General features: G+C 62.1%; 51 protein-coding genes, 1 tRNA gene and 1 pseudogene (1 of these 53 cut by a window edge). 23 read left to right on the top strand and 30 right to left on the bottom strand.

Translation table 11 applies throughout. From position 1 onward, the window contains the following. The 3 genes from Q0L30_RS17705 to Q0L30_RS17715 form a co-directional block, all read right to left on the bottom strand. Positions 1-350 (bottom strand): amidohydrolase family protein (locus tag Q0L30_RS17705; protein WP_296659089.1); only part of this gene is annotated, 350 nt, incomplete at its 3' end. 28 nt (positions 351-378) lie between these two features. Next, complete coding sequence (locus Q0L30_RS17710; RefSeq protein ID WP_296659091.1) at positions 379-546, bottom strand: DUF1427 family protein; 168 nt, start codon at positions 544-546, stop codon at positions 379-381. Positions 547-921: 375 nt separating this feature from the next. Further along, complete coding sequence (locus Q0L30_RS17715; protein ID WP_296659093.1) at positions 922-1,608, bottom strand: hydrolase; 687 nt, start codon at positions 1,606-1,608, stop codon at positions 922-924. Positions 1,609-1,890: 282 nt separating this feature from the next. Here Q0L30_RS17715 and Q0L30_RS17720 point away from each other — a divergent pair, with 282 nt between their 5' ends. From Q0L30_RS17720 to Q0L30_RS17740, 5 genes are all read left to right on the top strand, one after another. Continuing rightward, positions 1,891-2,154 (top strand): XapX domain-containing protein, encoded by a 264-nt coding sequence (locus Q0L30_RS17720; RefSeq protein WP_296659096.1) that lies wholly within the window; start codon positions 1,891-1,893, stop codon positions 2,152-2,154. 457 nt (positions 2,155-2,611) lie between these two features. Beyond that, entirely contained in the window at positions 2,612-2,827 is a 216-nt protein-coding gene (locus Q0L30_RS17725) for a copper chaperone (protein WP_296659098.1), read from the top strand. Positions 2,828-2,889: 62 nt separating this feature from the next. Next, the gene (locus Q0L30_RS17730) at positions 2,890-3,615 is read left to right on the top strand and encodes a gluconate 2-dehydrogenase subunit 3 family protein (protein WP_296659101.1); all 726 of its coding nucleotides are present in this window, start codon (positions 2,890-2,892) and stop codon (positions 3,613-3,615) included. 5 nt (positions 3,616-3,620) lie between these two features. Then, complete coding sequence (locus Q0L30_RS17735; RefSeq protein ID WP_296659103.1) at positions 3,621-5,393, top strand: GMC family oxidoreductase; 1,773 nt, start codon at positions 3,621-3,623, stop codon at positions 5,391-5,393. Beyond that, the gene (locus tag Q0L30_RS17740) at positions 5,390-6,730 is read left to right on the top strand and encodes a cytochrome c (protein WP_296659107.1); all 1,341 of its coding nucleotides are present in this window, start codon (positions 5,390-5,392) and stop codon (positions 6,728-6,730) included. Before Q0L30_RS17735 ends, Q0L30_RS17740 begins: the two co-directional genes overlap by 4 nt. Positions 6,731-6,810: 80 nt before the next feature. Here Q0L30_RS17740 and Q0L30_RS17745 read toward each other — a convergent pair whose 3' ends face one another. The 7 genes from Q0L30_RS17745 to Q0L30_RS17775 form a co-directional block, all read right to left on the bottom strand. Continuing rightward, positions 6,811-7,794 carry a sugar kinase gene (locus tag Q0L30_RS17745; protein ID WP_296659109.1) on the bottom strand — a complete coding sequence of 328 codons (984 nt, stop codon included), beginning with the start codon at positions 7,792-7,794 and terminating at the stop codon, positions 6,811-6,813. A 146-nt stretch (positions 7,795-7,940) separates the two neighbouring features. Then, on the bottom strand, positions 7,941-8,738 hold the full coding sequence (locus Q0L30_RS17750) for a TIM barrel protein (RefSeq protein WP_296659113.1): 798 nt from the start codon (positions 8,736-8,738) through the stop codon (positions 7,941-7,943). A 120-nt stretch (positions 8,739-8,858) separates the two neighbouring features. Further along, a complete protein-coding gene (locus Q0L30_RS17755; RefSeq protein ID WP_296659115.1) occupies positions 8,859-10,034 on the bottom strand; it encodes a porin in 1,176 nt (391 codons plus the stop codon). A gap of 296 nt (positions 10,035-10,330) precedes the next feature. Beyond that, entirely contained in the window at positions 10,331-11,764 is a 1,434-nt protein-coding gene (locus Q0L30_RS17760) for an MFS transporter (protein ID WP_296659119.1), read from the bottom strand. A gap of 78 nt (positions 11,765-11,842) precedes the next feature. Then, a complete protein-coding gene (locus Q0L30_RS17765) occupies positions 11,843-12,727 on the bottom strand; it encodes a shikimate dehydrogenase (RefSeq protein ID WP_296659122.1) in 885 nt (294 codons plus the stop codon). Positions 12,728-12,740: 13 nt separating this feature from the next. Beyond that, positions 12,741-13,724, bottom strand: a complete 984-nt coding sequence (locus Q0L30_RS17770; protein WP_296659124.1) for a D-glycerate dehydrogenase — start codon at positions 13,722-13,724, stop codon at positions 12,741-12,743. Between the two features lie 227 nt (positions 13,725-13,951). Then, complete coding sequence (locus Q0L30_RS17775; protein ID WP_296659128.1) at positions 13,952-14,728, bottom strand: glucose 1-dehydrogenase; 777 nt, start codon at positions 14,726-14,728, stop codon at positions 13,952-13,954. 179 nt (positions 14,729-14,907) lie between these two features. Here Q0L30_RS17775 and Q0L30_RS17780 point away from each other — a divergent pair, with 179 nt between their 5' ends. Then, entirely contained in the window at positions 14,908-15,795 is an 888-nt protein-coding gene (locus Q0L30_RS17780) for a LysR family transcriptional regulator (protein ID WP_296659131.1), read from the top strand. Between the two features lie 71 nt (positions 15,796-15,866). Here Q0L30_RS17780 and Q0L30_RS17785 read toward each other — a convergent pair whose 3' ends face one another. Further along, positions 15,867-16,319, bottom strand: a complete 453-nt coding sequence (locus Q0L30_RS17785) for an Lrp/AsnC family transcriptional regulator (RefSeq protein WP_296659134.1) — start codon at positions 16,317-16,319, stop codon at positions 15,867-15,869. Positions 16,320-16,436: 117 nt separating this feature from the next. On the opposite strand from Q0L30_RS17785, the gene Q0L30_RS17790 reads away from it, so the two are divergent. Next, positions 16,437-17,063 (top strand): LysE family translocator, encoded by a 627-nt coding sequence (locus tag Q0L30_RS17790; RefSeq protein ID WP_296659137.1) that lies wholly within the window; start codon positions 16,437-16,439, stop codon positions 17,061-17,063. A gap of 148 nt (positions 17,064-17,211) precedes the next feature. On the opposite strand, the gene Q0L30_RS17795 is transcribed toward Q0L30_RS17790, so the two are convergent. After that, positions 17,212-18,372, bottom strand: coding sequence for a M20 aminoacylase family protein (locus tag Q0L30_RS17795; RefSeq protein WP_296659138.1), 1,161 nt, complete (start codon positions 18,370-18,372; stop codon positions 17,212-17,214). A 37-nt stretch (positions 18,373-18,409) separates the two neighbouring features. Then, positions 18,410-19,636 (bottom strand): diaminopropionate ammonia-lyase, encoded by a 1,227-nt coding sequence (locus Q0L30_RS17800; protein ID WP_296659141.1) that lies wholly within the window; start codon positions 19,634-19,636, stop codon positions 18,410-18,412. A 154-nt stretch (positions 19,637-19,790) separates the two neighbouring features. Here Q0L30_RS17800 and Q0L30_RS17805 point away from each other — a divergent pair, with 154 nt between their 5' ends. The 3 genes from Q0L30_RS17805 (at position 19,791) to Q0L30_RS17815 (ending at position 21,674) form a co-directional block, all read left to right on the top strand. Continuing rightward, positions 19,791-20,279 carry an Lrp/AsnC family transcriptional regulator gene (locus Q0L30_RS17805; protein ID WP_296659144.1) on the top strand — a complete coding sequence of 163 codons (489 nt, stop codon included), beginning with the start codon at positions 19,791-19,793 and terminating at the stop codon, positions 20,277-20,279. Between the two features lie 171 nt (positions 20,280-20,450). Next, the gene (locus tag Q0L30_RS17810; protein WP_296659145.1) at positions 20,451-21,110 is read left to right on the top strand and encodes a glutathione S-transferase family protein; all 660 of its coding nucleotides are present in this window, start codon (positions 20,451-20,453) and stop codon (positions 21,108-21,110) included. A 225-nt stretch (positions 21,111-21,335) separates the two neighbouring features. After that, positions 21,336-21,674 (top strand): cupin domain-containing protein, encoded by a 339-nt coding sequence (locus tag Q0L30_RS17815; protein ID WP_296659148.1) that lies wholly within the window; start codon positions 21,336-21,338, stop codon positions 21,672-21,674. Positions 21,675-21,698: 24 nt separating this feature from the next. Here the strand turns inward: Q0L30_RS17815 and Q0L30_RS17820 are convergent, their stop codons facing one another. Then, complete coding sequence (locus Q0L30_RS17820) at positions 21,699-22,361, bottom strand: winged helix-turn-helix domain-containing protein (protein WP_296659150.1); 663 nt, start codon at positions 22,359-22,361, stop codon at positions 21,699-21,701. Between the two features lie 981 nt (positions 22,362-23,342). Here Q0L30_RS17820 and Q0L30_RS17825 point away from each other — a divergent pair. The 4 genes from Q0L30_RS17825 (at position 23,343) to Q0L30_RS17840 (ending at position 27,602) form a co-directional block, all read left to right on the top strand. After that, positions 23,343-24,440, top strand: a complete 1,098-nt coding sequence (locus Q0L30_RS17825) for a porin (RefSeq protein ID WP_296659153.1) — start codon at positions 23,343-23,345, stop codon at positions 24,438-24,440. Positions 24,441-24,502: 62 nt separating this feature from the next. Next, positions 24,503-25,495 carry a hypothetical protein gene (locus Q0L30_RS17830; RefSeq protein WP_296659155.1) on the top strand — a complete coding sequence of 331 codons (993 nt, stop codon included), beginning with the start codon at positions 24,503-24,505 and terminating at the stop codon, positions 25,493-25,495. A gap of 146 nt (positions 25,496-25,641) precedes the next feature. Then, positions 25,642-26,934, top strand: coding sequence for an oxalate/formate MFS antiporter (oxlT, locus tag Q0L30_RS17835; RefSeq protein WP_296659158.1), 1,293 nt, complete (start codon positions 25,642-25,644; stop codon positions 26,932-26,934). A gap of 419 nt (positions 26,935-27,353) precedes the next feature. Then, a complete protein-coding gene (locus tag Q0L30_RS17840; protein ID WP_296659160.1) occupies positions 27,354-27,602 on the top strand; it encodes a DUF4148 domain-containing protein in 249 nt (82 codons plus the stop codon). Positions 27,603-27,870: 268 nt separating this feature from the next. Here Q0L30_RS17840 and Q0L30_RS17845 read toward each other — a convergent pair whose 3' ends face one another. Further along, entirely contained in the window at positions 27,871-28,293 is a 423-nt protein-coding gene (locus Q0L30_RS17845; protein ID WP_296659163.1) for an ACT domain-containing protein, read from the bottom strand. A gap of 244 nt (positions 28,294-28,537) precedes the next feature. Between Q0L30_RS17845 and acs the strand changes: the two genes are divergently transcribed. After that, positions 28,538-30,598, top strand: coding sequence for an acetate--CoA ligase (gene acs, locus Q0L30_RS17850; protein ID WP_296659165.1), 2,061 nt, complete (start codon positions 28,538-28,540; stop codon positions 30,596-30,598). Positions 30,599-30,702: 104 nt separating this feature from the next. On the opposite strand, the gene Q0L30_RS17855 is transcribed toward acs, so the two are convergent. From Q0L30_RS17855 to fdnG, 7 genes are all read right to left on the bottom strand, one after another. Beyond that, positions 30,703-30,798, bottom strand: a tRNA-Sec gene (locus Q0L30_RS17855). A gap of 38 nt (positions 30,799-30,836) precedes the next feature. Further along, on the bottom strand, positions 30,837-32,756 hold the full coding sequence (gene selB / locus Q0L30_RS17860) for a selenocysteine-specific translation elongation factor (RefSeq protein ID WP_296659168.1): 1,920 nt from the start codon (positions 32,754-32,756) through the stop codon (positions 30,837-30,839). Beyond that, on the bottom strand, positions 32,753-34,219 hold the full coding sequence (gene selA, locus Q0L30_RS17865) for an L-seryl-tRNA(Sec) selenium transferase (RefSeq protein ID WP_296659170.1): 1,467 nt from the start codon (positions 34,217-34,219) through the stop codon (positions 32,753-32,755). Before selA ends, selB begins: the two co-directional genes overlap by 4 nt. 15 nt (positions 34,220-34,234) lie before the next feature. Then, positions 34,235-35,167, bottom strand: a complete 933-nt coding sequence (fdhE, locus tag Q0L30_RS17870; protein ID WP_296659173.1) for a formate dehydrogenase accessory protein FdhE — start codon at positions 35,165-35,167, stop codon at positions 34,235-34,237. Positions 35,168-35,295: 128 nt separating this feature from the next. Further along, positions 35,296-35,922, bottom strand: coding sequence for a formate dehydrogenase subunit gamma (locus Q0L30_RS17875; RefSeq protein WP_296659174.1), 627 nt, complete (start codon positions 35,920-35,922; stop codon positions 35,296-35,298). Next, entirely contained in the window at positions 35,909-36,844 is a 936-nt protein-coding gene (fdxH, locus tag Q0L30_RS17880; RefSeq protein ID WP_296659177.1) for a formate dehydrogenase subunit beta, read from the bottom strand. The genes Q0L30_RS17875 and fdxH overlap by 14 nt, the downstream gene beginning before the upstream one ends. A gap of 10 nt (positions 36,845-36,854) precedes the next feature. Then, positions 36,855-39,926: a formate dehydrogenase-N subunit alpha gene (gene fdnG / locus Q0L30_RS17885; RefSeq protein ID WP_296659181.1), complete on the bottom strand. Its 3,072-nt coding sequence runs from the start codon at positions 39,924-39,926 to the stop codon at positions 36,855-36,857. A 213-nt stretch (positions 39,927-40,139) separates the two neighbouring features. Between fdnG and Q0L30_RS17890 the strand changes: the two genes are divergently transcribed. Together Q0L30_RS17890 and Q0L30_RS17895 are read left to right on the top strand one after the other, a co-directional pair. Beyond that, entirely contained in the window at positions 40,140-41,474 is a 1,335-nt protein-coding gene (locus Q0L30_RS17890) for a YihY/virulence factor BrkB family protein (RefSeq protein ID WP_296659183.1), read from the top strand. 284 nt (positions 41,475-41,758) lie between these two features. Continuing rightward, positions 41,759-42,940, top strand: a complete 1,182-nt coding sequence (locus tag Q0L30_RS17895) for a porin (protein WP_296659186.1) — start codon at positions 41,759-41,761, stop codon at positions 42,938-42,940. Positions 42,941-43,157: 217 nt separating this feature from the next. Here Q0L30_RS17895 and Q0L30_RS17900 read toward each other — a convergent pair whose 3' ends face one another. From Q0L30_RS17900 to Q0L30_RS17910, 3 genes are all read right to left on the bottom strand, one after another. After that, a complete protein-coding gene (locus tag Q0L30_RS17900; RefSeq protein ID WP_296659189.1) occupies positions 43,158-44,057 on the bottom strand; it encodes a LysR substrate-binding domain-containing protein in 900 nt (299 codons plus the stop codon). Between the two features lie 288 nt (positions 44,058-44,345). Then, positions 44,346-44,789 carry an HU family DNA-binding protein gene (locus Q0L30_RS17905; RefSeq protein ID WP_296659191.1) on the bottom strand — a complete coding sequence of 148 codons (444 nt, stop codon included), beginning with the start codon at positions 44,787-44,789 and terminating at the stop codon, positions 44,346-44,348. Between the two features lie 278 nt (positions 44,790-45,067). Next, positions 45,068-46,549, bottom strand: coding sequence for a PLP-dependent aminotransferase family protein (locus Q0L30_RS17910; RefSeq protein WP_296659193.1), 1,482 nt, complete (start codon positions 46,547-46,549; stop codon positions 45,068-45,070). A gap of 188 nt (positions 46,550-46,737) precedes the next feature. Here Q0L30_RS17910 and Q0L30_RS17915 point away from each other — a divergent pair, with 188 nt between their 5' ends. The 4 genes and pseudogenes from Q0L30_RS17915 (at position 46,738) to Q0L30_RS17930 (ending at position 50,117) form a co-directional block, all read left to right on the top strand. After that, positions 46,738-47,175 carry a carboxymuconolactone decarboxylase family protein gene (locus tag Q0L30_RS17915; RefSeq protein WP_296659195.1) on the top strand — a complete coding sequence of 146 codons (438 nt, stop codon included), beginning with the start codon at positions 46,738-46,740 and terminating at the stop codon, positions 47,173-47,175. A gap of 230 nt (positions 47,176-47,405) precedes the next feature. Beyond that, positions 47,406-48,095, top strand: a complete 690-nt coding sequence (locus tag Q0L30_RS17920; RefSeq protein ID WP_296659197.1) for a DJ-1/PfpI family protein — start codon at positions 47,406-47,408, stop codon at positions 48,093-48,095. Between the two features lie 271 nt (positions 48,096-48,366). Further along, a pseudogene (locus Q0L30_RS17925) lies at positions 48,367-48,576 on the top strand (anion permease); the annotation flags it as partial. 581 nt (positions 48,577-49,157) lie between these two features. Beyond that, entirely contained in the window at positions 49,158-50,117 is a 960-nt protein-coding gene (locus Q0L30_RS17930; protein WP_296659200.1) for a glycosyltransferase, read from the top strand. Between the two features lie 66 nt (positions 50,118-50,183). Here Q0L30_RS17930 and Q0L30_RS17935 read toward each other — a convergent pair whose 3' ends face one another. Both Q0L30_RS17935 and Q0L30_RS17940 read right to left on the bottom strand, forming a co-directional pair. After that, positions 50,184-51,020, bottom strand: coding sequence for a class II glutamine amidotransferase (locus Q0L30_RS17935; protein WP_296659202.1), 837 nt, complete (start codon positions 51,018-51,020; stop codon positions 50,184-50,186). Positions 51,021-51,047: 27 nt separating this feature from the next. Further along, positions 51,048-51,728, bottom strand: a complete 681-nt coding sequence (locus tag Q0L30_RS17940; RefSeq protein ID WP_296659365.1) for a MarC family protein — start codon at positions 51,726-51,728, stop codon at positions 51,048-51,050. A 324-nt stretch (positions 51,729-52,052) separates the two neighbouring features. On the opposite strand from Q0L30_RS17940, the gene Q0L30_RS17945 reads away from it, so the two are divergent. Together Q0L30_RS17945 and Q0L30_RS17950 are read left to right on the top strand one after the other, a co-directional pair. After that, complete coding sequence (locus tag Q0L30_RS17945) at positions 52,053-52,259, top strand: DUF3311 domain-containing protein (protein WP_296659204.1); 207 nt, start codon at positions 52,053-52,055, stop codon at positions 52,257-52,259. Next, positions 52,256-53,731: a sodium:solute symporter gene (locus tag Q0L30_RS17950; protein WP_296659207.1), complete on the top strand. Its 1,476-nt coding sequence runs from the start codon at positions 52,256-52,258 to the stop codon at positions 53,729-53,731. Before Q0L30_RS17945 ends, Q0L30_RS17950 begins: the two co-directional genes overlap by 4 nt. 73 nt (positions 53,732-53,804) lie before the next feature. Here the strand turns inward: Q0L30_RS17950 and Q0L30_RS17955 are convergent, their stop codons facing one another. The 3 genes from Q0L30_RS17955 to Q0L30_RS17965 form a co-directional block, all read right to left on the bottom strand. Then, positions 53,805-55,325 (bottom strand): ABC transporter ATP-binding protein, encoded by a 1,521-nt coding sequence (locus Q0L30_RS17955; RefSeq protein ID WP_296659208.1) that lies wholly within the window; start codon positions 55,323-55,325, stop codon positions 53,805-53,807. 44 nt (positions 55,326-55,369) lie between these two features. After that, positions 55,370-55,582, bottom strand: coding sequence for a hypothetical protein (locus Q0L30_RS17960; protein WP_296659210.1), 213 nt, complete (start codon positions 55,580-55,582; stop codon positions 55,370-55,372). A 284-nt stretch (positions 55,583-55,866) separates the two neighbouring features. Further along, positions 55,867-57,055: the 3' end of a CHASE2 and HATPase_c domain-containing protein gene (locus Q0L30_RS17965; protein WP_296659211.1), read on the bottom strand. The gene runs 1,241 nt beyond the window's last position; only the last 1,189 of its 2,430 coding nucleotides appear in the window; its start codon lies off the right edge, out of view — the gene reads right to left on this strand; it ends in the stop codon at positions 55,867-55,869.

Here is a 57,055-nt window from a genome sequence, read left to right on the forward strand (position 1 = left end):
ACCACGCGCACCCATTGCGGTGCGGGCGTGATCGCGACCTGCTGCTTGAGCATTTCCATGGCGACGGCGAGCGAGCGCACGCCATCCCACCGCAGTTCCATGTTGTAGTTCAGGCCGCCACGGATCAAATGCAGGTGATTGTCGATCAGGCCTGGTAAAACAGACCGGCCGCCGAGATCGATGCGCTTCGTCGCGCCGCCCGCAAGCGGCACGATATCGGCATCGCTGCCGACCGCGACGAAGCGGCCATCGGCAATCGCCACCGCAGTGGCACCCGGATTCGAGCGGTCCAGGGTGGTGAACCGTCCGTTATGCAGAATGAGATCGGGTTGGATGCCGGTTGTATTCATGGGAGTGTCCTCGCTTCGCTCATTTCGTTTAAAGACCGAACAACGGCTTGAGACTCGGAATAGCCTGCGCGCCGATCAACATGCCGAGCAGGCCGATGAGGGCAATCAGTGGCGGCGCGGGCGAGCGAACCTTCAAGGCGCTGTAGATCACGCCAATCAGCACGCCCGCACCGAGCGATACCAGATACGATTCCATACGATCATTCCCTCTGGGAAGCTGGAAAGCGGGTCTTTGCATCTCTGCTCGCGCAACCAGTATTTTGATTCAATCTGTATTTATTTAATTTCGCAATGCTACGTTATTGGCAAAATGACCAGCCATGCGCTGGTGATGTTGTCAACGTGCCAATCTTCTCAACCGGAAATCGCGACCTGGAGTAGCGTGCGCTGCCGGAATACGTGTGGCGGCATCACAAGCGAATGCCTTGCACTGCGTCTGGCCGGCGCTCCTCGCACAATTTCCAGGTGTCCGTCACGAAACGGCAGGCAGTTTCAGCCGACGCAACGCCTTCGCCAGGAAAACGCCGAATCGGCTTCGACAAATCCGCCTCGGAAATTGTCGTGAGCGCAATCAGATCGCCGGCACGGCGGGCAGCGCTTCGTGCGACGTGGCGGCGCGCTGCGGGGCTTTGTGGACCATCGTGTAGGCATAGTCGATTCCCATGCCATATGAGCCGGAGTGCTCCTTCGCGATTGCCATGACCGCATCGTAGGTCTCCCTGCGTGCCCAGTCGCGCTGCCATTCAAGCATGACCTGCTGCCAGGTGACGGGCACGACCCCCGCCTGGATCATGCGCTGCATCGCATAGTCGTGCGCTTCTTTCGATGTACCGCCAGACGCATCGGCCACCATGTAGATCTCGTAGCCGCCCTCCAGCATTGCGCACAGGGCAAACGTGTTATTGCAGACCTCCGTCCAGAGGCCCGACACGACCACCTTCTTGCGTCCGTTAGCAGCAAGCGCGTCGCGTACCTTCTGGTCGTCCCACGAGTTCATCGACGTACGCTCAAGCAGTTTCTGGCCCGGGAATACGTCAAGCACTTCGGGATAGGTGAACCCGGAGAAACTCTCCGTCTCGACGGTCGTGATCGTGGTGGGAATATCAAATGCCCTGGCTGCCTTGGCCAGCGCGACGACGTTGTTTTTCAGCGTTTGCCGGTCGATAGACTGCACGCCAAAGGCCATCTGCGGCTGCTGATCGATGATGATCAGCTGGCTGTTTTGCGGAGTGAGTACTTCAAGCTTCGGATTGCTCATGACGTATGTTTCCTTTGATCCGCAGATAAGGGTATATCGCCATTCCGGATTAACCGGAATGAGTCGAGTGAGTAATACGCCGGGAATTGCGTCCTCCAGCCGTAGCCATTTAACACGTAAATTCAAAAAAAGAACATCGAACAAATGGAATTCAAGCGATTCCTGAATTTGCACGTTTAAACGGTATTTTCACCCTTTTCTTGTTCCATCAAACCCGATACGCTTCCCAAACTTTCACAGTGTTCTGTCTGTCACCGGTCGCCCGTTAATGGAACCCGCATCATGAAACTTTATGTCTCTTCGCTGCTCGCCGGCATGCTGGCCGGTGTGGTCTACCATGTGATCGGCGTTAATTCCCCTGCTCCGCCCACCGTTGCGCTGGCCGGCCTGCTCGGCATGCTGGCCGGCGAGCAAATCCTTCCGGTTGCGCGCCGGATGATGTCCGGTATCAGGCTGAAGGCAGCGTGGCGCGAAGCGAAATGCAGTCAGCACATGTTCGGTTCTCTGCCGGGCGCCAAGCTGCCGGATGCATCCGCAAAAGACTAGCGACAATCCTGATGCACCATCGCCGGTGGCATCAGGCGCCAGCTAGATGTCTGATTCCCGTGCCGCATAGGACTGGAGCCTTCAGTACCCGCCAGACCTTAACGGTCCGACTTCGTGGGGTCAGTTCAATCTCCGTGTCTGCATGGCAGATCGATACTGAATTTTTTTGAATAGATGAAATTCCAGAAACCGCCCTGGTTTCGGCATGTGACCCTCTTCCAACAAGCTGGCAAAGCCTATACGCTTGGCACACATTCAGGTGCCGCCCAAGGGTACTCGTCCGGCAAGCTTCGTAGCACGTCTCTGTGTCCATGGTTAAACTCCAGGCAACGGTCGACGCGGTTTGATCTGTTGAACTCACGACAGCGTCTCTGCCGATTGGCAACCGCGCTGAAACAATCGAACTGCTCTCCTTATCGAAGTCATCCCGCACATCCAATACCGGCACCTGGTCCCCATGGAAACCGAAAAACTCAAATTCCGGCTGCATAACGACATCGTGCAAAGCGATGTCGCACGAATCGAGCACGCACTGAAACGGGTGGACCCGGACTCGAACGTGTCCGTCGATCTCCCCAGCCGAAACGTCGTCGTCGAATCGTGGCTGATGCCGGAGGAATTCCTCATCGCGTTTGCCGACGAGGACCTCAACGCGAAAATCGTCAACGACTGAAGTGCGCCGCGACCGGCGCCGAATGCTCCTGCTCCCCCGATCACAACAGGAGGACACGCTCCATGTCCGATCAACCTGACGTCAGCCGGCGCCGTTTCCTTCGCTCCTCCGTGGCCATCGTGCCGGTCGCCTCGCTCGCGGCTTGCGAGCCGCACTCATCCATGTCGTCCGAAGCGTCGCCGTCGGGCGCACCGGCCGCCGTGGCGGCTACGCCATACAAGCCGAAGTTCTTCGACACGAAGGAATGGCGCTTCATCAACGCAGCCGTGGATCGCCTGATTCCGCACGACGACGAAGGTCCCGGCGCGCTGGAACTCGGCGTGCCCGAGTTCATCGACCGGCAGATGGACACGCCCTACGCGCACGGCGCGACCTGGTACATGCAAGGCCCGTTTCAGCAGGGGGCCCCTGAACTCGGCTATCAACTGAAGCTCGTACCGCGTGACATCTACCGGCTCGGTATCGCCGCCGTCGATCGCTATTGCGCCAAGGCGCACGGCGAACCGTTCGCCGCACTCAATACCGTCACGCGCGACACGGTGCTCGCCTCGCTGGAATCGGGTGAGGCCGACCTCGGCGACGTGCCGGCCGCTGCATTTTTCGGCCAGTTGCTTCAAAACACGCGCGAAGGCTATTTCTGCGACCCGGTGCACGGCGGCAACCGTGGCATGGGCGCGTGGAAGATGATCGGCTTTCCCGGCGCGCGCGCCGATTTCATGGACTTCGTGAACCAGAACGGCCAGGCCTACCCGTATGGCCCGGTTTCCATCAACGGGGAGCGCGCCTGAGCATCATGGAAAAAAAACCGCATGTCGATGCCGTGATCGTCGGGTTTGGATGGACCGGTGCGATCCTCGCAAAGGAACTCACCGAGGCAGGTTTGAAGGTCGTGGCGCTGGAGCGCGGCGAATACCGCGACACCTATCCGGACGGCGCATACCCCAACACGATCGACGAACTCACGTACAACATCCGCAAGAAGCTCTTTCTCGACCTGTCGAAAACGACGGTGTCGATCCGCCACGGCATCAACGACACCGCGCTGCCATATCGCCAGCTGGCCGCGTTCCTGCCCGGAGAAGGTACGGGCGGCGCCGGGCTGCACTGGTCCGGCGTGCACTTCCGGATCATGCCGGAAGAACTGCGGCTGCGCAGCCACTACGAAGAGCGTTACGGCAAGCAGTTCATCCCCGCGGGCATGACGATCCAGGACCACGGCGTGAGCTACGAGGAACTGGAACCCCATTTCGACTTCGCGGAGAAAGTGTTCGGCACCTCGGGCCAGGCCTATCGGGTCGGCGGAAAGATCGTCGGCGACGGCAACGTGTTCGAGGCGAACCGCAGCAATCACTTCCCGCTACAGGCCCAACTGAACACGTACTCGGCGCAGCGCTTTTACGATGCGGCGAAATCGCTCGGTCTGCACCCGTACCGGATGCCGTCCGCGAACACGTCCGGACCGTACACGAACCCTTACGGGGTGCAGATGGGGCCGTGCAACTTCTGCGGCTACTGCAGCGGATACGCGTGCTACATGTATTCGAAGGCGTCGCCGAACCTGAACATCCTGCCCGCGCTGAAGCAGGAACCCCACTTCGAACTGCGCTCGAAATGCCACGTGCTGCGCATCGAACTCGACGACACGAAAAAACATGCGACCGGCGTCGCCTACGTCGATCCGTCGGGGCACGAAGTGTTCCAGCCAGCGGACCTCGTGATCGTCGCCGCGTTCCAGTATCAAAACGTTCGCCTGCTGCTGCTCTCGGGCATCGGCAAACCGTATGACCCGGTGTCGGGGGAAGGCGTCGTCGGGCGCAATTTCGCGTATCAGAACCTGTCGACCATCAAGGCATTCTTCGACGGAAATACCTGGACGAACCCGTTCGTCGGCGCAGGCGGCAACGGGGTCGCGGTGGACGATTTCAATTCGGACAACTTCGACCACGGCCCGCTCGGCTTCGTCGGCGGCTCCCCGCTCTGGGTCAACCAGTCGGGTGTCAAGCCGCTTGGCGGCATCGCCACGCCGCCTGGCACACCCGCGTGGGGCAGCGCATGGAAGAAGGCGGTCAAGGAAGCGTACGCGCATACGATCTCGATGGATGCCCATGCATCGAACATGGCGTACCGCGACGTCTACCTCGATCTCGACCCGACTTACCGCGACGTATACGGCCAGCCGCTGCTGCGCATGACCTTCGACTGGAAGGACAACGACATCCGGATGGCGCAGTACGTCACCGCACAAATGAAGAAGATCGCCGAGGCGATGGGTCCGAAAGCGATCAGCGTATCGACACGCCAGTTCGGAGCGCATTTCGATTCCCGCGTCTATCAGACGACGCATCTGGTCGGCGGCGCGATCATGGGCCTCGACCCGAAGACGAGCGCGCTGAACCGCTATCTGCAATGCTGGGACGTGCACAACGTCTTCGTGATGGGCGCGTCCGCGTTTCCGCAAGGCACGGGCTACAACCCGACCGGCATGGTCGCGGCGCTGGCCTACTGGTCGGCGAAGGCCATCCGCGCGCAGTACCTGAAAAACCCGGGCCCGCTGGTGAGCGCATGAACAAGATTCTCGGCAAACTGATCCTGCCTGCCCTGACGGCAGCCTGCGTCACCAGCACGGCAGTCGCCGCAACGGCGCCGGTTGACGCGGCGCTCGTTCAGCGTGGCGAGTACCTCTCGCGCGCGGGCGACTGCATCGCCTGCCACACCGCGAAGGACGGCAAGCCGTTCGCGGGCGGGCTGACGTTTGACACGCCGATTGGCGCGATCTACTCGACGAACATCACGCCCGACGCCGACACCGGCATCGGCGCGTGGACGCTCGACGAGTTCGGCCGCGCAGTGCGTGCAGGCGTACGCAAGAATGGCGACACGCTCTATCCCGCGATGCCGTACCCGTCGTATGCAAACTTGACGGACGACGACGTAAAAGCGCTCTACGCGTACTTCATGCACGGCGTCGCGCCGGTGCAGCAGAAGAACCGCGCAGTCGACGCCGTCTGGCCGCTGCAGATGCGCTGGCCGCTGTCGTTGTGGCGCTGGATGTTCGCACCCGCGCCGAAACCGTTCTCGAACGCGTCGTATCCGGACCCTGCGCTCGCGCGCGGCGCGTACCTCGTGCAGGGCCTTGGCCACTGCGGCGCGTGCCACACGCCGCGAGCGGCGACGATGCAGGAGCGCGCCTTGAGCGATGCGGACGGCCTCGACTACCTGGCGGGCGGAGCGCCAATCGACGGCTGGGTGCCGACGAGCCTGCGCGGCGAGGCGCGCACGGGTCTCGGCACATGGAAGACCGAGGACATCGTGCAATTCATGAGAACCGGGCGCAATGCGCGCACAGCCGTATTCGGCGGAATGGGCGACGTGGTCGTGCACAGCACGCAGTACATGAGCGACAGCGACCTCGACGCGATTGCACGCTATCTGAAAACGCTGCCGCCGAAAGCGCAGGGTGAAACGCCCTACGTCTACGACGCGAAAATCGCAACCGCGCTACGCAACGGCGACGCCGGAGCGACCGGCGCCGCTGTCTATCGCGACAACTGCATGGCCTGCCACCGCAGCGACGGGCGCGGCTATACGCGCGTGTTCCCGGCGCTCGGCGGCAACGCCATCGTTGAGGGTGCCGATCCCACCTCGCTGATTCACGTGGTGCTCGACGGCAGCACGCTTGCCGGCACGCATACGGCGCCTTCCACGTTCACGATGCCGCCGTTCGGCTGGCGCCTGTCTGACCAGGAGGTCGCGGACGTATCGACCTTCGTGCGTAATAGCTGGGGCAACAGGAGTGCCCCTGTCACGGCACAACAGGTCGCGGCGGTACGCAAGAACGTTCCCGCGCGCGCACCGGCGCCGCCGCCCGGCGCGAGTTGGGCGACGACGGCGGCGGGCCGCTGACTGACAAGAATCGCGCTCTTCTTCATCTTCCGGACGGTTGTGATTCCGGGAGGCACGGCGGGCGGCTTTCCGTTCTCCGCTTATGCGGCGGCATCGCTCGCGGCGTCGTGCGCGTCGAATGCGTCGAGTGCATCGAGTTGCGCGCGCGTGGGCAGCCCTTCAGAATCGCCGATCACCTGCACGGCGAGCGCGCCGATGCGGTTGCCGCGCGCCACGGCGTCACGCAGCGTGCGTCCTTCGAGCAGCGCACTCACCACGCCCACCGCGAAGCCGTCGCCCGCGCCGACCGTATCGACGACGTTCTCCACCGGATAGGCCTTCACGTGGCCGCACTCGCCTTCTTTCGTCGCGAAGTACGCGCCCTCTGCGCCGAGCTTGACGATCACGCCGCGCGCGCCGCGCCCGAGATAGAAGGACGCAATCGTTGCGGGGTCATCGGAGCGCGTGAGAATGCGGCCCTCGTTCACGCCGGGCAGTATCCAGTCGGCGAAACGTGCGAGCTCATTGAGCGTTTCGACCATCCCGGCTTCGGAGTCCCACAGCTTCGGGCGCAGATTCGGATCGAAGGAGATCGTGCGCCCCGCCTCGCGCATTTCGCGGGCGAGCATGAACGCGAGCTCGCGCGAGCTTGCCGAGATCGCGGGCCCCACGCCGCTCAGATGCAGGTGCCGTGCGCCGAGCACGTAGTCGCGGTTGAAGTCGTCGACCGAAAGATGGCTCGCCGCCGAGCCGCGGCGAAAGTATTCGACGGTGGGGTCCCTGCCGTCATCGTTCTTCGACTTGAGCTGGAAGCCCGTGGGATAGCGCATATCGGTTTGCACGCCGTGCGCATCGATGCCCTCTTGCGCGAGCACGCCGCGCACGAACCGGCCGAACGAATCGGCGCCCACACGGCTTATCCAGCCCACCTTGAAGCCGAGGCGGGCAAGGCCCGTCGCCACGTTGAGCTCCGCGCCTGCGGCACGTTTCGTGAAATGCGCGACGTCGGCGAGCGGTCCGGTGTCGAGGGCCACGAACATCGCCATGGCCTCGCCATAGGTGATGACATCGAGTGGGTGCGTCATGGGAAGCATTCCTGATAAATCGTATTTGAGTGGCGTAGTCGCTGGCGTTTCCCGCCGTGCTGCTCCGGCGCACGCGCTAACAGATCGCGCTCCGTCACAACGGCCAGTGCGGCCGTCGTGTCACGGGAATCGCGGAAGTCACGCAGTCATGCTGTGCCGAGCCACGCCACGTAGCGCGCGGCATCCTCGGTCACGCACGCCGCGTCGAAAGGAAACTCGATGCCACGCAGCACGTCCGGTGGCAAGCGCGCGAATGCGGCGCGGCACAGCGCATCGTCGGCGGCGGGAGCGCAGGCGAAGCGGCGAGCACCCGCGCCATCCACTGCCTTGCAGTGGATGTATTCGACGTACGGCGCGAGCGCGACGGCGGCCATCAGCGGCGGTTCGCCGGTCCAGTGCCAGTTGCCGATGTCGAAGGTCATACCGATCAGCCTGTCGCATCCAGCGTCGCGTAGTGCGCGAAAGAGGCCGGTGAATTGCATGAGCTTGCCGCCCTGCTCGACCTGGCCGTTTTCGACGACCACGCGCGGCATCGGTGGCATCGCGCCGACCTGCGCGCCCGCCTCGCTCAGTTCTTCGAGCACGGCCGCGAGCCGTGCGGCGTGCGCGTTCCCGGCAAAGCCGCCCAGTTGCAGCTTGACGAAGCGCGCGCCGAGCGCCTGGCCGCAGGCAACGGCGGAGCGCAGCGCAGCTTCGTCGAGTGCGCCGTCTTCGCCGTACAGCGCGTCTGGCGTCGACCACACGGGCCACAGGCCCTCGCGTACCAGCGCGATGCCGAGCGCGCGTAGCGCCTCGGGCCGCGTATCGGCGGCGTCCATCAACTCGCACCGCACCTCGAATGCGCAGGCGCCTGCCTCTTTCGTCGCACCGATCCACGCTGCATGCCCGTCACGCCGGATCGCTCCGGCGCCAAACGCGCTTGCCACTATCGCTACTTCCGCCATCGTCTTCTTTCCTGTTACCTGCCCTGTTCCTGCACGGCCGAACCGTTGGAACAGCACCGTTGGAACCGCTTCCATACCGGTGCCGAAAAAACGCCTGCGCGTATTCGCCCCTCAACCTTCTTAAAACCGGTGGCGCAAGGCTGCACGAACGACGAACTGGTGATTGTTGGTCGAATCGCCAAGATTTCCTATATTCGCAACCGCAGTCGCGCCTGTCGACGAGATTCCGGAAGCACGCTGCCATGCGCCTTCCAGATACACGTCCGTGCGTTTCGAGAAAAGGTAGTCGCCCATGACGCTCACCTGGTTGTAGTGCTGGTTGCCAACCGTCTCCCCGTTGGTTTTCGTCACGCCAGTCCCGTTCAGGTAATCGTAGGCGGCCATCAGTGCAAACGCCGGTGTCACCATATATTTCGCCGTGACGTCCACGTTGTTAAACCTGGCCGTCGCGCCTGAAAAACCCGCGCCCAGATTTCCATACTGGATGTTCGTGTACGAGGTCGCGAGTGAAAGAGAGCCGATCGTGTAACCAACGCCGGCACCGATGACCTGATAAGCCGCGGCGCTCACGTATCCCTTGTTGAGTGAGAAAGCCAGTTGCGAGCTACCGTTCGCATTGCCCGTGAAGAAGCCTGAACCGGCCGTCGCCGAAGTCGGATTCTTGAAGTATGCATAGGCGGCGCCAACGCTGAATGCACCAGCCGAATAGGCCGCGCCCGCCGAATAACCACTATTTGCGGTTGTGTTGCCTGCTACGCCGCCAACGCTGTATTCGCCGCCGAACGTGAATCCGCCGTAGTTCTGGCTCATGAAGCGCACCGAGTTATTCACCCGCAGAGAGTTGCCCGTATTGTCGAGATCGCCCGGATGCAAAAATGGCGCCGAACCGGCCTGCGAACCTTGCGACGTCAGGGGCTGCAGGAAATACGCGATCGAATCGTACTGCCGTCCAAGCGTCACGCTTCCGAGCTTGCTGCTGCTCAACCCGACAAAGGCTTGCCGCCCGAGGAAAGTTCCGCCTTGTGCCGACTGGCCGTTGTTGAGATTGAGTCCGCCCTCCAGGGTGAAGATGGCCTGAAGCCCGCCCCCCAGGTCCTCGGAGCCTTTGAATCCCCAACGGCTGCCATTAATTCCATTGGTCGAATCAAGAGAGATTTTCTTTCCCCCCGTCGCCCCGCCGCTATTGCTCAAATACATGACGCCTTCGTCGAGGATGCCGTACAGCGTCACGCTGCCTTGCGCGTATGCATACGGAACCGCCATGCCAAACGTTGCAAGTGCGAGAATCTTCTTCATTGCGCAATCTCCAGATCTTTTAATTTATTTGGTTTTTCGTCGCCAGCCGGCTTGCACTGACTTTTTATTCAATCGTTTCGCCACGAACCCGAGCGCATCTCCAGTTAGCGCACGCCGATGCGGCCATGAGCATAGAAACTGAGGACTGCTACCGTTGACCACACCGTCCTGACCTTCCGAGCCAGAAGGAAAAAATCACGAAATAGACAGGGAAGGTCTTCGCGGCGCGAAGCTCGGGCCGCAGCGCTATACGATTGGGTGTTGAACTCCGGCCTGGCGGCCAGCGTATCTGTCACTCATGGACGGGGGGCAGCGTCGTGGAGATCGTCGAGATCGCGTCCCCGCGTTTCCGGCAGGTAGAAAGTCGTGACCACACCGATCAGGCTCAGAATCGCGACGTACGCCGCAAGCGGAATCCACGAAAGAATCGTACCGTCCTTTCCACCCCAATGGTTGGTCGCCCACGCGATGATCGACGCGCCGATGAGCGGCGCCACACCGCCTGCGACGACGGCCGACAATTCGCGTCCAACGGCCACGCCGGCATAGCGATGCTGTGCACCGAAGAGTTCGGGAAGCAACGCGCCCTGCGTGGCGAACATGCCCCAGACACCGGCGAGCGTGACACACAGCATCGTGATGCTCGCGACTGCATTGCCGAGGCTCAGCACCCACCAGGTTGGAAACGCGAGAAGTAGTTGGTAGAGCGCAAAGGCACGATAGACGGGCACACGCCCGAAGCGGTCGCTCAGGATGCCCGCCAATGGAATGATGATCGCACCCGACAAACCGGCCAGCAGCAGCGCCACGGCACCGATCTGTCCGTGCAGGCCGGTGGCAGTGGCGATATAGCTGATTGCAAGCGACTGGTAAATCGACGAGCCGCCATTTTCAGCCATGCGCAGCCCGATCACCTTCAGCACCATCGGCTTGGAGTGTCGCATCAGATGCGTAAGCGGGCTGTCCTTCACCTGGTGCCGGGCCTCGAGCTTCGAAAACGACGGCGATTCCTTGAGCCGCAAGCGGATCCAGACCGCAATCGCAATGATGACCGCGCTCAACAGGAACGGAATGCGCCACAGCCAGGATTGCGAAAGGTCTTCGACGCGCACCAGCGCGAAGTAGATCGCCGCCGCCATCACGGTTCCAAGCAGCACGCCCATGAACGGCAGTGCGGCGAAGTAGCCGCGACGCTTTGCAGGCGCGTATTCCGCCATCAATACGGCTGCGCCCGCCTGCTCCGCACCGGCGCCGAGCCCCTGCAACAGACGGCAGCCGATGAGCAGGATCGGCGCCCATATGCCTGCGCTCGCGTAGGTGGGCAGAACGCCAATCATCGTACTGGCGATGCCCATCAGCAGGATCGTTGCCATCAGCACGAATTTGCGTCCGTAACGGTCGCCGAGCGCGCCGAATATCACTCCGCCGACAGGCCGCACCGCAAAGCCGAGAAAGTACGCGCCAAAGCTTGCGATCAAACCAATCGCGGGATCGCTCGACGGAAAGAACAACCGGCCAAATATCAATGCGGAAGCCAGGTTGTACAGTGCGAAGTCGTAGTACTCGAGCGCACTGCCAAGCGAGGCGGCCCACGCAGCCCGATAAAGATCGGCTGTCGTCACGCCGCCGGGGTTGGCGCTTTCCCTGGCTGTCGCCAGGCGCGCGCTGACGGCCGGTTCGACCACCGACTCGACCGCCGATTCGACCGCAATAGTGTGCTGATGCTTCATTTTGTCTCCTTCAGATCTCCAGAGCGAAACCGCGCGATGCTGCCCGTGCGGATCGTCGTCCACGGTGTTGCCCAGCCCTCATCTGGCGTGAGGTTCTGGTTGTCTCCCCTCTTTCTGCTTCGCTTCTCGCGCGCTTGACGCTTCGTGCGCTTCGACTCGCGCTATCTCGTCGAGCAGGGCGGCGCTCATGACGTCGAGCGGTGCCGGCTTGCCGGTGTACAACTCGATCTGTCCGCAGAACTGATGCAGCAACATTCGCGTTCCGTCGACGACGCGGCACCCGATGGCAGACGCATCGCGAATCAGTTTCGTGCGCACCGGCAGGAACGTCGCGTCCATCACGAACAGATGGGATTGAAGCTGCCGCGCCGCCAATGGATTGATGTCGGGCGCGCGAAAACCTGCGGCCGTCGCGTTGACTACGCCGTCGAAATCGCCCGGTTCGAAGTCCGCAAGGCCGCCGCCGAATGCAATGCCGAAGTCGCGGGCGAGCACCTCGCCGCGGGACGCCGTCCGGTTGAATACGGTCACCGTGGCCCCCGCTCGTTTCGCGCCCCATGCGATCGCGCGCGCAGCACCGCCCGCGCCGAGCAGCGCGATACGTTGCCCCGCAAGCGGTGTCATCTCTTCGAGCGCGCGCACGGCGCCCGCGCAGTCCGTGTTGTAGCCCGTGAGATAGCCGTCGCGGTTGTCGATCGTATTGACTGCGCCGATTTCGCGCGCGGTCTCATCGAGCGCGTCGAGGTGAGCGATAACCGCTTGCTTGTGCGGCATCGTCACATTCATGCCGCGTATGCCGAGCGTGCGTATCGCCTGAACGGCACGCGCGGCATCGTCCACGCCAAAGCTCACGAACGTATAGTCGACGTCAAGCGCACGATAGGCCGCGTTATGCACCTTCACGTTGAACGTAAACGGCTGGCCCGCGAGCGAGCCGCACAGTGTGGGAATCGAATGAGGCATGATGATTCTTCAGTCAGATTTTCGACAGGTCGAATGCCGCAACAGGCGCTGCGCCATCGAGCACGCGCAGCAGGTTTTCAGTCGCGAGTTCCGCCATCGCCCGGCGAGTCTCGTGTGTAGCCGAGCCGATGTGAGGCAGCGCCGTAACCTTTGGATGGTTGCGAAGCGGTGAATCGAGCGGCAACGGTTCGACGGCGAACACGTCGAGCGCGGCCGCACGCAAGTGAGCGCTGTCGAGCGCGGCGAGGAGCGCGTCCTCGCGCACGATCGGGCCACGCGAACCGTTGACGAAGATCGCGCCGGACTTCATCTTCGCAAAGGCCTGGGCGTCCAGGAGACCACGTGTCGCGCCGGAAAGCGGCAGCGTCAAGACCACGATGTCCGCGCGAGCCAGCAGGTCGTCGAACGACGCGCGCTGCACGTGTCCGGCAAGGGCTTCGGGCACGGGCACGTCGAACGGATCGTGAAAAATCACGGGCATGTTGAATCCAAGCGCGGCGCGCCGGGCCACGGCCTGTCCGATCCTGCCAAAGCCCAATACGCCGAGCGTCTTGCCGTGGACATCCCAGCCGAACAGGTCGTCCCCGATGTTGCGCGTCCAACGACCTTCGCGTACATGATTCGAAAGCTCGACAAGCCGCCGCGAAGCCGCCATGACGAGTGCAAATATCGTGTCGGCCGTCGTTTCCGTCAGCACGCCTGGCGTATGGCACAGTGTGATGCCATGTTGCTTGAGGAAGGGCAAATCGTAGTTGTCGACGCCTACCGAAATACTCGAAATGACCCGCAAGTCGCGGGCTTCGCCGAGTTCGGCAGCACCGAGCCTGAAGCTCGAACCGATGAGGCCGCTTGCAGTACGCAGCGCATCGCGAAAGCGCGGAAGCTCGTCGGCGCGTCTAGGGTCGGCGACAACTACGTCGTGTCGTGTCGCGATGCGTTCGAGCAGATCGTCGGGAATCTTGCGGAACACAACCACGTTTTTTCGTGCGGCATTCATCGTGCGCCCTCCACCATCAGTGGGTGAATTGCCGGCAAATCGCAAGGGCATCGGCGTGCACCCCGCCACCGGTTGGGCGAAATGGCCGTGTACATGTCGACTTCCTTATTCATGAGTTTGATGCGAGCGGCGTGTCAAGCTGGAATACATGGGTGGCGTCTCCTTTCTTTGCGGTTCGTCGATGGCTTTCGTCTTTCTCTTCTGCCGATTTCGCTTCGTCACGTTCGTCAGACCACGCTGGTGAGGCCGCCGTCGACAAAGAGCGTCTGTCCGTTCACGAAGCTCGATGCATTGGATGCGAGAAACACGGCGGCGCCGCACAGTTCATCGACATCGCCCCAGCGTCCGGCCGGGGTCCGTTTGTAGAGCCACGCTGAGAACTCGGGATCGTCGACGAGCGTGCGATTCAGGTCGGTCGCGAAATAACCTGGTGCGATGGCGTTGACCTGAATGCCGTGGCGCGCCCAGTCGGCACACATGCCTTTGGTCAGCATGCGCACTGCGCCCTTGGCAGCGGCATAGGGCGCAATAGACGGCCTTGCCAGTTCGCTTTGCACCGAACACACGTTGATGATCTTGCCGCGTCCACGCCGCAGCATGTGACGTGCAACGGCCTGCGAGACGTGGAATACGCCGTCGAGATTCACGCTCATGATTTCGCTCCAGTCGTGTGCCGAAAACGACTCAAGCTGTGCGCGACGCTGGATGCCCGCATTGTTCACGAGAATGTCGATGGGGCCCGATTGCGCCTCAAACGCATCGATCGCGGCCGCGACATCGTCGGCCTTCGTCACGTCGAAAAGAACAGCCGTTGCATCCAGCCCTTCTTCGCGCAAAGCGCTCAGTGCTGTTCTGGCACTGTCGCGATCGCGAGCATTGATGGCGACGGCCGCACCCGCCCGGGCCAGGCCGCGCGCGAGCGCGAGCCCGATGCCGCGGCCCGATCCGGTGATCAATGCGCGCCTGCCGGCCAGATTGAAGAGCTCGAGTAGTCCATCCGTCATGATTTATGTCGCGCGCAACATCCTGACGTTCGCGCTGTTCCTCCATGACGTGTAGTTCACCGCAATGGCCGGAAGAGCGCCAATAATCTTTCGTGACACCGTTATCATGAAACGTGATAACCGTGCGACACTGTCGGCAATTCGGGGCACGCGAACCCGGCGGACGATTGGAGAGGACGATGGAACTGAAACATCTGCGCGCATTCGTTGCGCTGGCGGAGGAGTTGCATTTCGGCCGTGCGGCAGAGCGACTGTGCATCGTGCAACCCGCGCTCAGCGGGCAGATCAAATCGCTAGAAGAAGAACTTCAGGTTCGTCTGTTTGAGCGTGATCGTCACAAGGTTGCACTTTCGGAGACGGGTGCGCTATTCCTGCCCGAAGCGCTCGCGACACTTCATCAAGCACAACGTGCGGAGCAGACCGCGCGCCTCGCGGCCCAGGGTGAAATAGGCACGCTGCGGATTGCGTTCGTGTCGTCCGTGCTGCCGAAACTGCTGCCCGCGCTCATTTGCGCGATGCATAAGCGCTATCCACGCATTACGCTGGAACTGAAAGACATGCCCACGCCCGATCAGATTGCGGCGCTTCAAGACAACAAGCTTGATTTCGGCCTGATACGGCTCCCCGCGCACGCTGCAGGCGTTGTAACACGCACGGTAATGCAGGAGTCTTTCGTCGTGGCCATGCCGGCGCGTCACGCGCTTTCACGCTTGAAGAGCATACACCCTGACAATCTGCGTGACCTGCCCGTCTTCATGCTTGCGCGCCGATATGCGCCCGGGTTTTACGACGAGATTCTCGTTGCATTCAGTCAGCAAGGCGTGACTCTCCAGGTCGAAAGGGAGCTCGGGGAGTTCACGACGATGCTCGCGCTTGTCGCGGCAGGACTGGGGATTGGCGTGATCCCGGCGCAGGCAGCAATCGCGCTGCCGCCGAACGTCACGGCAAGGCCCATCGAGCTGGACAATCTCCATACTGGTATTGGACTTGCCTATGTGCATCTCGACAACGCGCTCAAGCGTGCGATTATCGATGTGATCGAAACGTGTATCGGCGATCTATCGTAACTGGCAGGAGTGAACGCAGAGGTGAACGCGGAGCACGGGTGCCCGTGTGGCAGACGGGTTAATTCCCGCTTTCACAATGGAAGCGGTCGGTCCTGGAAAATGCTCTTCATCACGAGAGTCGAGGTCAACTTCAAAACGGCAGGCAGCGCCGTTAAACGGCGATCGTAGAGTTCCTGGAATGCTTTCAAGTCGCGTGTGACGACATGCAGCATGTAGTCGGGCTCGCCGAAGAGGCGCTCGGCCTGCGTGATTTCCGGAATGCCTACGAGAGCGTTCTCAAACGACCGGATACTTTCGCTGCTGCTTTCGCTCAAGGTCACGAAGACAATTGCGGAGAAATTCAGCCCGACGGTTGCCGGGTCGATCGTGGCGCGGTAACCGCTGACTACCTGTGCACTCTCGAGTGCCCGCAGCCGCCGCTGGCACGGAGACAGGCTCAAGCCAACCCGCTCGCTTAGCTCGGTGATTGAAAGTCGTCCATCTTGCTGAATCTCAGCAAGAATCTTGCGATCGATTGCATCCATGCGCGAGATATTAGCTCCTAACTGCGCTCGCAGGCAAGAAATAGGGAGCACTTTCCAGTGCCAAAACCGTAAGATTTCTCGCCTTGGGCGTTGGCCCGCATAACCGGAAGTGGCGCAGTGGAAGCTAGTTTGGTGACGGCGTTCTGGGTCGTCTCGTTCTCGTTGGTCATGGTCCCAGGCGCGGACTGGGCTTACGTGATTTCGGCGGGACTGCGTGGTCGCGTAGTCGCACCCGCAGTCGGCGGAATGTTGCTCGGGTATCTTGCAATCACGATAGTCGTAGCAGCCGGCATCGGAAAACTGGTCACGAGCGTGCCGTCCGTTCTGACCGTTTTGACGGTCGTCGGTGGCGCATATCTGCTCTGGCTAGGCATCCGGACGTTGATGCGTCCGCCCGAACTCGCCGCCGGTCAGGATGAAGTGCAAAAAGGTCCGTGGGGCTGGTCGATGCGCGGTTTTGCAATCAGCGGCCTGAACCCAAAGGCGCTTCTTCTGTTCATCGCCCTCTTGCCTCAGTTCGTCAGACCTCAAGCCGGATGGTCGGCCTCCGGCCAGATTGTGGCTCTGGGACTTGTGCACATGGCCAACGTCGCCGCGGTCTACTCCGTCGTCGGCCTGGGCTCGAAGGCCGTCCTGAGCACGCGCCCCAAAGCGGCGCGCATGGTGGGTCAGCTCTCCGGTGTAGCAATGATTCTGGTTGCAGCCCTCCTGTTCGCTGAACAGGTCTACGCTTTCGGAAGATAGTCCGTTCGCGCAAGCTAACTCAATGCTCTTCCCCGGCAGATCCGGGGAAGAAACTGACGAAGCCATGCAGCCTCCTCTGGATTCCTGACCAATCATTCTGCGAGGGAAGGCAAAAACCTGCGCGCCTGGTTTCGCGTCGGGACACGTGTCAGGCTTGCAGTGCCAGTCGTGCGACTTCTGCGAAGTAGCGTGCGCCGGCCGGGAGAATGTCATCGTTGAAATCGTAGGTGGCATTGTGGAGCGGCACACCGCCCTTGTCGCTGGCCGTTCCGTTTCCGATGAAGATGAAGTTGCCTGGTACGACCTCAAGAAAAGCACCGAAATCTTCCGAAATCATCATCGGTTGTACGTTCGCATCGACGTTGTGCTCGCCTGCAACGTTCCTTGCGGCTGCAACTGCCACCTCGACATAGTGGGGTGTGTTTACCGTCGGCACGAATTCATGGGTGTATTCGAATTCGCACTCGACACCGTGCGTGCGGCAGACGCCCTCACTGATCTCACGCATGCGGGTTTCCAGCATTTTCTGGATGTCCGGGGAATAGCTGCGCGTGTCACCTTTAATCGTGACATTCGACGGAATGACATTGCGGATTCCATCCGTGATGAATTCCGTGCAGGAGATGACGGCGGACTGACTCGGATCCAGATTGCGGGAAATAATCGTTTGCAGCCCGAGCACAATCTGCGATGCGATGACGATCGGGTCGATGCCCATGTGCGGCCGCGCGGCATGGGTACCGCGCGCCTTGATGCGAATGACAAAGTTGTCTTCGCTCGCCATGATGCCGCCCGCCCGCGTCGAGAAGCTACCCGCAGGCATGCCCGGCATATTGTGCGCACCGAAGATTGCATCGACGGGAAACCGGTCGAACAGACCATCCGACATCATCGCCTTCGCACCGCGGCCATGCTCCTCCGCGGGCTGGAAGATGAATCGCACCGTGCCGCTGAAATCACGCTTCTCGGCAAGCAGCCGCGCGGCGCCCAGAACCATCGCCATGTGGCCGTCGTGCCCACAGGCATGCATTTTCCCGGCATTTGACGATGCGTGCGCTCGCATCGGAGCGTTCTCAGCGATATTCAACGCGTCCATGTCGGCCCGAATACCAATCGCGCGCTTCCCATTGCCGACCGTGAGATTGGCAACGAGTCCGGTGCCACCGATATTTCGATGGACATCGAGGCCGAGTGCCTTCAACGCCGTGGCGACATAGTCGGAAGTCTGTACCTCTTCGAATCCCGTTTCCGGGTTTTGGTGCAACTGATGGCGCCAGCTTTTCAGTTGCTCCTGCAACGATTTTTCCATGACGTGCTCCTCGTCCTGCTGATTCGACCGGTAGTATTCAGTGAACAAGGGCCCTTATCCACTCGCTTTGGCGGGTCAGCACTTCCTCGGCCGACTCGCCGACAAGCGCCCGATAGACAGCAGGCGCCGTCGCTCCCTCGGAGTTGATGACGAGAACATGGGACTCTGGACCAAGACCTGCAATGCGTGAAAATTCCTTGCTGCGCATTGCGACAGCGAGACCGGCGTATCCCGCCGCGCCCGACTCGCCGGCCACGACGGGGATGTCCCGTTCGGAACCCGCGGCGAGCGACTGCATTGCGGCAACCGCATCTTCGTCGGTGATGGTCATGAAGTAGTCGACGCATCGTTCGAGGAATTTCCAGGCAAGTGGCGATGCCTCTCCGCAGGCAAGGCCGGCCATGATCGAGTCGACGGTACCGGTCGCCTTCGTGGCGTGTCCGGTTATTGCGCTCTGGAAAAGACAGTCGGCCTGCTGCGGTTCGACCACGATAAAAGACGGACGTTGCGAACCGTAACGCTCCCAGAAATAGCTCGCTACGCCCGCTGCCAGACCGCCGACCCCACCTTGCAGAAACACGTGCGTGAACGGGCGGACCGCCGCGCCGTCCAGTCGCTGAACCACTTCTGCGGATATCACGCCATAACCTTGCATGACGTCACGCGGAATGACTTCGTAGCCCTCATATGAGGTATCCGACACAACGTGCCAGCCGTTTTCCGCAGCCAGCTTTGCCGCGTGTTCGACCGAATCGTCGTAGCTTCCCTTGATCCGGATGATGGTTGCCCCGCACTGCGCGATAGCTTCTTCGCGCTCGACGCTGACATTCGCATGAAGCACGACTACGCACCGGCAACCGATATCCCGGGCCGCTGCTGCGAGCGACTTGCCATGATTGCCATCGGTTGCGCTGACAACCGTCACGTTGGCCAGCAACATCGCGTACTTTCCGCCCAGTAGACCCTTAGGATCGAGGTCATGCGTATGCCAGTGTCGCAGGATGAGACGAATCAGGGCGATGGGTGCACCAAGCGCCTTGAAGCTGCCGAGCGGCGAGCGGAACGACTCGTCCTTCAAGCTCACCCGCGCAACGCCCAGTGCCGCGGCGGCATCCGGCAGGTCCCACAAAGGCGTTGCCGACTGGCAAATCTGGTCCCAGTTGGCCAGCCAGGCTCCGCTCTCGTCTGCCGACTGAATATTCAGGATGCTCTGGAGTTCCTCCGGATAGGAGGAGCGCGAGGAGCGGGGATTGGCAATCAGCATGATAAGAAAACTCCGTGTGGCAACGATGCACCTGCCTTGGGACGCGTATCCCGCGGGCACCTCAGTCACCCGCAGCAGGCGACATATGAAGAGTTTATTGCGAAGCGAGTGTTAATATTTATCTATATCGAGACTCGATTCGAGAAAAATTATCATGATCACCGGCAACAGGCCAGTGGAGCTGGACAGCTTCGATTTGAAAATCCTGGCCATCGTCCAGCAGGACAACCAGACGCCCCACCGTGAAATCGGCGAAAAAATCAACCTGTCCGTGCCCTCGGTCGCTCGGCGACTACAAAGATTGCGCGGTGCTGGCGTAATCGCAGCAGACCGCAGCGTGCTCAATCCCGATGCACTGGGCTCGCGCATCACGATAATTACGCACGTCTGTGCCGAGAGCGAAGCAATTGAACTGCTTGACCAGATGAAGGCGCGATTCGAGGCGTGTGAACAGGTGCAGCAGTGCTACTACGTGACGGGGGACGTCGATTTCATCCTGATTTTTTGCACACGGGACATGGCCGAATACACCGCGCTGACGCGGACGCTTTTTTTTGCGGAAGGAAACGTTCGAAGCTTCCGGACCTTTGTTGCGATGGAGAGGGTGAAAATGACGTTGGATATCCCGGTCGCGAGTGCATAGCCCGACATGCTCGAAATCCCCCTTGCAGAGAATGAGGAAAATGCGCGGATGGAGCCACACATATCGACTGGATACTAATTCGGTCCCTTTCCAGACGGCCTCGCCGCCGTTCTGGCACAGCTTACACAGGCTAACTTATCAATCCTGGACACACGTTAGCGAGACTTCAAAATGAGCCAGACAACACTGCTTTTGCACGACGCCGACAGCCCCGCCCCGCGCTGCCTGCGCATGTACCTGCTGGAAAAGGGGTTGCACATTCCCAGTGTGATGGTGGATGTTTTTTCGGGGGAAAACCGCCGCGCGCCATTTACCGATCTCAACCCGGCTGGGCAAACGCCGGCGCTGACGTTGCCCGACAACTCCACCCTGGCCGAATCCGTGGCCATCGTCGAGTATCTGGAGGAGCTTTATCCCGAACCCGCCCTCATTGGCGCCACGCCGCTGGAACGTGCGGTGTGCCGCCAGTGGTTACGGCGGGTGGAGCTGAATATCACCGAGTTTATCCATAACGCCTTTCACTATGCCGAGGGGATTGGACGCTTTCGCACACGCATACCCGTCGTGCCCGAAGCGGCAGACGGACTCAAGCGTGTGGCACAAGATCGCCTGGCCTGGCTGGATGCGATGATGGGCGCAGACCCGTATCTGTGCGGACAGCGCCTGACTGCCGCGGACATTTGGCTCTACGTCTGGCTGGATTTCGGTGCTTCTGTGGGTCAGCCTTTTGATCGCGGCCTGCCACACATCGGCCCGTGGTTCAACCGCATGGCGGCACGCCCGAGCGCAGAGGCCAGCCGCAGACCATTCGTGGACAGCGCAACGGCCTGAGACACGGCTGGCTGGAATGAAAGCAGCGATGCCCGACATTCCTGCTTTCAAAGCGAATCGCCTGGCGCGTGCACAGGATCCGCAGCGGCGACGCCAACGGTCCACCCCGTGGATCGCTGAGAAAGCCGCGGAGTGGATGGTGAGAGGAATCCAGCGATTCGCGCGGCCGCGTTCCAGCCGGCCATAATCGCCCGATTGCCGGCAGACTATCTCGGAGCGGTAAACATGACTTTCATCGCCGAACCCCAGTTCCTCTTCACGGACAGCGAGGCCGTGCCGTGGATCGACTCCAGACAGGCCAGAGGGGTTCAGGTCAAGAACCTTGGCAAGGCCAATGGCCGTGGTTTGCAGTTGGTCCGTTTTGAGCCAGGCGCGTCATTTCCGCGGCATCTGCACGAAGGCGCGGAGTTCATCTCCTTGCTCGACGGTGAAGCGGTGCAGAACGGCAATCGACTGGGGCGAGGCTGGTCCTCGGTCGCAGAGAAAGGAACGACGGACGAATCATTCCACAGCGAGACAGGCTGCGTGTTCCTTCTCTGCTATGCCCTCCTTCCCTCCCAATAGCGCCGAGGCCGCCATGCATCGCACTCACGCAAGCATCCCGATGCGGTAACCCACTCCGTGCACATTGCGGATTGCATCTCCTCCCAGTTTACGGCGCAGATTGTGAACATGCACCGGGATCGCGTTACTCTCTATCTCCTCGTTCCATCCGTACAGGCGCTCCTCGAGTTGCGCCCGCGTGACCACGATTTCCGGATCTCGCATTAGCTCCTGCAGCAGTGCGAACTCCCGCGTCGTCACCGATACCTCCTGGTCACGCAACCACACACGGTGTTGCGCAGGATCGAGCCGCAGCGCGCCGACTTGCAGTAACGGTTGCGCGCGCCCCGTCTGATGCCGGCTCACGACGCGGATGCGTGCCAGCACTTCAGCGAGTTCAATCGGATTGACGAGGTAGCCGTCGGCACCGCCGTCCAGGCTCGCGACGCCGTCCGGAACGGCATCGTGGGCCGTAATCACGATCACGGGCGTCGCGTCATTTCGCTGCCGCAACTTCGCGAGCAGCGTCAGCCCGCCCTTTCCAGACACACCGATATCGAGCAGCACCAGTCCATACGGGGTCAGTCGTAGCGCCAGCATGGCCGATTCCGCGTCCTTCGCCCAGTCGACGGCGAACCCTTCCTTGTGCAACCCGCGCTGCAACCCGCCGTCTATCAATGCGTCAGATCCCACGACCAATATGCGCATGGCGTTCCCCGTAATTCAATCCATAGCCCGTCAATGATTTCGGTACGTCATGGCTGGGTGGGCGCCCCACAGCGGCCCCAGCGCCCCACCGGCTGTCGCCTCGCTGAGCACCATGCGGGATGGCTCGATCGACGGACTGGTCCATGTCATTTTCTTGCTGCCACTCCTTTCACTGTCGGTTCATTCATCAATTAGGTCTATTAATAAATCGCGATCGCCCGCTACAAAACTAATGAATGTCATTGCCCCCGTCGCGAATCGTACCGCCAGTTCACGGGTTCAAACAACCCGCTTCGCAACATGTTCCGCACGCAAGGTGGAAATGGCTCACGTCGCAAACCCTAACAGTCACTTTACCCACCTATCAACCGAATCTGAATTGCAACACCCTGAATAGTCGAGAGCGAAAAATCGCTCGGTGAATTCCCTGGCAATGGGTCCACTCAGGCAGATCGAACCGCCTGCGCTTCCGCTTCGACCTTACATTTTCATTTGCCCGCATCACGTGCAAACCCATGCTGTGCGTTGGCAGCCGCAAACACGACGAACTGGCTACAACCGTTCTACACGGGCCTTTTCGACGCACAGGAGGTGTCGCCCTTTCCGTGACGGCGCAACTGCAGGGCTGCCGGTCCATAACCTTCGTTAATTTAAATCTGCTTTCAGGTATCAACTTCCTTTTATCGTACACATAAAATTATTCGACTTTCCTAATACTGCGCCCGCCTTCAAAGTCTGATCCGAGGCAGTTGCGCCTGCCGCACATCACCGGTGCGCAGCGCTCAATGTGGGACGCCATAACGGCCTGCCTGACATGGCGACCGGAGTGGATCTCAAGCGCCGCCGTCCCGTTCCAAAACATCGACTTCGGCACCGAATTCTTCGTTCTGTAATTCGCACTGCAAATTGTTAAAAATACAAGGAGAGGTTGTGAGAAATTTCAGGCTTGGAGCAATTTACGTTGGAGTAGCGACAGTTTCGATGTCGGCGGCAGTGCATGCCCAGAGCAGTGTCACGCTATACGGCTCGATCGACGCTTCCGTCGCCTACTACAACAACACCGGGGGCCATTCACTCATAGCAATGCAGAACGGCAACAACGCAGCGTCGTATTGGGGCCTCAAAGGCAAGGAAGATCTTGGCGGCGGTCTGAACGCCATCTTCACCCTGGAAAGCTCGTTCGACATCACGCATGGCACGCTTTCGAACAATCGCATTTTCGGCCACCAGGCCACTGTTGGTCTCGCCCAGGATACCTATGGAACGGTCACCATGGGACGGCAATTCGATCCCACGGTCGACCTCATCCAGCCGATCACCGGCGACGCCTTTGCCGGACCGGCGTTCACCACACCAGGCGATGCCGACAACAACGACAACTCGGCATGGATCAATAGCTCGATCAAGTACGCGAGCCCAACGTACGCCGGTTTCCAGTACGAGTTGATGTACGGGTTCGGCGGCATCGCCGGCAATACGACTGGCGGCCACGCGTATGGGGCGGCTGCGTCGTACAACAACGGAGGATTGACGATTGCCACCGGCTATCTGTTTGCGAAGAACGACGTGAACGGCAACGGCGCGGCAGACTTTGTCCAGGCCAATTCGGCGACGCCCCTTTTCGGCGCGACTCCGTTTTTCGGTTCGCGTCAGATCGTCCAGGTCGCCGCGCAGTACGTCATCGGCAACCTGACCGCCAACATCCGTTACAGCAACGCACAGTACAAGCCTTACACGGACTTCGGCGCATTCCACCGCACACAGACGTTCAACATCGGCGGCGCGGCGCTTCAGTACCAGTTCGATCCGGCGCTCACCGGCTCGCTCAACTACGTTTACATGCACTCCAGCGGGGCGTCGTCGGCGACGTACAACAACTTTGGCGTGAACGGCGCCTACTCGTTGAGCAAGCGCACGAGCCTCTATGCAACTGTTGCGTACTCCCACGCGAGCGGCACGACGTTCAGCGAAGACGGCTCCGCAATCGTTCCGGCAGGCGGCACGGTGGGCGATCTTGCAACGAGCTCGAGTACGCGATCGCAGGTCGTGGCCATCCTCGGCATCATCCACAAGTTCTGACGTCGTATCCAAGGTAGTCGATAAAACCAACCAGAGACGCATTCATTTCCATTGGAGGCAACATGGCTTTTTTCAGGCACAAAGCGTTGACGATTAGTCTTGCAGCAATGGGGTTGTGCTCAATCGCGGCCCACGCGCAGACATCGCAATACCAGCTCGTCAAGACGATTGACCTGCCCGGAACCAAGGGCGGTCACGGCGACTGGGTCTCCTACGACAAGGACACCCACGCGGTTTGGCTGGCTCAGTCGCCCAATCACAACGTCGTTGTGATCGACGCAAACACCATGTTGGTGAAGAAGACGCTTGGGGGCGTCGATTCGGGTAACGGCATCGATTTCGACGCAAACCACGCCTACGTCACGGACGCGACGAGCGGCAAGCTGATCGTCTATGACAAACACTCGTTCGACCGGCTCGCCGCCGTCGACAGTGGGGGAAAAACGCCGGACGGCGTGAATGTCGACACGAAGACGGGCACGATTCTGCTCGCGAACGACGATAGCAACAACGAGGCGGTCTTTGAGGCGAAGCCGCCGTTCAAAATGACCGTATCGTACAAGCTGAAGCCCGAAGACGATAAGGACGGTCCGGACGTCGCGCTGTACGTTGCCTCGGCGGATCGCCTGTATCAGCCGGTTGGCGGCAAGATCGACGTCATCAATCCGAACACCCACAAGATCGAAGCGGTGTGGGAATTCGGTTTGAAAGGCCCCGCGAAGGGTGGCGTCTACGACAGCAAAACGAATCACCTGATCTTCGGTACCGGCGACAAGAAGATGCTTGTTGTGGATGCAACATCCGGCAAGCTGGTCACGACCATCACCGTGGCTGGCCCCGTCGACCAGACCGCGATCGACACCGACAAGCGCCGCGCGTTCATCGGCGACAAAACCGGCGACCTCGAGGTGATCGATCTGGATTCGAACAAGGTCGTCGATCACATCCATACCGAGCCCAAGGTCCACACGCTGACGGTCGATACGTCAACGCATCGCGTCTACGTCTATCTCAACGAAAGCAACAAGGTTGGGGTGTACGAGCAGAAATCCTGATGTCGCACGCCGGTTTCGGGTGGCGCAGCGGCATGCCATCCTGCCTCACCCGACCGGCACCTACGCTGCATGAAACAGGGTACGGCGCGCGGGGGCGCGCCTCCCTCGCGCTGTGGCCCGATCATTAATTTGTGGGAGAAGTCGTCATGTCAATCGCTGCCTCGCCGGCAGGCAATTCCTTTCTTGGAAATCGGTGGACACAGCTGTTCATCGGTATTGCCTGCATGGCACTCGTTGCCAACCTGCAGTACGCGTGGACACTGTTCGTGATCCCGATGAAAACGGAGAATGCGTGGACTGCCGCTGAGATCCAGTTTGCGTTCTCCATTTTCATTCTGGTCGAAACCTGGCTAGTACCGGTCGAGGGTTGGCTCGTCGACCGCTTCGGCCCTCGCCCCGTCGTCATGGGCGGCGCACTGTTCGTCGGCCTGAGCTGGGTGATCAATTCATTTGCCACGACTTTGCCCATGCTCTACACGGCGTCAGTGATCGCCGGCCTCGGAGCTGGCTGCGTTTATGGCACCTGCGTTGGAAACGCCCTTAAGTGGTTCCCCGACCGCCGCGGTTTCGCCGCGGGCCTGACCGCAGCGGGCTTCGGCGCGGGTGCCGCCCTGACGGTGATTCCGATCGCGAACATGATTCACAATTCGGGGTATCGGCAGACATTTCTGGTATTCGGCGCGATCCAGGGCATCGCGATCTTCATTCTGGGCATTGCGTTGATTCGCCCGAACCCGGGTCCCGGCATCAAGCCGGTCGCACGCGTCGTGGCGAGCAAGGTCGACTACACGCCGGGAGAGATGGTCAGAACGCCGCTCTTCTGGATGATCTACCTGCTATTCGTGCTCGTCGCCGGCGGCGGTCTGATCGCTACCGCCCAGCTCGGCCCGATTGCGAAGGCCTTTGGCTTTGCGAAGCTCCCTGTGCAGTTCTTTGGCGCGACACTGCCTTTGCTGACGCTGGCGCTGTCGGTCGACAATCTGCTCAACGGGCTGACGCGCCCTATCTGCGGTCTGCTGTCCGACAAGATCGGCCGCGAAAACACCATGGTGATCGTGTTCGTCGGCGAAGGGCTCGCGTTGCTCGGGATGAATGCTTACGGCCACAATCCCTACGCCTTCCTTGTCTTTGCGCCGCTGATATTCCTGTTCTGGGGCGAAATTTTCTCAATCTTCCCGGCGATCTGCGCGGATACGTTCGGTAGCAAATACGCGTCGTCGAATGCAGGCACGCTGTATACGGCAAAGGGCACCGCAGCGTTGCTCGTCCCGATTGCGTCGCTGATGGCCGCCGGCGGGTCATGGGAGCCTGTACTGATCGGCTCGGCTGTCGTGTCGATCGTCGCGGGTCTGTCGGCCAAGTTTATTCTCGCGCCCATGAGAAAGCGCTGGTTCGCAGGTATGCGCGAAGAGGTTGATCCGGTCCTGCAGACGCAATAAGCCGCGTCGCTGCCTCCACCCGGGCGGGGTGACGGGAAAGAGGCAGCGCGCGCCGTTTGCATCGCGTTTGCATCGTTCGCATACGTTCGTCATCCTGCGCCGGTTCCGGGCAGACGCACTCGGGACCATCCCCCCATCCGGGCTATACCGGGATAGCGGATCGTTGTGTATCTGCAAGCATCCGCAAGCAAGACAGTACTTACGCAACCATGGAATTCGACAGCGGCGAGCACGTGGCGCTCTCTGGCCCCGATCCAGCCGGATTTGGGGCCAAACTGCATGGCATCGGTCACCGAAAACGGCAGATGTCCTGCAAACGTTAACTCTTTCGTAAGTCTGCACCGGCAAGCTAGTTGTGTCGGCTACTGACCCGCTCCGGGTCCGCAGCGCTGACACATGACTAGCTGGAGGCACAGACTATGAACCGGACACTTAAACTGGCCGCTATTGCGGCCGTATTGCTTGTACCAACCCTTTCATCCGCTCAACCGTCCAACGGGCCGGTCACGCGTGCCCAGGTGCGCGAAGAACTCGCGCAGCTGGTAAGAGCCGGCTACAGACCAACCGGGCGAGACAACAAATATCCAGCCGACCTGTGGGCAGCCCAGGCGCGCGTTGCCGCCGCCATGGGCCACTCCACGACGGCCCCGAACGGGCAACGCTATTGATACGATTGTTGAAGATGGAAGGACGCGGCAAGTGCGTCTTTCGCGTTAAAGCGGTGTTCGGCGACGGCATGCAAAAGCCGCGAGTCGTTCACTGCTCATTCAGCTTTGGTGGATACGATGTCGTACGGTGCTTTCAATCGTGCTTGACGGACGTTCGATGTTCGTCAAGCGCGATTGAACGGTGTCGTTTCCCGGAACATGACGACCAGGCAGCACGACATTGAAGGCCCGGCGTGCCACTTCACTGATGAAATGCCCGCTTACGGCCTCAAACCCCCTGCAGTATCTCCATGGCCTGACTGCTATCGTCCAGCGAATCCAGCGCCAGATAAGCGACAAACTGTGTCCCGATGACAGCGGCCGAAACGCCGCGCAGATTGATGCCCTTCCCAGCAATCTTCCGGGTCAATTCGGCGATGATGCCCGGCTTGTCCGCGCCCATCACGCGCACGGAATGAAGGCTTGATGTGACGTTAAAACCCGCCTGCGACGCGGCACGAATTTCATGGTCGTTCTGCAGCGGCGCGACAAAAACGATGCTCCTGCCCGGTGTTTCCGGCGTGCGACGCGCAACAATGAACTGAAGATCCGCGCCCGCGTCACGCAGAATCTCCAACGCCCCGGCGAGTCCGCCGGGCTTGTCGTCGATGGTGGACGCCCAGACATCGACGCGTTCGACGAGCAGATCCATGGTCAGCCCTCCCAACCGTTGTCCGTCAATCAAAATCTAGTTCACTGATGACCGGCGGGCAACCTCGCCGCGCCGTCACGACACCGGGGAGTCGTCCGCCAACCTTGTTAACGCTCCCGCGTTGGACTTAAATGAGTTTATGCAGTCAACCGTCACATCCGGTGCCCTGGATGGCGACAGAGAACCCGCGCAAGCGTGCGGATGTCTCGTGGCCGAGGCCGTCCGGGGTCAAGGAGAAAGCGTTATGTCCCGAGACAAGTCGCCCCGCCACTCCGCCGCCGAACAGCAATCGTCCGACGCTACCGAAGCGCAGATCGCCGTGCATTGGCCGGAAGAGGCGTATATCCCGCCGCCCGCGCCGTTCATCGCGCACGCCAATCTCGCCGATCCGGATGTCTTCGAACGTTTCTCCCTCGACCGCTTTCCCGAATGCTTCAAGGAATTCGCGGATGTGCTCGACTGGTACAAGTATTGGGAAACGACGTTCGACGCGAGCAATCCGCCGTTCTGGCGCTGGTTCGTCGGCGGCAGGATCAATGCCTGCTACAACTGCGTGGACCGGCACCTGGCCGCATACAGGAACAAGACGGCGATCCATTTCGTGCCCGAATCCGAGGACGAGGCGGTCCAGCACGTCACCTACCAGGAGCTTTATGTCCGCGTCAACGAGTTCGCCGCCCTGTTGCGCGACACCTTCGGGCTGAAAGCCGGAGACCGGGTCACGCTGCACCTGCCGATGGTCGCGGAGTTGCCCATTACGATGCTCGCGTGCGCCCGGCTTGGAGTGATCCACTCGCAGGTATTCAGTGGTTTCAGCGGTGTGGCCTGTGCCGACCGTATTCTGGACTCCGAAAGCCGCTTGCTGATCACGATGGACGCTTACTGGCGCGGAGGCAAACTCATCGATCACAAGGAGAAGGCCGATATTGCGTATACGGAAGCGGCTGGCCGGGGGCACACAATCGAAAACGTGCTGGTATGGCAGCGCTACCCGAGCCGATATTCGAGTCCGACTGCGCTGGTCAAAGGACGTGACGTCATCGTCAATGACCTGCTCAAGACCTTCCGGGGCAAACGCGTCGACCCCGTGCCGATGCCGGCCGAGGCGCCGCTTTTCCTCATGTATACGAGCGGCACGACCGGGCGTCCGAAAGGATGCCAGCACTCGACCGCAGGCTTCCTGGCCTACGTGGCGTGGACGTCGAAATACATCCAGGACATTCATCCCGAAGACGTCTACTGGTGCATGGCCGACATCGGCTGGATCACGGGCCACTCATACATCGTCTATGGACCGCTGGCGCTTGGCGCTTCGTCTGTCGTGTACGAGGGCGTGCCGACCTGGCCCGATGCGGGGCGCCCGTGGCGAATCGCCGAGAACCTTGGGGTGAACATCTTTCATACGTCGCCGACGGCGATCCGGGCGCTGCGGCGCAGCGGTCCCGATGAGCCGGCGAAATACAACCTCCGCTTCAAGCACATGACCACGGTGGGCGAACCGATCGAGCCCGAAGTCTGGAAGTGGTATCTCGAGTCGGTGGGCAAGAACAAGGCGGTTATCGTCGACACCTGGTGGCAGACGGAAACGGGCGGATTTCTGTGCAGCACGGTACCCGCGCTCGACAGAATGAAGCCTGGCAGCACCGGCCCGGGGATTCCCGGCATTCATCCGGTGATTTACGACGACAATGGCAACGAGCTCGAGCGCGGCTGCGGCAAGGCGGGCAATATCTGTATCCGCAACCCGTGGCCCGGTGCTTTCCAGACCATCTGGAAAGCACCGGAGCGTTACGTGAAAACGTACTATGCGCGCTACTGCAAGGACACGAAGAGCAAGGACTGGCGCGACTGGCCCTACATGACCGGCGATGGCGCGGTGGAAGCGGCGGATGGCTACTTCCGCATTCTTGGCCGCATCGATGACGTGATTAACGTCGCGGGCCACCGTCTCGGCACCAAGGAAATCGAATCGGCCGCCCTGCTCGATCCGGACGTCGCCGAAGCGGCCGTCGTGCCGGTCGCCGATGAAATCAAGGGTAAGGTGCCCGAACTCTATGTTTCGCTGAAGCCGGGCATCGAGCCGGCTGCCGGGATTGCGCAACGTGTTTCGGACCAGGTCGTGGCCCGGATCGGTGCGATAGCAAAGCCTCATCAGGTCGTCATCGTTCCCGACATGCCCAAGACCCGCTCCGGCAAGATCATGCGGCGCGTGCTCGCGGCGATCTCCAGTCATCAGGATCCGGGAGACGTTTCCACGCTTGCGAATCCCGAGATCGTGGACACGATCAAGGAGCTCAACAAGTAGAGGCCGGGTTTATCGTGGGTGAACTATTTACGTAATTTTTTCGGAATTTTCCGCATGGAGAATTACTCGACACAACGACACCCCGCAGGGAATCTGGAGATGTATGGCGGAAAGCAGCCGGAGTCGAACCGACCTGGGAACGACTGACGCCCCCAACCGGATTTGAAGTCCGGCCGTACCACCGGATACGAATGCCTTCCTTCGCTAACCCGAATACGCGACTGACATCGCGCGATATTCAAAGCACATCGTTCAACCGGCTATCGGCACGCAGCAGGTGCCGTTCTCGCTGGAAGCGAGTATATCCAACGCGATCGAAGAACTCCAGGAGCTGGATCGCGCGCTTGCGCCCGAGTCCCGTGGCATCGCGAAACGCCGCAGCCTCCACTGCGCCATCTCGTGCCCGCGCCAGCTGTGCAACGAGCCGCGCAAGGTCGTGCATGACATCCCGATCGTAAAAGAGATCGCGTACGACCTGATACAGCAGACCGAGACGAGCCAGCTTGCGCAACAACGCACGCACGTACTCCTCGGGCTGACGTGTCTCGTTTGCAAGGTCCCGCGTCCACGGCGGATCGTAACGTCCTTGTGCGATCAACGATCTCAACAACGCGGCCAGCGCTTCCTCATCGGCGTCGAGCCGCACCGTATGCGACGGCAGATGCAGCCACGGCCCGCTGCGTACGATGCGCCCATCCCGCACGAGCGAATCGACCACCGCGCGCCACACCGCGTCGCTCGCGAGCGGCACCGTCATGCGCCGCAAACGCGCCGCGTCCGGTCCCTGCTCGTCGGGCATGCGTGCATGAAATTGCGCGAGCGCCTCGGCAACGCGCGCCGACATCTGTTCCCAGTGATGCCGCGCGATCACCACGCCGTCGTCCACGCGTTCACGCGGCGCAATTTCGACGACATCGGCTAGCAGCACCAGCACGTTCGCCGCGTAGCCACTTAGTTGCGTGAGCGCCGATCGTGCGATGCCGTAAGGTGCCTGCGCGAGCAACGGTTCGATGCGCTCTTCATCGAGCCACGTGCGCAATGCATCCAGCCACGCGATGCGTTCCGGCGTACGGCGGCGCCGCGCCGGTGCGAAGGGATCGAGCACGCGGCCGCCACCTGTCGTGTGCGTCGCCTGAGCATCGCGCACGATGAAGCGATCGCCGGGCAATGCGCCGATCGGCGTCTCGAAGACGAGCTGCACGCGCGCGCACTCGCCGGGCGCAACGGTCTCGCCCTCTAGCAGCACGACGTTCGCCACACGGTGCATCGTCCCCAGGTGAACATGCAAAGGCGTCCAGTGACGCAGCGTAACGTCCGCATCGGCGAGCAGTCTCAATTCGGCATCGAGTCGCGTTGTCGACTGCCCGAGCCTCGCATCGACAATCCAGTCGCCACGCGCAATCTGCTCCTTGTCGACGCCCGCGAGATTCAACGCACATCGCTGTCCCGCGCGGCCCGCTTCTGCCGCACGATTCTGCGCGTGGATGCTGCGCACGCGCACGGGCAATCCGGCTGGTGCAAGCAGCAGTGCATCGCCCGTCTGCACGCGGCCCGCGAACACCGTGCCCGTCACAACCGTTCCCTGCCCCGTCAACGTAAACACACGGTCCACGGCCAGCCGGAACAGCCCGTCGTCGCGTCGCGCCTGCCAGGCCATCGCGCGCGCACGCAACCAGGCGTCGAGACTTGCCACGCCTGCGTCGTCTGATCGCGTCGCCTGCGTCTCGAAGCACGGCGCATCGGCGAACGACGCGGCCGCAAGCCATGCGCCGATTTCGGCACGCACTTCGGCGATGCGCGCCGCGTCCACGCGGTCGGTTTTCGTCAGCGCGACCGCGCCCGCACTCACGCCGAGCAGTTGCAGGATCGCGAGATGTTCGCGCGTTTGCGGCATCACGCCATCGTCGGCGGCGATTACAAGCAGCGCAAAGTCGATGCCGCACGAACCCGCCGCCATCGTATGAACGAGCTTTTCGTGGCCGGGCACGTCGATGAATCCCAGCACATCGCCATTCGGCAGCGGCGTGTAGGCATAACCCAGCTCGATCGATATGCCGCGCGCCTTCTCCTCCTTGAGCCGGTCTGTATCGACACCGGTCAGCGCGCGAACCAGCGTGGTCTTGCCATGATCGATATGGCCCGCCGTGCCGATGATCACGGTCGCAGCTCCGCGAGTTGCGCGATGAACGCCGCTTCGTCGGCGCCTTCGATGCAGCGCATGTCGAGCCGCAATGCATCCTCGGCAATGCGTCCGATCACCGGGCGCGGTAACGCCCGCAACGCGCGTTCGAGCTTCATCAGCGCGCGGCCGCTGCCGACCTTGCCCGCGTGACGTACGACGAGTCCGCTGCCCGGCAACACGTCCACGGGCAGTGCGCCACTGCCGATCTGGCTGAACATCGGTTCGACGCTCACGGCATACGCGTCGCCCAGCGCGTGCTGGAGCACCGGCGACGCGCGCATCGCGCACTCCTGCATCTGCGCAACGGGACGCGTGAGCAGACGCAGTGTCGTCAGCCTTTCACGCAGAAATTCCGGCGCCTGATAAAGCTTCAGCACGGGTTCGAGCGCGGCAAGCGTAAGCTTGCCCACGCGTAGCGCGCGCTTTAGCGGATGCTTCTTGATCTTCGCGATCAAAGCCTTGCGACCGACGATCAGCCCTGCCTGCGGACCGCCGAGCAACTTGTCGCCACTGAACGTGACGAGGTCCGCACCGGCCTCGATAGTTGCGCGCACAGTCGGTTCGGCGGGCAGCCCCCATTGCGTGAGATCGATCAGCGTTCCGCTGCCCAGGTCCACTGCAACGGGCAATCCGTTTGCGCGCGCAAGCGGTACGAGTTCGTCAAGCTCGACGCTCTTCGTGAAGCCGCTGATGGCATAGTTGCTGCAGTGGACCTTCATCAGCAGCGCGGTATGCGTATTAATCGCAGATTCGTAATCGGAAACATGCGTCCGGTTAGTCGTGCCCACCTCGCGCAGTCGCGCGCCCGCACGGCCCATGATGTCTGGAATACGGAACGCGCCGCCGATTTCGACCAGTTCGCCGCGCGAGACGATCACTTCTTTTCGCGGGGCAAGCGCCGCGAGCGAGAGCAGCACCGCCGCCGCGTTGTTGTTCACGACCGTGGCCGCCTCTGCGCCGGTCAGTTCGCAAATCAGATCGTCGATCAGATCGTCGCGGTCGCCGCGCTTGCCCGTCGCGAGATCGAACTCCAGATTCACCGGTTGCGCGAGCGCCTGCGCGACCGCGCGCACGGCTTCGTCGGGAAGCAGCGCGCGACCGAGATTTGTATGGAGCACCGTGCCGGTCAGGTTGAACACCGGACGCAGGCGGCTTTGCGCGCACGCGGCGAGAACATTCGCCGCGTTGTCGATCACAGATTCCGGCGCGAATGGCGCAGCGGCGTCCGCGGGCACCACCAGCGTGCCCGCCTGCGCATCTCGCCGCCAGCCGTCGAGCGTCGCGCGAATGGCCGCCAGCACCTGCGTGCGTCCGTACATCGCAATCAGCGGCTGCGCCTGTGCGGATGCAATGACACGTTCGACCGCCGGCATCTTCGCGAGCAACGCGTTCAGCGCGCGTGCGTCACACCGCGCTTCCTGTCCCACGGTTTCGCTCATCGTGCGCTCGCTGGTTCATTGATCGGCGGGTGCTTCCGGCCAGAGCAGCGGATTCGGGCTCGCGCGCTGATAGCCCGCTTCATTCATCAGGAGATCGAGTGTGAGGCTCGCGAGATCGTCGGCGAGCGGTTCGAATTCGAAGTCCTTCTCCTGATAGCCGATCTTGCGATACGTATGGCATTCATCACACGATTCGGCCTTCAGCGCAGGATTGCCGCCCTCGATGCCGTGATACGCGATGCCCTTGGTGGAATCGCAATTCGTGCATTTCACGCGGACCACATGCGCCTCGGTCCCGCACAGGCTGCATTGCGTGAAGCGATAACCGTGATAAGCGCCGCCAATGCGCACGATGCTCGCGACCGGCGGCACGCCGCAAACGGGACACGCGCCGGGCGTATCGACATAAGGCACGTCTTGAACGTCGAGCCGGCTCGCGAGGTCGGTCCACACCACCTGAAGCGCGGCCATGATGAATGGCGCCGTCGCGGGCGCCACTTCGGCGTAACGCTGCGCGAGCAGCGCGTCGGCTTGCGCGTCGAGTTCGGCATCGCTCATCGCGCGCAGTGCATCGAGCACCTTCGCGAGCGCGGGCGTGATGGCGCCCGCCGCTTCAACGCGATCAACCAGCCCGCGCAGCACGTCGCGCCACTGCGGGTCGCGCTCGCCGGACAGGGCCGGCAGAATCGGCATCGAATGACGCTGCGCATTCGCAATCGCGTCACGCTCCGGCATGCGCGCGCTGAAATGCTCCAGCGCGTGCTGCTGCGCGTCGACGAGCGCCGTCATCAGCCGCACATAACCGCCGATCGGATTGTGGTCCGCGAGCTGGCGCAACCGCGCGGCGCGCGCCGCAAAATGCGTCGCGCGCTCGGGTAGACGAATACGAGGAATGGCTGAGGGATCGAGCGCCTGAATCTCAGCTGGGTCGAGGATACGTTGCGTCACGGCAGGTCTGCTCCCCAAAGAAAAAGCCGCCGCGCCCAGTCGGGCCGGCGGCTTGCCTGCATGCGCGGACGCCCCGGAAAGAAGCGGCGCGCCGTACGTGCTGCGCGATGCAAACCGCGCGTTGCGCGCTATTTGATACTCTCGCGGAACCAGCGCGGGTGATGCTTCTTCGCCCATCCCCAGGTCACCGTACCGCTCGTCATCGCACGAATCGAACCCTTGACCCACAGCGCCGCATAAACGTGGATGATGATGCCGACGATGAGCGCGAACGCCGCGACCGCATGCACGACCGAGGCGAGGCGGATGACCTCGATCGGGAAATAGATCGAGAAATAGCGCCGCCAGATCACAATGCCGCTTGCGAGCAACAGCACGAGACAAACCACCATCAGGAAGAATAGCAGCTTCTGTCCCGCATTGTAGCGGCCGACTTCCGGCAGGTCCTCCTCGCGCTTGGCGAGCACGTCGCGGAATTTCATGAGCCACTCGCGATCCGCTGCGTCGAAGTGGTTGTGATGCCAGAAGCGCAGCGCAAGAATCAGGAACGACGCGAACATCACGACGCCGATAAACGGATGCAGAATACGGTTCCATTGGCCTCCGCCGAACAGCGCGGACAGCCAGAACATCGCCGGATGAAACATCGCGAGACCGGACAGCGCGAGCAGCACGAACGTGATCGCAGTAATCCAGTGATTGGTGCGCTCGTTGGCGGTGTAGCGCACGATCAGGTTCGGTTCATCGTTTTTCATCGTCGCGCTCCCTGGGTTCGCCCCGGATGCTGCGCGCTTCTTCGCGCGCGGCCTCTTCATCTGCTTCCGTCACCTCGTTCGGGCCGTTGCGCACGTAGTGGAAGAAGCCCGTCACCGCCGCGAGCGCGATACCCGCGAGCGCCAGCGGCTTGGCCACGCCCTTCCACAGCCACACAAGCGGACTGATGTGCGGGTCGTCGGGCAAGCCGCTATACAGCGAGGGCCGGTCCGCATGATGCAGCACGTACATCACGTGCGTGCCGCCCACGCCCTGCGGATCGTAGAGGCCCGCGTTGGCGAAGCCGCGCTCCTTCAGGTCCTCGATGCGCTCGGCGGCGTGCTGCTTCATGTCCTCTTTGGTGCCGAACACGATGGCGCCGGTCGGGCAGGTCTTCACGCACGCGGGTTCCTGGCCCACCGCGACGCGATCCGAGCAGAGCGTGCACTTGTAAACGCGATGATCCTTCTTCGACAGCCGGGGGATATTGAACGGGCAGCCGGTGATGCAATAGCCGCAGCCGATGCAGTTTTCCTCATGGAAATCGACGATGCCGTTCGTGTACTGCACGATCGCGCCCGGTGCGGGACACGCCTTGAGGCAACCCGGATCCTCGCAATGCATGCAGCCGTCCTTGCGGATCAGCCATTCGAGGTTGCCGTTCGTGTTCTCGTACTCCGTAAAACGCATCAAGGTCCACGAATGCTCGGTGAGGTCGTGCGGATTGTCGTAGACGCCCGTGTTGACACCGATCTCGTCGCGCAGATCGTTCCACTCCATGCATGCCGTCTGACACGCCTTGCAGCCGATGCACTTGGTGACGTCGATGAGTTTCGCCACCGTGCCCGTGGCTGGCGCGCGCACGCCGGGCGGCGGCGTCGTGGTCGCGGACTGGCGTCTGATGTCGAGTGATTGAAGTGCCATGTCGCGCTCCTTAGGCCTTTTCGACCTTCACGAGGAACGACTTGAACTCCGGCGTCTGCGAATTGCCGTCGCCGACCGGCGGCGTCAGCGTATTCGTCAGATAGCCCGGCTTCGTGAGCCCCGTGAAACCCCAGTGCAGCGGCACGCCAACGGTATGCACTTTCTTGCCTTCGATCATGAGCGGCTTGATGCGCTTCGTGACCACGGCCACGGCGATCAGGTGGCCGCGGTTGCTCGTCACCTTCACGAGACCGCCCTTCGATACGCCGATTTCCTGCGCCAGTTCCTCGCTGATCTCGACAAATTGCTGCGGCTGGATGATGGCGTTCAGACGCGCGTGCTTGGTCCAGAAGTGGAAGTGCTCGGTGAGCCGGTACGACGTCGCGACGTGCGGGAACGACTCGACTGTCCCGAACGTCTTGCGGTCGCCGGGGAACACGCGTGCGGCAGGATTGTTCGTGGCGAGCGGGTTGTCGCGATGGAACGGGTTGTAGCCGAGCGGATTCTCGAACGGCTCGTAGTGCTCGGGGAACGGCCCTTCGTTCATGTTGTCGCGCGCAAAGAAACGCGCGACGCCTTCCGGGTTCATGATGAACGGACCCATGCCGATATCCGGCGCCTCATCCAGCTTGTAGTCCGGCACATCTGCACCGGTCCAGGCCGCACCGTTCCAGCCGACCAGCTTCCGCGTGGGATCGAACGGCTTGCCAGCAAGATCGCACGACGCGCGGTTATACAGCACACGCCGGTTAGCAGGCCACGCCCACGCCCAGTTCAGCGTCTGGCCGATGCCCGTGGGATCGGCGTTGTCGCGGCGGCCCATCTGGTTGCCCGCCGGCGTCCACGCACCGCAGAAAATCCAGCAGCCGCTCGCCGTCGAGCCATCGTCCTTCAGTTGCGCGAAGCTCGAAAGCTGATCGCCCTTCTTGACGAGCACCTTGGCCGGATCCTTCGCGTCGGTCTGATCCGCGAGGGCCTTGCCGTTGTACTCCATCGCGAGTTCCTCGGGCGTCGGGCTCGCGGGATTCGAATACGGCCAGCTGAGCTTGACGATCGGATCGGGATACTTGCCGCCGTCCTTCTGGTACGCGGCGCGCATCCGCAAGAACAGGCCCGACATGATTTCGAGGTCGCTCTTCGCCTCGCCCGGCGGCTCGGCGCCCTTCCAGTGCCATTGCAGCACGCGGCTCGAACTCACGAGCGAGCCGTTTTCCTCCGCGAAACACGTGGTGGGCAGGCGGAACACCTCGGTCTGGATCGCAGCCGTATCGACGTCGTTAAAGACGCCGTACTTCTTCCAGAACTCGGACGTTTCCGTCGCGAGCGGATCCATGATGACGAGCCACTTCAGCTTGCCGAGCGCCTGCAGCGTTTTTTCTTTGTCCGGGGCCGACGCCATCACGTTGAAACCCTGGCAGATGTAGCCGTTGAGCTTGCCCTGGTACATCAGCTCGATGGTCTGCAACAGGTCATATGGTTTGTCGAGCTTCGGCAGCCAGTCGTAGCCCCAGTTGTTCTCCTTCGTCGCGTTGTCGCCCCACCAGGACTTCATGAAGCTCACGAAGAACGCGCCGTAGTGCTGCCAATAGCTCAGCTGATTCGCCCGCAGCGGCTGCTGCGCGCGCTTCTTGATGTAGCCGTCGTAGTCCTGCTCGGCTTCGGACGCGAGCGTCATGTAGCCCGGCAACAGATTCGACATCAGCCCGAGATCGGTGAGCCCCTGAATATTGGAGTGGCCGCGCAGCGCATTCATACCGCCGCCCGCGATGCCGATGTTGCCGAGCAGCAGTTGCACCATCGCGCCGCAGCGGATCATCTGCGAGCCGATCGAGTGGTGCGTCCAGCCGAGCGCGTACATGACGGTGGCCGCGCGTCCCGGCACGGCGGTGCTCGCGAGCATCTCGCACACCTTCAGGAACAATTCCCTTTGCGTGCCGCAGACCTTCTCCACCATCTCGGGCGTGTAGCGCGAATAGTGCTGCTTGAGCAGGTTGTACACGCAGCGCGGATGCTGCAGCGTTTCGTCGACCTTCACGAAACCATCGTCGCCGATCTCGTAGTTCCACGACGATTTGTCGGGATACGCATGCTTTTGCGGATCGAAGCCGGAAAAGATGCCGTTATTGAACGCGAAATCGTCGCGCACGATGAACGGGAAGTCCGTGTAATTCTTCACGTACTCATGCTGGATCTTGTCGTTCGTGAGCAGGTAATTGATCACGCCGCCAAGAAACGCGATGTCCGTGCCGGTGCGGATCGGCGCATAGAAATCCGCCACCGATGCCGTGCGCGTAAAGCGCGGATCGACCACGATGAGCCGCGCCTTGCGGTGCGCTTTCGCCTCCGTGACCCACTTGAAACCGCACGGGTGCGCCTCGGCCGCATTGCCGCCCATCACCAGAATCACGTCTGCGTTGCGAATGTCGACCCAATGGTTCGTCATCGCACCGCGGCCAAACGTCGGGGCAAGACCTGCCACCGTCGGGCCGTGTCAGACACGCGCCTGGTTATCGAATGCAAGCAGGCCCATGCAGCGGGCCACTTTATGCGTGAGGTAACCCACCTCGTTGCTGCCCGCGGATGCGGCCAGCATGCCCGTGGTCAGCCAGCGGTTGACGGTCTTGCCGTCGTCGGTCTTCTCGACGAAATTCGCGTCGCGATCTTCCTTCAGCAGCTTCGCGATGCGGTCGAGCGCCTCGTCCCACGAGATGCGCTTCCACTCGTTCGTCCCGGCCGCCCGGTATTCGGGATGCGTGAGACGGCTTTCGCTGTGGATGAAGTCGATCAGGCTCGCGCCCTTCGGACAGAGCGTGCCGCGATTGACCGGATGATCGGGATCGCCCTCGATGTGGAAGATGCTGGTCGTGGCGTTTTTCGCGCCATCACCGAGGCCGTACATGAGGATCCCGCAGCCAACGGAGCAATACGGACACGTGTTGCGGGTTTCAGTAGAGCGCGCCAGTTTGTATTGCCGGACCTCGGCGAGCACGGTGTCGGGCGCAAAGCCCATCAGCGCTAGACTGGAGCCAGCCAGCGAACTTGCCGTGACCTTCAGGAACTGGCGCCGGGACAATTGCAGCATGGCACGTCCTCGGCTAGTTGAGGGTGAATCCAGTATATGCGGATTTCGGCGACGGATCACGGAAGATGCACACCGCGCACCACCGTCACAGGCACGAACCACGCTTGCTATATTGCACGGACATGCTGCGCCGCACCGGGCCCGCATTGGGTCTACATCGGGCAAGCCGAAGCGGCCGCATGTTGTCTTCACGCCGATTGCGGGACGGACATCATGGCCACGCTCTCATCTGAACGACTGCAATTCGCTGCGCGCAGGGAAGCCTCCTGGATCGTCGGCGCCTGCCGCCAGTTCGTCGCCAATCGCTGTCCCGCGCTCGCTGCGAGCATCGCGTTCTACTCGGCGTTCTCGCTTGCACCGACGCTCGTCATGGTGATCGCCGTGGCGGGCTGGTTTTTCGGCGCCGAAGCCGCGCGCGGCGAACTGTTCCGCGAGGTGCATAACGTGCTCGGCAACGACGCCGCCGCAGGGATCACGACGATCGTGGCCAATGCGCACCGCGCAGGCGACGCAGGCGGCATCGCGGCGGTCATCTCGCTGTCGATGCTCGTGATCGGCGCTTCGGCGACATTCTCTTCGCTGCATTCCGCACTCAATATCGTGTGGCCGCCCGAAGGCAAGCGTGCCACCAGCGTCTTCGCGCTCGTGCGGGTGCGGCTCGTTTCGTTTTCGCTCGTGCTCGGCGTCGCGTTCCTGCTGATCGTCTCGCTCGTGCTCGATACGACCATCACATTCATCGGCCAGTGGCTGTGGGGAAATTCACCGTATCTGGTGATCGGAAACCTGCTTCAGCTCGCGGTCGGTCTCGCCGTGCTCGCCTTCGCGTTTGCCGCGTTGCTGCGCTTTCTCCCGGACGCCAATGTGCAGTGGCGCGACGCGCTCGTGGGCGGCCTCGTGGCGGCCGTGCTCTTTTCCGCAGGCAAGAAACTCTTCGCGCTCTACCTCGCCCACGCGGGCATGGCGACGGCATTCGGCGCAGCCGGATCGCTCGCCGTGCTGCTGATGTGGCTGTACTTTTCAGCGGCTGTGCTGCTGCTCGGCGCGGAATTCTCGGCGGCGCGCGCACGCCTGCACGACCCGCGCGGCGCATGGGGTTTCCTTGAGGAAACGCCGCCGGGCAGCCGCGCCAAACTCGCCTCGGTGCTGGCCGCAACCACCATCGTCGCGCCGCATGACGGCCACGCGGCAGCGCGCTCCGGCTCGGCCTCTTTGCTCTCGTCGTCTGCTTCGTCCGCGCCTTCCGCTTCGCTCTTTCCAACTGGAAACCCGGCGGGTGGCGCCGCTGAAGCGCCGGCATCCGCAGCGCCGCCGCTGGGCGTAGCGGCAGATGCTGCGACGCACCACGACGGCGCAAGCCCGCTATTGCGCCGCGCCATGGCAAAAATGGAGGACGACGCAACCTCCGCAGCCGCGTTGACGCTCGCCCATGCGGGCCGCACGGCCGCGGCCGCCGACCGTTTCGTCAAGCGTCATCCATGGAGTTCGGTTCTGCTGGCGGCGGGCGCCGCCGTCGCCATGACTGCAGCCGCCGTACGCCGCCGCACGTAGCGGCCCCGCCCCCCCCCCCCGCAGACCGGCCGGCGCGGCGCCAGCCCGCGCACCATTTAAGTGAATGCGACCCGACTTGTATCAAATTTCGCAATAATGCAAAGACCACAACCCTACTTTGCAAAAAATGACATAGTCGCTCAATCGCCCGCTGCACAAGACATTCCGCCTGGTGTCAGGTTTTTGCGACAGTCATTTTTTTTCATTTCGGGAGTTTGTAGGAGGTGCGTTATTCTCCGATGCGCAACAACTAATAAACCAATCATCTGCGTGGAGAAATCTGGATGAAACGAGTCGCACTCTCGACCCTCTCGTTGGCGATGCTGGCAGCCGCCGGCACGGCCCATGCGCAAAGCAGCGTGACGCTGTATGGCGTGATCGACGAATCGGTCCAGTTCATCAACAACATCAAGGACGCCAACGGCGCGAACAAGAATCTGTTCGGCCTGGGTGGTCAAAACCTGCAGGGTAACCGCTGGGGCTTGAAGGGCAAGGAAGACCTGGGTGGCGGTCTGAAGGCGATTTTCCAGTTGGAAAACGGCTTTAGCCTCAACAACGGCACCTCCAGCAAGATGTTCGGCCGTCAGGCATATGTCGGTCTGGATTCCGCTCAGTACGGTACCCTGACGCTCGGCCGCCAGTACGATCCGATCGTCGACATGGTCCAGGGCCTTACCGGCGACGGCTACTTCGGCAGCACGTTCGCAACCCCGGGTGACGTCGACAACAACGACAACAGCTCGCGCATCAACAACGCCATCAAGTACACCTCGCCGGTTTTCGCCGGCTTCCAGGTCGCTGGCATGTACGCGCTGGGCGGCGTCGCCGGCCAGACCGGCTCGGGTCAGAGCTGGGGCGCAGCAGCTACGTACGGCATCGGCTCGTTCAACGTCGCTGCTGGCTACTTGAGGATGGACAACGGTTCGACGCTGGCTTCGCGCACGTCGGGTACGCCGCCTACGCGTGGCTGGTCGTCGGTCGCAACGGGCGACAACATCAACGAAGGCCAGATCAACGCCGCCTACCAATCGGCGAAGTCGATCGGTATCGCTCAGGCTGCAGCACAGTACGTCGCAGGTCCGTTCACGCTCGGCGCACGTTACAGCAACGCTCAGTACAAGCCGGACGCTTTCTCGGCGTTCGCCTCGACCCAGCACTTCAACACCGTGGGCGCTTTCGTCGGCTACCAGCTGAACCCGGCCACGCTGCTGGGCCTTGGCTACAACTGGACGCACGGCTCGGGCGACGTGTCGAACACGTACAACCAGGTCTCGCTGGGCGCGGACTACAACCTGTCGAAGCGTACCGACTTCTACGTCGTGGCGGCCTACCAGCACGCCAGCGGCCATCAGCGCAACAGCGACGGCTCGATCTCGAGCGCCGGCGCATCGATCGCTTCGTACGGCAACAACTCGGCTTCGGACTCGCAATCGATGGTCAACGTCGGCATCCGCCACAAGTTCTAATAGAACTGCGCAGCCGGACTTCGGTCCGGTGCCGGAACCGGCTTCTCGCCGGTTCCGGTTATGCGAAAACGGCGTGGCCGCTAAAAACCACACGTTGGACCAACCAGCCCGCGGCGCAAGCCCGGGCTGGTTTTTTTATATCTGCGCGAATGATCGCTGCCGCCAACCTCCCGGCTTGCTCGGTTTAACCGCGGAGATTCTCGGACAAGCGCGAATGTCAGCGCAGGCGCGCCAGCGCCGTCACGGCGTGATGAACGAACGCGTCCGCCAGCATCGACTGTGACTGCTCCGCATGACGCGCGACGTGCACCGTTTGCGGCAGTACCGGTGAGAAACGTTTGACGGCCACCCGCGCAGCCGCGCCCGCGGCGCTCAGCGGATCGACCAGCGCGATTCCCGCCCCCGCCTCCACCAGCGTCACGATCGACTGGGCAAGCGTCGCTTCGATGCCCATTTGCCGCTCGATACCGCACTGTTCGAACATGCGGTCGATCCTCGTGCGCGGTTCGCTCAACCTCGCGAAAGACACGAACGATTCGCCCGCGCAGTCGGCGGCGTTCACGATGCGTTTGCGCGCGAGCCGGTGCCCGCGCGGCACGATGCAGCGCAGCGCCCATTGCCCGAGTGCTTCCAGGCGCACCTGAGCATGTGCAACTGACGGCGCGACAAAGCCCAGATCGCAACGCTGCGCGCCAACGTGCTCGACGACAGCGGCAGGTTCAAGCGCAAGCAGTGTCACGTCGACGCCTTCGTGCTCGCGCGCAAACGAAGCGACCACCCTCGGCAGAAAATCGGCGGCGAGGTCGAACGTCCCGCCGATAGTCAACGCGCCACGCCGACGTTCGCGAATTTGCCCCGCCGCCTGCGCCACCCGCTCGAGCCCGACAAACGCGCGCTCAACTTCTTCATTCAGCGCATAGGCCTCTGCTGTCGGCACGAGCCGCCCTTGCCGACGCGTGAATAGCGCGAAGCCGACGTTCGCTTCGAAGTCGGCCACGAGGCGGCTGACCGCCGGCTGCGAGATGCCGAGCGACTCGGCGGCGCGCGTCACGCTGCGCCGCTGCATCACGGCGCGAAACGCTTCAACCTGGCGAATCCGCAGGTCGGCTGCATTCATAACATTTTGAAATGGATATTCACATTATCAGTGCGGTCACGCTGGATCGTGCCGCACGATCTTAAAAAAATGCCGGTAATTTCTGAATTATATAGCCGTATGTTTATGAATAACATTGAAGCATGACGCGATCAAATCAGGATTGTCGCGCCGCGCATCCAGCGCATACATGGCAACGCGAGCATCGTTTGGCGAGCGCCCATGAAAAATCCCCGCGGACGCGATGTCGGCGGGGATTCTTTGGGTACTGCTGGCGCACCGCAACCGGAAGGCTGCGGCGGGCGGCTGTCAGGCTGCCGCTGCGTCCTTCAGCTTCTTCAGCGCACGTGCCTTCACGCGCACCGAAGCGGGCTTGGCCGGGAACCAGCGCTCTTCACCCGTGAACGGGTCCTTGCCGAAGCGCTTCTTCTTCGCCGGCACGGCCTGCACGACGATCTTCAGAAGGCCCGACAGCGTGAACTCGCCTGCGCCCTTCTTGTGGACCGAACCGAGGATCGTGTCTTCCAGCGCGGCGAGCACGGCCTTGGCAGCCTTCGGCTCGACACCTGCGCGCTCAGCGACGTGAGCAGCCAGCGAGGCCTTCGTGAAGGTGTCCTTGATCGGCGACGGAGCGCCGGACGCCTTCACGGCGACCTTCTTAGCTGCGGCCGTCTTGGCGGGCGCTTTCTTTGCGGCAACCTTCTTGGCCGGGGCAGCTGCCTTTTTGGCCACTTTCTTTGCGGAAGTCGGCATGTTTCTCCTACCAGTGTTGGTCAGTGAATCGGCGAAGCACCGCGGAATGCATGTGCTTCAACGGCGGATTCTACAAGCGTGCGAGCGTTTTGCGTGACTCTTTTGCATCGCCGATGAAAAATTGTTGCGCGGCGCTGACTGCCCGGCTCATTTTGACGCTTGTTTACAGGGGTAAACGAACTTGTTGCATCCTCGGTTACCCTGACCCGGCGACATCAAGGCGCAGGCGCTCTTCGCAAAAACACCGAAACGCATGGCATTTTTCGCGCGCCAGCGCGTCAGAATGTGCGCATCAGCGCTGCGAGCGACGTCATCGCGGCGTCGATCTGCCCGACTTCGACGCCGCCATAGCCGAACATAAAACCGCTTTGCACAGGGGCTTTCACATAAAACGGCGCGAGCGGGTGCAAGCCGATCGACGCCGCACGCGCGGCCTTGACGAGCGCCGCCTGGTCGACCGGCGCCGCGAGCCGCACCGCAAGGTGCAAACCGGCCGTGTTGGGCAGCACCGGCTCGAACCACGGCGCAAGCGGGCCACGCAGATGCGCAAGCAGCCGCGCCCGCCGCGCCGAATAGATCTGCTGCATGCGGCGCAGATGCCGCGCGAACTGGCCGTTGAGCATGAAATTCGCGAGCGCCGTCTGCGTGAGCACGCAACCGTGCCAGTCCCCCACCTGGCGCGCATGTGCAAGCGGCGCCGCCAGCTTCGCGGGCGGCACAACGTAGCCCACGCGCAACTCCGGAAAAATCGTCTTGGAAAACGTGCCGACGTACGCAACGAGTCCCGCGTTGTCGAGGCTCTTGAGCGGTTCGAGCGAACGCCCCTCGAAACGGTACTCGCAGTCGTAGTCGTCTTCGACGACGACCGCGCCGCGCGCCTGCGCCCATTCGAGCAGCGCGACGCGGCGCGCAAGGCTCATCGGCATGCCGAGCGGAAACTGGTGCGAGGGCGTCACGTAGACGAGCCGCGCCGTCTTCGGCAAGCGCGCGACGATCAGCCCTTCGTCGTCCACCGGCACCGGCACCACTTTTGCGCCAAGCGCCTCGAACGCGACGCGCGCCGGCGGATAGCCGGGGTCCTCCACCGCCACCACGTCGCCGGGACGCAACATCACGCGCGCGAGCAAATCGAGCGCGTGCTGCGCGCCCTGCGTGACGATCACGTCCTCCCAGTCGCACTGCACCGCGCGATTGAAAGCCAGGTAGCGCGACACGGCGAGCCGCAAGCTCTGCTCGCCCGCCGGAGCGTGGTACATGCCGCGGCCGCGAACCTGTACACGCAGCGCGTCGTTGATGCAGCGGCGCCAGGCGTCGAACGGAAAACACGACTTGTCGGTCACACCGCCCGCGAAATCGCACGCAAGCCGCGCGTCGAGACTCGGCATGGGCACGGCTTGCGCATGAGCCTGCCACCAGGGCTGAGCCTCGATGCCGCGCGACACGCTCGTTTCGCGACTGCCTCGGCTCACGGCACGAATCTGCGGATTCGCATGGCCGGATTCGCGCGCGGGAAGATGCTCGAGCGCATCGGCAACAAACGTACCCGAACCGCGCCTGGCGCTCAGATAGCCTTCGGCGAGCAGCCGCTCGAACACGTCGAGCGTGGTTTTGCGCGACACGCCGAGCTGAAGTGCGAGATCGCGCGTGGACGGCAGCCGCGTGCCGCCCGTCAGCCGGCCGTCGACGATGCTGGTGCGCAGTTGCCGGTAGATCTGACCAGCCAGATCGCGACGGCCCGAGACGGTGACGTGCAGTTCCATGAGCGTGATGATGAAGAAGTCGAACCGGTTATCGCGGTAGCTAAGGGGGCAACCGGGACGGTAAAAGAAGTGGTTACCTGAAATTTTGCCAGAATGGCTATTTCAAGGCGCCTGCCACACGCCTAGAGTGACGTCCATAGTCTTTCGCAACGCAGTTCAGCCCACAGCATTCGAAGAGGTGAATCGTCATGCAATCACGTCTGGATTTCTACAAGGTCAGTCCCGAAGGTACGAAGGCAATGCTGGCGCTCGAAGAGCGCGTAAGCAAAAGCTCGATCGAAAAGCCGCTTGCGGAACTGGTGCGCCTGCGCGCCTCGCAGATCAACGGCTGCGCATTCTGCGTCGACATGCACACCACGGACGCGCGCAAGGGCGGCGAAACCGAACGCAGGCTCGCGACAGTCACGGTATGGCGCGAGACGCCGTTCTTCACCGAGCGCGAGCGCGCGGCGCTCGAATGGACCGAAGCGGTCACGCTGCTTTCACAGACGCACGTTCCCGACGATGTCTGGGAACGCGTGAAGCCGCACTTCACCGACCAGGAAATCGCCGACCTGACCATGCTGATCATCGCGATTAACGGCTGGAACCGCATCGCCGTCTCGTTCCGCAAAATGCCGGCGTAAGCGCGCCGGCACGCACTCAAGCCACCAGGCGCCCGGGCATGCACGATGTCCGGGCGCCTGTTTTTAAGCATCGTCTGAATGCAGGCGGCGCATCGTGCGGCACGCGAGGCGTTGCCGCTCGTGGCGGCTTTTACACGGTTTTTGGCGCCCTTTTGCGCAATCGCGGCGATACAGTGGGCATCGACGGGCAGCAACAACCCGATCTCGATCCCCCACCAAGAGACTTCGCCATGGCGCTTCAAATCGGCTTTCTCCTCTTTCCCCGCGTGCAACCGCTCGATATTGCAGGCCCTTATGACGTGCTCGCGTCGATGCCGGACAACTCGGTCCGGCTCGTCTGGAAAACACGCGACGCCGTTGTGTCTGCAACCGGCATGGTCCTCGTGCCCGATACGACTTTCGACGACTGCCCGCCGCTCGACGTACTCTGCGTACCCGGCGGCAGCGGCGTCGGCGATCTGCTCCAGGACGACGAAACGCTCGCTTTCGTGCGCAGCCAGGGCGAACGCGCGCGCTACATCACGTCGGTATGCACGGGGTCACTCGTGCTCGGCGCGGCGGGCCTGTTGCGCGGACGCCGTGCAACGACCCACTGGGCCTTCCACGAACTGCTCGAACCGTTCGGCGCGATTGCCGTTCACGGGCGCGTCGTGCGCGACGGCAATCTGTTCACGGGCGGCGGCATCACGGCCGGCATCGACTTCGCGCTGGCGCTCGCAGCCGAACTGGCCGGCGACGAGGCAGCCCAGGCACTTCAACTCGGACTCGAATATGCACCGGCGCCCCCGTTCAATGCTGGCAGTCCCGACACCGCGCCGCGCGCAATCGTCGAGCGAGTGCGGGCAGCCAACGCTGAATCGCTCGCTGCGCGTACGCGCGTCGTCGCAAACGCGGCGGCGCGGCTCCGGCTGGCGCCGTAGCCGGAAGCGGGCCTAACCGCACATTCGGCACATTCGGCATATTCGACACATTCAGCGCGTCTCCCACGTATCGCTTCCATTACCTGCATAACTTCCGCCGCGGTCACGCCGTACCGCGGCGGCACATCGATCCGCCCATGCCCGCTAATTACGCGCGCGACGCGTAACTCACCTCCGACGCGAAAATCGTGGATTAACAGAGCGGCAGCGCAGCGCGGCGCCCGTGAACACGACAGCAAACACCTTGTGTCCCGACTGAATCGCAGCCGGCAGTGCCTGCGTCGTGCCGATCATGGTGGGCGTGATTTCCGCCTTCGGCGTGGACAAGCGCACGAATATCGCCGCCGGAATCATGATCGTGGTTGCCAACGCAACGAGCATCTGGAATGTCGGCATTCAGACAGCCGCCGCACAAAACCTGCTCGCGGTGGGATTCATGGACAGAATGCTCGGCGCGCGCGTGACCTGGCTCGACTGGCTAAAAAGCCGTTCGGCGATCTCGCAACTGAACTGGCCGTGGCGCCGATCCAGGCTGTTTGAAGCGCCTTCTGCAACCTTCCGGAACCTTCTGGACGCCATGCGGGCGCATGAACCGTGCACCACGCCAGGCTAACGTGGCCAACCGGATCGTTGGGATCGCACCGAAAATTCACGCGCCAGGTTCAGCTCTCCGATCGGAAACGAGACCGCCGCGGCGCGCCGCATAGCCTGCAGCATGCAGATTGCTGCGATGCACCGAATGGCGAGCACCCATCGCGAGCAACAGGGCCCTGCATTCCACCCGACCGTCCTTGAGAGCCATGCCGAATCCGGATAGCCAACTTTTCCCAATTTCGCATACGAAATGGCGTGCTCAAGCCCGGCGAGGCAGCTCGCCAACCGCATCGGGCACGACGTTTGCTTGAGCGCTTGCAGGGCGTGCGCCTGCGTCGGCTGCGTACACAAATACGCACACAAATACGCGTCTCGTTCACGCTAACGCGCGGGTGCACACCACGCGCCAACGGCGTATGCTCATAGCACGACTACAACATTCAGGCCGGCTCGCGCCGCACGATCGCGATGAACGCCTCCACTCATGCCTCTGGTTCCCAGCCCATACCACGCGTGACCGTGGTCGTGCTGACACGCAACCATGTCCGCCAGACAGTCGACACCGTGGCCCGCCTCATGGCGCTGCCTGAGCACCCCAATGTGATCGTGGCCGATAACGGCTCCAGCGATACGACCGTCAGCCTGCTCGCATCGCTCTTTCCGCAATTGCGTATCGTCCAGGGGCTGCGCGATCTGGGCATGACCGGCTTCAACCGCGCTGTCGAGCTTGCGCACACCGACTACGTGGCGTGCTGCGACGACAGCACCTGGTTCGCACCCGGTGCGCTCGCGCGCGCAACCCAGTTGCTGGACGCTCATCCGCAGATTGCTGTAATCAGCGCGTGCGTGGCGGACGAGGCAGAACGTGAAATCCATCCCGCGTGCCAGATGCTGAGCGCCACGTCGCCAGGCGGCAACGGCCTGCCCGGCCCCGCACTCGTGAATTTCATGGCGGGCGCATGTATTTTCCGCGCAAGCGTGCTGAGCGAACTCCACCGTTACGAGGAGCGCCTTTCGCACGGCGGCGCCGAAGAACTCGTGGCGCTGGACCTGCTCGCTTCAGGCCACTCGATCGTCTATTGCGAAGGAGCGCTCGCGCATCGCGAGCCGCTGTATCACGGGTTCACGCGCGCGCAGCATTGCACGCTCGCGCGCAATTCGGCCTGGGTCGCGTGGATGCGCCTGCCGTTGCGCGACGCACTCGCCGCAACCGGGCGCGCACTCGCCGTCTTCGCGCGTCAGCGCTCGCTTGGCCCCGCGGGGTTTGCGATGCTCCGCGGCACCTTCTGGGCACTGCGCCGCCGCCGCGTGGTCCCGCCGCATGTCGTGCAGCTCACGCGCCAGGTGAGGCGCGCCGAGCACCACGTGCGCATCGGCGTACCGGCGATGGCCGAAAAATACGACCGCTCCGGGCAAAGTGCATGGTGACCCGCGCTGCGCGTCGATCCCATAGCCCGACGTAAGCCCCGACGTAAGCCCCGACGTCAGCCGCAATCACTGCGGCGTGACCGGCACGAACTGCCGGTACTCCACCTGCGGGCCGCGCACGATGATCGCCGTTGCCTCGGGCACCTCGGCCCAGACATCGGGCAGATCGACGAGCGGCTCCGAAACGATCAGATAGGCATCCTCCCCCGCCGCCGCGATGCGCGGGTCGTCGGGATAGAGTTCGTGCAGATGCTTGAACGACGTGCTGTGAAAGAGCGAGCGCGAATTGCCTTCGCTGGAGTACCGCACGGCCACCATTTGCTCGCCGTCGCACGCGCATACGGTCATGTTGAGCGGATCGTCGATCCCATGCCTGCGTGCAGTCGCCTCGACGAAACCCGCCATGCGTTCCAAAGCAGGCACGGGCTCGTGTTCGAGGCCGAAGGTCATCGCGAGATAGAACATGACTTCGGAATCGGTCGAGCCTTCGAGCGCGCTAAAGCGCCCCGGTTCGATGGCGACGAGCAGTTCGCGGCGCACGAGCGGAAAGCTCCGAATCAGGCCGTTGTGCGCGAATATCCAGCGCCGATGGCGAAACGGATGGCAATTGGTTTCCTGCACGGGCGTATGCGTCGCGGAACGGACGTGCGCGACGAACATCGGCGCCGACACGGCGCGCGCAAGCTCGCGCAGATTGCGGTCGTTCCACGCGGGATGGATGCTGCGGTAGCGATACGGAATGTCATGCGGATGCTGATACCAGCCCAGCCCGAAGCCGTCGCCATTGGTGGTCGTCGCGCCGAGCTTCGAGTGCAGGCTCTGGTCGATCAGCGAATGTCGCGAGCGAAAGAGTACGGTTTCGAGTTGAACGGCATTGCCGGAATACGCGAGCCAACGGCACATGGTGCACTCCTTCGAACGGACACGTGCTCACTTTGCCGCATGCAGATCCGCAAGCGGCGTGAGAAAACCCTCGAGGCCGGTCAGGATGATCTGCACGCCGATGCACAGCAGCAGGAACGACGATACACGCAGCGCCACGCGCGTGCCCTCCGCGCCCAGGTATTTGGGCAGGCGCGCCGCATGGCTGTAGACCAGGAAAATCACGATCGTCACGAGCACCGAGATCACCACCGACGCGATGCTCGACATCACCCATGCGGAAATCTGGTGGGTCCGGTTGGCGCTCAGCGCAATCGCCGTGGCGATCGAACCCGGGCCCGTGGTGAGCGGCACGGTGAGCGGAAAAAACGCCTTGCTGGAAGCCTTTCCGGCATCGATCTGCTCGAGCGTCGCATCGTCCGCCGCGCCCGGCGTAACTTCAGGCGCGGTGAGCATCTGCCAGCCGCTCACCGCGACGGCAAGGCCGCCGCCGATACGCAGCGCCTCCATTGAAATGCCGAAGAAATGCAGGATCGGCATGCCGACAAAGAACGCGACGAGCAACACGAAAAACGCATTGATCGCCACACGCTTCGCGAGCAGTCGCCGCGCCTCGTCGGAGAGCTTCGACGTGCGGTCGAGAAAGACGAACGCACCACCGAACGGATTGATGATGCTGATAAGGCCGGTGAAGCCAAAAAGTATTTCTGAAATCAGGCTGTCGAACATGTCGTCGAACCAATTGTTGAAAAGGCCGGTGAAGAAACCGGAAAATATTTCTGAAATCAGACTATCCAGACCATCGATCATCGCGTCGCTCCGGTTGAAGCGGCACGCGCGCGGCAGCCGGGGCTGTGTGAAGTGTAACTGGATCGGCGCGGGGCGTAACCACTGCCAGCCACGCAAGCAAGGCGGCCGTGCCCATGCCGCATCGCGCCATGCTTTCAAAAACCATTCAGCATTCTCGAGTCTTTACGGCGTGGCCCGAGTGGGCATAGAGTGAGCCGGTCGCACCCGGTCACACGTTTTCCTTTCATAAAAAAGGAGTCGTCCATGTCACTGAGGTTGCTCGCTGCCCTGCCCTTCATCGGCATCCTGCTAGGCGTGCCGTTCGTCAATCGCACCGAGCCCTTCGTGCTCGGCATGCCGCTCGTGCTCGCATGGATCGTCATGTGGGTCGTGCTGACCGCCGCGATCATGGCCGTCGTCTACCGGCTCGATCCCGCGAATCGCACCAATGAAACCGAGGTGCAGTCATGAGCGCCCTCATCCTGATCGCGGCGATCACGCTGCTCGCCCTGGTACTCGGCATGCGTGCGCGGCACGGGCACGACATGAATCTCGAACAGTGGTCGGTGGGCGGCCGCAGCTTCGGCACGGTGTTCGTGTTCCTGCTGATGGCGGGCGAAATCTACACGACGTTCACGTTCCTCGGCGGTAGCGGCTTCGCGTACGGCAAGGGCGCACCGGTCTATTACATCCTTGCGTACGCCACGCTCGCGTACATCCTCTCGTACTGGATGCTGCCGCCCATCTGGCGCTTCGCGAAGACCCACCGGCTCGTCTCGCAGCCGCACTTCTTCGCGCGCAAATACCAGAGCCCCGCGCTCGGCGTGCTGGTCGCGCTCGTGGGCGTCGCAGCGCTCGTGCCGTATCTCGTGCTGCAGTTAAAGGGACTCGGCATCATCGTCGCGACGGCCTCGTATGGCGCGATCCCGTCCACGACCGCCATCTGGATCGGCGCGATCGTCGTGACCGCCTACGTGACGGTCTCGGGCGTGCGCGGCTGCGCATGGAATTCGGTCCTCAAGGATCTGATGATTCTCGCGGTCGCGGTTTTCCTCGGCATCTATCTGCCGATCCACCATTACGGCAGCCTCGGCGAGATGTTTCGCGCCATCGACGCCGCGAAGCCAGGCTTCCTCACGCTCCCCGCGAAAGGACAGAGCGTGACGTGGTTCCAGTCCACCGTGCTGCTCACGGCGCTCGGCTTCTTCATGTGGCCGCACACGTTCGGCTCCGTCTACACCGCGAAGAACGAGCGGATCTTCCGCCGCAACGCGATGGTGCTTCCGCTCTATCAACTGATCCTGCTGTTTGTGTTCTTCTGCGGTTTCGCCGCCGTGCTGAAAGTGCCGGGGCTCAAAGGCGGCGACATCGACCTCGCGCTCTTTCGCCTCTCGCTGCAGACGTTCAACCCGTGGGTCGTCGGCGTGATCGGCGCGGCGGGCGTGCTCACCGCGCTTGTGCCGGGCTCGATGATCCTCACGACGGCCTCGACGCTGCTCGCCAATGACATCTATCGCGGCGGCCTCGCGAAACAAGCCGACGACGCGCGCGTCGCCCGCCTCGCGCGCCTCTTCGTGCCGGTGGTTGCACTCGTGGCGGTGGGCTTCACGCTCAACGGCGGCGAAACCATCGTCGCGCTGCTGCTCATGGGCTACAACTTCGTGACGCAGTTGTTTCCGGCGCTCGTATGCAGTCTCGCGGCGCACAACCGTGCGACGAAGCAAGGCGCGTTCTGCGGAATCCTGGCGGGCGTGGCGGTCGTTGTTGTGACAACGTTGCTGCACGTGAGCGTCGCGCAACTCATACCGTTCGCGCCCGATGCGCTCAAGGACGTCAACATCGGCTTTCTCGCGCTCGGCGTGAATGTGGTTGTGCTCGCAGCAGTCAGTGCGCTGACGCAGCCGCACACGCATGCGGACCACGAGCACGCACGTGCGCACTGATCGTGGGAGTTTTGCCGGGCGCGTCGCGTCCGGCAAAGCCACCGTGCAACCGTGACTCGATCAGCAGCAGCGGTTAAGGGACGCGCAAAGTATTGGCGGCGCCATCCTGGTAGAACATTGCCTGACTATGAAACATCCGCGCGTACTTCCCGTTTTGCGCGATGAGTTCGTCGTGAGACCCGGCCTCGACGATCCGCCCGCGATCGAGTACCAGGATACGATCGACAAACCGTGTCAACGCGAGGCGATGGCTGACGATAACGGCCGTCCGTTGTCGGGCGAGCTTGAGAATTAGCTGCATAAGCGCGGCTTCGGACTCGGGATCGAGCGCCGAAGTGGGTTCATCGAAAACGAGCAGGTCAGCTTCGTCGGCATGCGCCATCGCACGTGCGATAGCGAGCCTTTGCCATTGGCCCCCCGATATGTCGATTCCATCGGGTATTTCGGTGGTCAGAGGCGTATTGGGTTGATCGCCGAGGAACTCGAGACCAACCGCGCGCAAATATTTGCTGGCTTGTTTCATATCGCGCTCTACGAGGTTTCCGCGCACATCGAGCGGAAAGCGCGCGAAGTCCTGAAACATGCCAACCACACGCGGCGGGCTATGTGCTGCCGACCAGGCCAACTCGCCACTGGTGGGTTCGTAGAGCCCGCTTAGCAATTTCAGCAGACTCGATTTGCCAGCACCATTTTCTCCGACGATTGCAACGACCTCGCGATGGCGAATCTCCAGATCGATCTGATCGAGGGCCGCGTGTCCGGTGTCGCGATATCGCAATACCACCTGGCGCAGCGTCACACAGGGTGCTGCAACAGATGTCTCAGGCATGCGCGGCGGTTGAGGAATACGTTCATCGGCATGCTTTATTTCCGCGGCGTGAAGGAAGACCAGTTTGCGAAACGGACGGACCGCATAAGAAACACGCAACAGGTCGCCGAAGTTGTAGATGATCGCGGCTAACCCGTCCTTCATCTGAACGAGCGCAGCGAGCAGGAAGACGAGCTCGGCAATGCCGAGTTCACCGCGCCGAAACCCTTCAATGGCAACATACAGCGGCACGGCCAGGCAGACGCTTGCCATCAATGCCGTCGCCGCAAGCTTGAGCGCATTGCGCGTACGTACTCGCTTGATGGTCGCAAGATAGTTGTCGTACAGGCCTTGCCACGTGGCCAGCAAACGCCCCTGCATCCGGTAGATGCGCAGTTCTTTGGCGAACTCGGGTTGCGTCAAAATCCTGTCCAGAATGCGCAACTCGTTAAATGTTGCCGCATGATGCTCCTGGACATCCCAGCTCTCGCGCTCAGCCCGCGCACGCAACAGAACGGTGGGCACCATACCGGCCAGTATCAGGAAGGGAATCCACCACGCCGTCTGCCCCATCAAAAACAGAATTGGAACGATCATCGCGGCCCCCATACAGACGGCGTACAGATGGAGGACAAGGTCGCTCACCTGGTCGCTCGCGCCGGCTGCGAGAATCGCTGTTTCACGCAGTTCGGTGTCTTCGTGAATGCCGAGATTCGGGAACGTTGCGACGATCGAGTTGACCGTCCGTTTCAACAGCATGCGGGCCGAATCTCGCAGCGTGTCCACGATAAAACTCGATATCGCGCTCAATCCATCGTGAAAGCCGCCGACTATGAAGTAAGCGCTACGAGCCCCATGACAGCCGCTGCTGCCGCATCGGAGGTCAGGCGCTCGATGAGTTGCGCGTTGATATAGAGCAACGCCGCCGGCATGGCGCCGACGGCCAGGTTGAACACAATGGCGAGACACAGCGCGCGTGGCGATGCGCGCCATAGAAGTGACAGCGCCACGCTCAGGTTGTGTGCGATTTCCCAGGCTTTCACGACAATGGGCTCATCCTGCAAGGGCGCGTAGTGACTGGATTTTCAGATGCTCGCGAACAGAAGCCGGCGCTCCGGAAAATTTTTGCGGGCATGCAAGCGCGAAAGAGATCATGTGTGGATCAAGATATGCACAGGATATCTAAATACATTTCCAGAGGAAGTCTTCCAGCTTTACCGTCGTGAACAGCGGTTCCTGCAACTCGTCCGTCCAGGGTCGTGAACACGTTATACATAAGACATCGCCCGCAACGCCCGTTCACATCGTTACGAAGCTCAACAGCCTGCTAAACCGTCCCCTCGAATGCGGGCAGCGCCAATGTGAACGTGGTGCCTTCGCCGGGGTCGCTCTTGACGTAGACATGGCCGCCGTGACGCGTCACGACGGTCTTCACGAGCGCAAGGCCAAGCCCCGTTCCGCGGGCCTCGGGTCGCTGCGCAGCGTGAAATCTCCGGAATGGTGCGAACAGATCCACCTGATCCTCACGCGAAATGCCGTAGCCCTCGTCGCGAATCGAACAGAACACGCGCGGCGGTATCGACTTCACGATACGGATCGCGCAAACGATGCGCGTATCGGGCGGACTATATTTGACGGCGTTATCCAGGATATTCACCAGCGCGCGGGTCATCAGCGAACGATCGGCATTGATCAGGCCGCCTTCGCCGCTTTCGTCGCCTGCATCGCCTTCGTCGCCTTCGAACACCGTATCGATCCGGATGCGCCGCGCACGCGCCTGCGGCCACACTTCGTCGCTTGCGTCGATCAGCAATTCGGCGAGACTCGTCGGTTCCAGCGCATACGTCTTCGACTCCGCACGCGCGAGTTGCACGAAATCGTCGGCCAGCGCGAGCGAGCGCCGCGCACTACGCTCGATGCGGTCCATCACGTCGCACAACGGGTTCGCGTCCAGCGTGCCGCGCTTGCGCTCGGTCTCGACGAGCGCCACGATCGAGGCCTGCGGCGAGCGCATGTCGTGCGACAGGAGTTGCAGCGCATCCTCGCGCTGGCGCTCGGCTTCGTGCAGTGCCGTGACTTCGGCGAGTCCCGCGATCCAGCCTGCCACGTCGCCTTGCGCGTTCGTGCGTTTCGCGTAGCGCAGCAGGTAATCGCGGCCGTCGGGCGAACGCACCTGGACGCCTCGCTCCATGAGCGCCGCGAATTTCGCGCACACCGGATTGAGCGGCTCGGGCCAGTGAGCCCGGGCGAACGCAAGCGTGGCCGGGTTCGGGTCAATCGACTTGACGAGCGAAAATTCACTGAATACATCCGCCATGGAGCGCCCCTCCGCCGGACAGACGCCAAGCCGCTCCAACGCCCCGCGCGCCGACTGATTCGCGATCAGCACGACGCCGAGCACATCGGCGACGAGGATCGGCTCAGGCACCGAGTCGAGGCTGTCCCAGACGAACCGCCCCATGTCCTGCAGCCGCTGCGCGGTCTGCGCCATCAGCGCCATCTGCCGCGCAAGCGCG

Origin of the sequence: Paraburkholderia sp. (genome assembly GCF_024281035.1) — a bacterium.
In the GTDB taxonomy this organism is placed as follows: domain Bacteria; phylum Pseudomonadota; class Gammaproteobacteria; order Burkholderiales; family Burkholderiaceae; genus Paraburkholderia.

Excerpts from the sequence above, each read along its gene's own strand:
- Q0L30_RS17710 (WP_296659091.1), bottom strand. The coding sequence starts at position 546 with ATGGAATCGTATCTGGTATCGCTCGGTGCGGGCGTGCTGATTGGCGTG.
- Q0L30_RS17715 (WP_296659093.1), bottom strand. The coding sequence starts at position 1,608 with ATGAGCAATCCGAAGCTTGAAGTACTCACTCCGCAAAACAGCCAGCTG.
- Q0L30_RS17720 (WP_296659096.1), top strand. The coding sequence starts at position 1,891 with ATGAAACTTTATGTCTCTTCGCTGCTCGCCGGCATGCTGGCCGGTGTG.
- Q0L30_RS17725 (WP_296659098.1), top strand. The coding sequence starts at position 2,612 with ATGGAAACCGAAAAACTCAAATTCCGGCTGCATAACGACATCGTGCAA.
- Q0L30_RS17730 (WP_296659101.1), top strand. The coding sequence starts at position 2,890 with ATGTCCGATCAACCTGACGTCAGCCGGCGCCGTTTCCTTCGCTCCTCC.
- Q0L30_RS17735 (WP_296659103.1), top strand. The coding sequence starts at position 3,621 with ATGGAAAAAAAACCGCATGTCGATGCCGTGATCGTCGGGTTTGGATGG.
- Q0L30_RS17740 (WP_296659107.1), top strand. The coding sequence starts at position 5,390 with ATGAACAAGATTCTCGGCAAACTGATCCTGCCTGCCCTGACGGCAGCC.
- Q0L30_RS17745 (WP_296659109.1), bottom strand. The coding sequence starts at position 7,794 with ATGACGCACCCACTCGATGTCATCACCTATGGCGAGGCCATGGCGATG.
- Q0L30_RS17750 (WP_296659113.1), bottom strand. The coding sequence starts at position 8,738 with ATGGCGGAAGTAGCGATAGTGGCAAGCGCGTTTGGCGCCGGAGCGATC.
- Q0L30_RS17755 (WP_296659115.1), bottom strand. The coding sequence starts at position 10,034 with ATGAAGAAGATTCTCGCACTTGCAACGTTTGGCATGGCGGTTCCGTAT.
- Q0L30_RS17760 (WP_296659119.1), bottom strand. The coding sequence starts at position 11,764 with ATGAAGCATCAGCACACTATTGCGGTCGAATCGGCGGTCGAGTCGGTG.
- Q0L30_RS17765 (WP_296659122.1), bottom strand. The coding sequence starts at position 12,727 with ATGCCTCATTCGATTCCCACACTGTGCGGCTCGCTCGCGGGCCAGCCG.
- Q0L30_RS17770 (WP_296659124.1), bottom strand. The coding sequence starts at position 13,724 with ATGAATGCCGCACGAAAAAACGTGGTTGTGTTCCGCAAGATTCCCGAC.
- Q0L30_RS17775 (WP_296659128.1), bottom strand. The coding sequence starts at position 14,728 with ATGACGGATGGACTACTCGAGCTCTTCAATCTGGCCGGCAGGCGCGCA.
- Q0L30_RS17780 (WP_296659131.1), top strand. The coding sequence starts at position 14,908 with ATGGAACTGAAACATCTGCGCGCATTCGTTGCGCTGGCGGAGGAGTTG.
- Q0L30_RS17785 (WP_296659134.1), bottom strand. The coding sequence starts at position 16,319 with ATGGATGCAATCGATCGCAAGATTCTTGCTGAGATTCAGCAAGATGGA.
- Q0L30_RS17795 (WP_296659138.1), bottom strand. The coding sequence starts at position 18,372 with ATGGAAAAATCGTTGCAGGAGCAACTGAAAAGCTGGCGCCATCAGTTG.
- Q0L30_RS17800 (WP_296659141.1), bottom strand. The coding sequence starts at position 19,636 with ATGCTGATTGCCAATCCCCGCTCCTCGCGCTCCTCCTATCCGGAGGAA.
- Q0L30_RS17805 (WP_296659144.1), top strand. The coding sequence starts at position 19,791 with ATGATCACCGGCAACAGGCCAGTGGAGCTGGACAGCTTCGATTTGAAA.
- Q0L30_RS17810 (WP_296659145.1), top strand. The coding sequence starts at position 20,451 with ATGAGCCAGACAACACTGCTTTTGCACGACGCCGACAGCCCCGCCCCG.
- Q0L30_RS17815 (WP_296659148.1), top strand. The coding sequence starts at position 21,336 with ATGACTTTCATCGCCGAACCCCAGTTCCTCTTCACGGACAGCGAGGCC.
- Q0L30_RS17820 (WP_296659150.1), bottom strand. The coding sequence starts at position 22,361 with ATGCGCATATTGGTCGTGGGATCTGACGCATTGATAGACGGCGGGTTG.
- Q0L30_RS17825 (WP_296659153.1), top strand. The coding sequence starts at position 23,343 with ATGTCGGCGGCAGTGCATGCCCAGAGCAGTGTCACGCTATACGGCTCG.
- Q0L30_RS17830 (WP_296659155.1), top strand. The coding sequence starts at position 24,503 with ATGGCTTTTTTCAGGCACAAAGCGTTGACGATTAGTCTTGCAGCAATG.
- oxlT (WP_296659158.1), top strand. The coding sequence starts at position 25,642 with ATGTCAATCGCTGCCTCGCCGGCAGGCAATTCCTTTCTTGGAAATCGG.
- Q0L30_RS17840 (WP_296659160.1), top strand. The coding sequence starts at position 27,354 with ATGAACCGGACACTTAAACTGGCCGCTATTGCGGCCGTATTGCTTGTA.
- Q0L30_RS17845 (WP_296659163.1), bottom strand. The coding sequence starts at position 28,293 with ATGGATCTGCTCGTCGAACGCGTCGATGTCTGGGCGTCCACCATCGAC.
- acs (WP_296659165.1), top strand. The coding sequence starts at position 28,538 with ATGTCCCGAGACAAGTCGCCCCGCCACTCCGCCGCCGAACAGCAATCG.
- selA (WP_296659170.1), bottom strand. The coding sequence starts at position 34,219 with ATGAGCGAAACCGTGGGACAGGAAGCGCGGTGTGACGCACGCGCGCTG.
- Q0L30_RS17875 (WP_296659174.1), bottom strand. The coding sequence starts at position 35,922 with ATGAAAAACGATGAACCGAACCTGATCGTGCGCTACACCGCCAACGAG.
- fdxH (WP_296659177.1), bottom strand. The coding sequence starts at position 36,844 with ATGGCACTTCAATCACTCGACATCAGACGCCAGTCCGCGACCACGACG.
- Q0L30_RS17890 (WP_296659183.1), top strand. The coding sequence starts at position 40,140 with ATGGCCACGCTCTCATCTGAACGACTGCAATTCGCTGCGCGCAGGGAA.
- Q0L30_RS17895 (WP_296659186.1), top strand. The coding sequence starts at position 41,759 with ATGAAACGAGTCGCACTCTCGACCCTCTCGTTGGCGATGCTGGCAGCC.
- Q0L30_RS17900 (WP_296659189.1), bottom strand. The coding sequence starts at position 44,057 with ATGAATGCAGCCGACCTGCGGATTCGCCAGGTTGAAGCGTTTCGCGCC.
- Q0L30_RS17905 (WP_296659191.1), bottom strand. The coding sequence starts at position 44,789 with ATGCCGACTTCCGCAAAGAAAGTGGCCAAAAAGGCAGCTGCCCCGGCC.
- Q0L30_RS17910 (WP_296659193.1), bottom strand. The coding sequence starts at position 46,549 with ATGGAACTGCACGTCACCGTCTCGGGCCGTCGCGATCTGGCTGGTCAG.
- Q0L30_RS17915 (WP_296659195.1), top strand. The coding sequence starts at position 46,738 with ATGCAATCACGTCTGGATTTCTACAAGGTCAGTCCCGAAGGTACGAAG.
- Q0L30_RS17920 (WP_296659197.1), top strand. The coding sequence starts at position 47,406 with ATGGCGCTTCAAATCGGCTTTCTCCTCTTTCCCCGCGTGCAACCGCTC.
- Q0L30_RS17930 (WP_296659200.1), top strand. The coding sequence starts at position 49,158 with ATGAACGCCTCCACTCATGCCTCTGGTTCCCAGCCCATACCACGCGTG.
- Q0L30_RS17935 (WP_296659202.1), bottom strand. The coding sequence starts at position 51,020 with ATGTGCCGTTGGCTCGCGTATTCCGGCAATGCCGTTCAACTCGAAACC.
- Q0L30_RS17940 (WP_296659365.1), bottom strand. The coding sequence starts at position 51,728 with ATGTTCGACAGCCTGATTTCAGAAATACTTTTTGGCTTCACCGGCCTT.
- Q0L30_RS17945 (WP_296659204.1), top strand. The coding sequence starts at position 52,053 with ATGTCACTGAGGTTGCTCGCTGCCCTGCCCTTCATCGGCATCCTGCTA.
- Q0L30_RS17950 (WP_296659207.1), top strand. The coding sequence starts at position 52,256 with ATGAGCGCCCTCATCCTGATCGCGGCGATCACGCTGCTCGCCCTGGTA.